This window comes from Aeromonas sp. s9 (genome assembly GCF_040907765.1).
Lineage (GTDB): Bacteria > Pseudomonadota > Gammaproteobacteria > Enterobacterales > Aeromonadaceae > Aeromonas > Aeromonas caviae.
Window position 1 is genome coordinate 1 of sequence record NZ_JBFOCK010000068.1, and the last position, 55,732, is coordinate 55,732.

Here is a 55,732-nt window from a genome sequence, read left to right on the forward strand (position 1 = left end):
TAACACGGTAGGGGTACCGTTTTGTTATCCGGTTTGAAGCCGTATGACCACTCCCTTTTGTGGGCAACTGTCAGGTGAATACCATCTCCATACAGACCCTCTTGAATACGTAACCGTGTGACACAGGGCTGCCTATTTTATCGCCTCAGGGGCTATACTGCCGAGGTCCCGTCCATGACTGGTTTGAGGTTCACTGATTTATGGATAACAAGCAAATTGAAGGCAGTATTCTGGTACCCGCCCACATTGACGATGTCTGGCGGGCCTGGACCACGGAGAGCGGGCTGCGCAGTTTTCTGGCGCCGGAGTGCCTCATGGTCCCGGAACCCAACGGACCGTTCGAGATCTATTTCAGACCCGATGCTCCCCTCGGCGAGCGTGGCAGCGAAGGGTGCCGGGTGATGGCGGTCATGCCCCATGATCTGCTCAGCTTCAGCTGGAATTTCCCTCCCCAGTTTCCCCACATTCGTCAGCAGAAGACCCAGGTCAGCCTGCGCTTCGTGCCGGAGGGCCAAGGCACCCGGCTCCACTTCCTGCAGACCGGCTGGGCGCAGGATCCAGACTGGGACCAGGGTTATGCCTACTTCCGGGAGGAGTGGCTGGAACTGAGTCTGCCAAGGCTTCAGTACCGTTTCACCCACGGCCCCATCGACTGGAACAACCCGCCGGGCAAGCAGCAGCTGAAATCCCTGGCCCAGTGACGTCCATTCAAGCGATGGGCATGGCACGAAAAAGGACCCGCTCAGGGTCCTTTTTCATGGATGGGCAGGCGGTCACTCCACCGGCTCTTCATCGAACAGGGGGTGATAGAGCACCTCGCCCCTTACCCCGTCGAGCCCGCCGGGTTGCAACTCCATCGCCATGAAACACTCCGTCGGCACCTCGTAGATGCAGTGCAGGCCGAAGTCGCTGGCAGGCCGAAAGCCGAAACGGGCGTAGTAGGCGGGATCCCCGAGTACCACCACCGCCTTCCAGTCCATCTCCAGTGCCGTGTCCAGCCCTTCCCGCACCAGATCCGAGCCAATGCCCTGTCCCTGCCAGTCGGGATGCACGGCCACGGGTGCCAGTCCCAACCAGGGCCCTTCCTGTCCCTCAATGGTGATCGGGCTCAGCATCAGGTGCCCCATGAACTCGTACTCTTCCTCCTCGACCATGGTGACCACGGCGGCCCCACATTCTCGCAGGCGGTTGACCAGTTCGGCCTCGTCGGGACGACCAAAGGCGGCACTCACCAGCTCATAGACTGGCAGCATGTCGCCGGGACGCTCGGTTCTCAACATACAGCGTTACTCCTCGTACAGCAGGGCGGCCATTATTCCACAGAAGTGGGGCGCCACTTCACTGCCTTTGTCTGAAAATGGGAGGACGGACTCAGGAAAACGCCTGACAAACCCCGCACCAGGCTTCGCGATGACCGCCCTTGCGCAAGCCATCAGCGTCCGTCGTCAGGCTGTCGCAATCGCCGCAGATAGGCGAGGCCCAGATCCCCGCACTCCTTGAGCAGGGCGCCACCACCATGGGCCTGCACCCCGGGCGCCTCTGGCGCCAGCATGGCCAGGGGATAGCGCCGCACCGTCAGCCCGCTGAGTGTCTGCTCGCCCTCTGTCGTCTCCCCCGCCATGAAGAGCGCCACCCCCTCACCGTGCAGTATGGCCACGACCACCTCCTCGTCATCCAGCCAGGGGGCCAGCGCCTCTTTGCGTGCATCCGTCAGGCGCGCCGGGCGATCCAGCCGCCAGTGATCGAGCTCGAGGGCGCCATCGGCCGGATCTGGCCGACGCCCGTCATGGTGCATGCCAGTCTTTTCCATCACCCGGCCTGAGGCGAGGTTGCCCGGCATGTGGCGGGCGGTGAGGGCAGGCAGGTGCCACTGCTCGAAGGCAAACGCCCTGACCAGGCTCGCGGCCCGGGTGGCCAGCCCCCTGTTCTGCCAGGGCACGCCGACCCACCATGCCAGCTCCCCGTGCCAGTGCAGGGAGAGAGAGCCGACCAGGGGAGCGGGCTCGTCTTCACGCCCCTGGGGCAGAGTCAGGGCCCAGGTGCATCCCAGCCCGAGAGCAGCCTTGCGCCCGCTCAGGGCAAGCCAGTCCCGCGCCGCCTCCGGCGAATAGGGGTGGGGGATGTTGAGGGTATAGCGGGCGAGGGCCGCATCCGAACAATAACGCAGGATGGCGCTCTCATCGCCGGGCAGCAGGGGGCGCAGCACCAGCGCGTCCTGCCCGCCAGGCTCGCGCAGCACCGGGGTCATCAGGCGGCGGGCAAGCAGGCGTTGCAGGGCAACCCCGAGGTCGTCATCGGCACCGAGGCGGTGATCCGCCCCCACGGGCCCCAGGGTGAGCAAGCCGCTCTCTCTGGCCAGGGTCAGCAGGGAGCCGGAGGCAGCGATCAGGATCTGCCGGTCCGGCTGTGTCGCCATCAGCGGGGAGGCGGCCTCACCCAGCCAGGCGGCAAGCAGGTCGCGGGCACGGAGAATGCCATCTGGCGGGCTGACCGACCAGGGTGCCATCTCCCTCGTCTCCCCTTTGCCAAGCAGCAGCCACCAGCGGTTTCCCCGGTGCTGCCAGGCCTGCAACGCCGCTTGCCAGGAGGGGCGCCAGAGCGCACCCTCGATCAACAGATCCATTCCTTCCCCCACATCCGCCCCCCGTATCAGGCACCGGGTGCCCGGGCGGCACCACACTCCTGTCTGAGGCAGCATAAGCAGCTACCAATGAGTTGTTAAACCATATGTTTACCATGGTTAAACGGCATACCCCATGAAAAAATGCCATATGGCTGACTTGATGGCGGTCACATTCCTTCCCCTCCTCGCTTCCTATCATGCCCCCATCATGGCGCGACCAAAGACGCCCATGAAGGACAACGGATAACAAGAGAACACACTATGCAGCCAACCAGCCCACTCAAAACGGTAGTAGTCAGTACCCTGGCGACCGCCCTGCTGATCTTCGTGGCCCAATCCCTCATCGGGAAGCAGGAGATCAGACTCGGCATCGCCATCATCCCCATCCTGCCCATGCTCTTTGCCGTCATCATCGGCATGATCGTCTCCGTCAAGCCCGTCAAGGATCGCATTCCCGGCTGGAAGAGACTCTTCACCGAGCGAGAAGAGGGCTTCTGCGGCAAGATGGTGGGTTTCAGCCTGCTGATCCTCGGGACCCAGTATGCGGGGATGATCATCCCCAACCTCAAGATGATCCTGAGCGTCGGCGTACCGCTCTTCCTGCAGGAGATAGGCAACCTCCTGCCCATCCTCATCGCCATTCCGCTGGCGGTGAAATTCGGCTTTGGCCGCCGCGCCATCGGGGCCTGCTCCTCCATCAGCCGTGAACCCTCGGTCGCGGTGATCCAGGGCAAGTTCGGCACCGGCTCCCAGGAGTACATCGGCGTGCTCGCCATCTACCTGTGCGGCTCCGTCATCGGCACCCTCTGGTTCAGCGTGCTCGGCAGCATTGCCCCCCTCACGGGGCTGCACCCCCTGGCCCTGGCCGCCGGTTCCGGCGTGGGATCCGGCTCCATGCTGAGCGCCGCCTCCGGTGCCCTCATCAACGGCCTCGATGAGGCGATGGCCCAGCAGGTGCTCAGCATCGCCGCCGCCTCGAACCTGCTCTCGTCGGCCCTGGGAGCGCTCTCCCTCACCTATCTGGGTCTGCCGCTCGCTGAAAAAATCTATGCCCTGACCGCCAAAGGAGAGAAAGCATGAAAAGCATCGTGATGGATATGCGCTTCGTCTTCCTGGCGATCCTGCTGGCCATGTTCACCCAGACCCTGACCTCGGGCCTGCCGCTGTGGCAGATGGGGGACAGCTTCGTCGCCATGTCCCTGGTGGTGTTCGCCTCCCTGGTGACCAAGCGCTATCTGCCCTCCTCCCTGCCGGCCTCTCCGTCGGCGGTCAGCTCGAAGAACTCAAGAAGATGTCGTGGAAAGTGATCCTCATCTTCATGATCGTCTCCACCTGCTGCTTCTTTGGCGCCTCCCTGGTTGCCCAGCTCGGTTTCTCCATTCAAGGGATCATCTGATGAACCACTACCATATCGAACCTGACCTGTTGGCCCTGCGCGACTTCAGCTACGAAGTGCGCCACCACCTGCACCGCATCCCGGAATACTCCGGGGCCGAGTTCAAGACCTCTGCCTACTGCCGTGGGTTGATGGAAGAGTTCGGCTACAGGATCACCCTGTATCCCGGCTTCACTGGTTTTCACGGGGATCTGGCGGTCGACCCCACCCTGCCCACCATTGCCTTTCGTGCCGACATGGATGGCCTGGAGATGCACGACATGAGCGAGGTGGCGTTCAAATCCACCCATGAGGGGATGGCCCACAACTGCGGCCACGACTCCCACATGGCGATCGCTCTGACCGCCGCCAGGTTTCTGGCCGCCAACCGCGATCGCCTGCGGTACAACGTCCGCTTCATCTTCCAGATGGCGGAAGAGGACATGCGCGCCCCCGGTGCCGAAAAGATGGTAGAGCTTGGCTGCATGAAGGGGGTGGACGAGGTCTATGCCCTGCACAACGACGGCGCTATGGAGACGGGCACCATCAAGTTCAACCAGGGGGTCATGTCCTCCTGGGGGTCGGCCTGGACGCTTGATGTGCACGGCATCTCCGCCCACGGCTCCACCCCCCACAAGGGGCTGGATGCCATCCGGGAGGCGGTGCGGATCATCGAGGACATGGACTACATCGTCGCCAAGCGCACCAGCCCGTTCAGCCCGGCGGTCTTTGGTTGCGGCATGATCAACGGCGGCACCATTCCCAACGCCATCGCCGATCATGTGCAGGCCCGTGGCACCATCCGCGCCATGGATGCCGAAACCGACCAGATCCTGAAAAACAGCTTCAGGGACATCATCGCCCAGAGCGAGCTGCGCGGCTTCAAGACCACCATGGTCCATGCCGGCTACCCGGCGGTGGAGAACCACCCCCAGGCCTGCGAGCGCCTGCAACAAGCCGCCTCGAATGTGTTGTCCAGCGACGGGATCAACGCAAAGGGCCAGCCCATGACCGGCAGCGAGGACTTCAGCTACATGATCAACGCCACGCCAAGCCGCATGGGGGCCATGTTCTTCCTCGGCAGCGGCAATCAGGCCAAGGGGATCTGCAACTACCTGCACGCGAACCCCTATTACCTGGACGACGACTGCCTGCTGGTGGGAGCCCAGATCTTCGTCAATCTGGCGACCCGAGCCGCCTGAGGGGTCAGTACAAGGGGATAGCAATGCAAAGAGAGGCCGACGGCCTCTCTTTTTTATGTCTCGGCGTCAGAGCCAGGGCAGAGTTGCAGACGGAGCGGGCGTTCCCTGGTTGAGCAGCGCCAGCTGCACCGTCTCCCGGCTCACATGGGGGGCATAGAGGTGGATGAAGTCGTACATGTAGTCCCGCAGGTGGGCGTGCCTGCGCAGGCACACATGGGCCACGCTCGAGGCGATCAGATGATCGATGTTGAGGCAGACCAGGCTCTCCCTGTCCCCTTCGTCGAACGCCGAGGTGGCGATCACCCCGACCCCCATCCCCAGGCGCACATAGTGCTTGATGATGTCGCTGTCGGTGGCCGTCAGCACGATGCGGGGGCTGAGGCCATGGCGACCGAACGCCTTGTCCATCTTGGAGCGGCCGGTGAAACCGAACACATAGGTGATGAGGGGATACCGGGCCAGATCCGCCATGGCCAGCGGCTGGCAGTCCAGCAGCGGATGGCCGTGGGGCACCACCACGCTGCGCCCCCAGCGATAGCAGGGCACGGTCGCCAGCTCGTCGAACAGGTGCATGGACTCGGTGGCGATGGCCATCTCCACATCCCCGTTTTGCGCCATCTGCGCCAGTTGGGCAGGGGCTCCCTGATGCAGCTGGATGCTCACCTCGGGGTAGCGGCGGGAGAATTCGGTAATGACCGCCGGCACAGCTTGTAGCGGGCCATGGTGTGGGTGGTGGCGATGCGCAGCACCCCGCTGGTGGCCAGCTGATCCCCGAGGGAAAGCTGACCAATCTGCTCCACCTGGGCCACCACTCCCCTGGCCAGCTCCATCACCTGCTCCCCCATGGGGGTCAGGCCCGCCAGGTTCTTGCCCTTGCGGGTAAACAGCGCCAGCCCCAGCTCCTCTTCCAGCATCTTCATCTGCTTGCTGAGGGTCGGCTGGGAGGTATAGAGCTTCTCCGCCGTCGCCGAGATGTTGAAGTTGTTCTTCACTATCTCGGTGAAGTTCTTGAGCCGGGCGATGTTCATCAGGGCGCCAGGCGCTCGATGTGCCAGCCGTCCCCCTCGCGGGTGTAATAGAAACGATCGTGCAGACGATGCTCCCCGCCCTGCCAGAACTCGACGGTGTCGATGCGCACCCGGAAACCACCCCAGAAGCTCGGCAGCGGCACCTCGCCATTGGCAAACTTCTGCTTGAGTTCGAGGAACTTGGCCTCCAGCACGCCACGGGCCGAGATGCGGGTCGACTGTTTGGAGACCCAGGCGGCGATCTGGCTATCCTTGGGACGGCTGTGGAAATACTTCATCACCTCGAAGGTGCTCATCTTCTCCACCCGACCGGTCACGTGTACCTGTCTGTCCAGGGTGTGCCAGGGGAAGAGCAGGCTGATACGGGGGTTGCCCTCCAGCTGATGCGCCTTGCGGCTGCCCATGTTGGTGTAGAACACCATGCCTTCGGCATCGTAGTGCTTGAGCAGCACGGTGCGCTGCCAGGGCTGGCCATCGGCATCCACGGTGCCCACCACCATGGCGGTGGGATCGGTCAGTTTGGCCTCGCACGCCTGGGCCAGCCACTTCTCGAACAGGGCGAGGGGTTCGGCCGGCAGATCGGCCCGGTGCAGTCCACCCCTGGTGTATTCGCGACGCAGATCAGCCACATCCATCATCTTGATTTTCCTTCTCTCTTTCTCTGCCGCCCGTGCGGCGATGGGTGCAGGCATTGTGCGACGAGCGCGCCATGGGTACAAGCCTCGGGGCGGCCAAATGGCGGAGCAAAAAGAGAGGGAGGCTCATGCCTCCCTCTTTATGCCGATGGCCGTCAGCCTACTGCTTGCCGTCAACCGGCGGGCAATGGGCCAGCATGCGCCGGTTGTAGTCCGCCGCATAGGCGCTCAGCCTGGCATGGGCCTCCTTCTGATCCGGCTTGATGACATCCCCGAATCCGTCGAGATAGCGCACGCCGCAGCGGGCCTTGGCCGCCGCCTGCTGATCCGCCGCGATCCCGGGCGCCACCTCGCCGCGCCCGGCCCGCACGATCAGCCGGTAATCCTGCCTGGCGAGGCTGGCGCTGACCGCCTGATCCAGGGTGTCTGCATCGGCCTGACAACCGCCGAGCAGGGTGAGCAGCAGCACCCCTGCCAGTCTCATGCCCGCCTCCGCTGCCAGCCCAGCAACGCCAGGGCCAGGGTCCAGAAGCCGAGGGCACCACCGCCACCGCTTCCCCCCTCTTCACCGCGCTGGGTGACCGAGAGCTTGAGGGGACTGATGGCGAAGAAGATGTTGTCGCTGCACGCCACCTTCAAGCGGGCAGTGCCGTCCTGGCCCGCCGGGATGGTGACGCTCGCCGAGCCCGAGTTGGGTTTGCCGCTGGCAAGGGGAGTCCAGTTTGCCCCCTCGTCCCGGGTCATGAAGAGATCCACCTTGCTGCAGTTGATGGGGGCTGCATTGGAGCCAGCCACTTCCCAACTGATGGTCTGCGTCTTGCCCGCCCCCAGGGGGGTCACCACCGGGCTGGTCAGGGCAAAGGCCTTGCCGGTGTTGACCACCTGGATCTTCATGTCATCGCTGGCGACACCGCCCTTGCCGTCCCGCGCCGTGAGGCGGAAGTTCAGGTCCCGGTTGGTGGCAGGCCAGGCCTCCCCTATTGCCAGGGTGTTGGTGAGCAGGGAGGTGAGACTCGGCAGGGTGCGCTCCGGCACGCTGGTCGGCGCCACGAAACGGAACAGCGGGCGGCTGCCGTCGTCCACCATGGTGGCCGGGCTGCTCGACTCCGTCCCCAGATCGATCTGCTCCCAGGTGTAATTCAGCGGATCGCCGTCAAGATCGGCCCCCGCCCCCTTGAGCACGAAGGGGGTGTTGGCGGGAATGACGTAGTCATTGCCTGCCGCCACCTGGGGCGCATTGTTGACCAGCGCCAACGGGGTGCCGCAATTTGGCTCCGTGGCCATGTGGGCCCGCATCTGCTCGATGGACTTGCTGTGGAAATAGGGCTCGCTGTGGGGCTGCAGATCTTCGTCTCCGCAGATCCCCGCATAGGCCATGATGGAGCTGCCGCTGCCCGGCTCCCAGGCCTGGCTTGCCTCCCGGTTGCCGCCACCACAGCTGCCTGTGGTGCCGTTGAAAGTGTGCTCTGCCCCGAACTGGTGACCAATCTCGTGGGCCACGTAGTCGATGAAGAAGGCATCCCCCACCGGCTTGGAGGAGCCCGTCATCCCCGCCGATTTTTCGTCGGTACAGAGTACGCCCAGTCCCGCCAGGCCACCGCCACCGGTATTGACCACATGGCCGATGTCGAAGGCCCCCAGACCCTTGGTCAGGGCATCGGCCTGCACCTGCATGTTGGCATCGATATCGCCGTCATCATTGTTGAAGGGATCGTTCGCCACGTCGGTGAAGATGATGGTGTCGTTGCCGCTGGCCAGCTGGAATTCGGCCGCCACGTCACGCTGGTAGACCTCGTTGACCCGGTTGAGCAGGGTGGTGATGGCGCCAAGACCCGCCTCCACGGTGCCACCGTGATACTGGGTGTACTCCCCCGCCGCCGAGATGGCGATGACATAGCGCTTGCGCTCGTTGCCATCCACCAGCACCTGGCGGGCCAGCTTTTTGGCCTCGCCCCCGATCACCTTGTCCGCCTCTTCTTCCAGCCGGCTGTGAGCATCCTGCTGGTAATAGACGGCATAGCCTTCCCCATTGCGAAGGGGATCGACGAACACCATTTTCCCTTCATGGCTGAACATGGCGTGGAATCCCTGGGGACCGAGATCGAAGCGCCCGGTCTCGCCCAGCGCCACTTCGTTATGCCCCTTGAAAGCCAGGATATCGGGATATTTGGCAGCCAGATCCGCTGGCAGCAGATCATAGGGTTGCAGGCTGAAGGTCACCTCCTTGCCATCCGGCAGGGGCAGGGTCAGGCGGCGCTCGCCCCCCTTCAGGGCAGCCAGGTAATCGGTGGAGACGGTGACGATGCGATACTGGCTGGCCCTCACCTCGTACCCGTCGGCGGCGGTGGCCCGCGCCGTGACCGTATGCCACTCGCCGGCCATCAGGTTGCCGGACGTCATCAGACCCGCCACCAGCACCGCCAGCGGAGAATATTTCATCAACTGCATCTTTTTAATTCCTTTTTAAACGGATTCACCTGAACTGCCACGGCATCATTTGCCCGCTGGTCCGATTAGTCCAGCAACATCCTCTGTACATTCCCCGAATGGGGAAGGTTGCACCAATGCAGACTAGCCCCTATCATGGCGCGGATTTGTCCGTTCCAGAACCCCTCTTCGACGGGGCCGGTTCACTCTTTCTTTGGCCAAGGTTAATCTCATGCTCAAGTCCCCACTGTTGCCCCGTTTCGGGGATCTGGTCGTTGCCATCGTTGACGATGTGCTGGGTCAGGGTCTTACCCTCGACCGCGCCTATGCACGTCACTTCTCCGGCATCGAACTCAAACCCCAAGAACAGGCAAGGATTGCCCTGGTCACCGGCGATCTGCTGCGCCGCCTTAGCCTCTACTGCTTCCTCACCGGCATCCAGGTCCGTCAGGCGGAGAAGAATGTCTGGCCGCTGCTGCACAGCTGGCACGCCTTCCACAAGATAGATCAGCCCAACCACCCGACCCTGGATCGCTTCAACGAGGAGGCGTTCCGCCGCCGCCTGACCGAGGCCAAGAAGAACCCCGTGCTGATGGACGGCTGCCCTGCCTGGCTGGAAAAACTCGGCAGCGAGCAACTGGGCGACGCCTGGCCGGCCGAGCGTGCCGCCCTGGCCTGGATGCCCAAGCGTTACCTGCGGGTCAACACCCTCAAGTGCACCCGGGACGAGCTGCAAGCCATGCTGGCCAAAGAGCATGTCACCACAGTGCCCGTCGACGGAGTGGAGACCGCCCTGCAAGTGACCTCGGACGCCGCCCTGTTCCGTACCCAGGCCTTTGCCGACGGCTGCTTCGAGCAGCAGGATGCCGGCTCCCAGCTGGTGGCCGCGGCCCTCGACGTCAAGCCCGGCATGCGGGTCATCGACGCCTGTGCCGGTGCCGGCGGCAAGACCCTGCACCTGGCCGCCATGATGCAGGGCAAGGGCCGTCTGCTGGCCATGGACGTGGAAGAGTGGAAACTGGAGAACCTCAAGCAGCGCGCCCGCCGCGCCGGTGCCCACAACGTGGAGACCCGGGTCATCACCAGCAGCAAGACCGTCAAGCGCCTTAAAGAAAGCGCCGATCGCGTGCTGCTGGACGTCCCCTGCTCCGGCCTTGGCGTGCTCAAGCGCAACCCGGATGCCAAGTGGCGCGACACCGCCGAGCGCCTGCCGGTGCTGGTCGCCCTGCAAGAGGAGATCCTGCAGCGCTACAGCCAGATGGTGAAGGTGGGCGGCCTGCTGGTCTACGCCACCTGCTCCATCCTGCCCGAGGAGAACCGCCAGCAGGTGGACAAGTTCCTCGCCGCCAACGAGCACTTCCGCCTGATCGGCGATCACAACGTCAGCCCGGCAGAGACCGGCTTCGACGGCTTCTACATGGCGCGCCTCGAACGCATCGCCTGATGTCTGTCGTGGGCACAAAGAAAAGGGGAGCCAGTGGCTCCCCTTTTTGCATTGCATGGTATGGATGCGGCCTTACTCGGCAGCAGCGTCATCCTGCTTGTGCTTGGCGGCAGTTTCCTTGATCAGGGTCTGCAGCTCGCCGGCTTGGAACATCTCGATCATGATGTCGCAACCACCGACCAGCTCGCCCTCGACCCACAGCTGCGGGAAGGTGGGCCAGTTGGCGAATTTCGGCAGCTCGGCGCGGATGTCCGGGTTCTGCAGGATGTCGACATAGGCGAAAGGCTCGCCGCAGGACATCAGGGCCTGGGAGGCCTGAGCAGAGAAACCGCAGCTGGGCAGCTTGGGGGATCCCTTCATGTAGAGGATGATGGGATTCTCAGCCAACTGCTGTTTGATCTTTTCAATAGTTTCCATAAATGCCTCACTGGAGCGATTTCGGCGGCCATTCTACTGCAATCCGGGCAGACCACAAACTGGCAAACCGTTGCGAATGAAAGAAGTCATGCATCAATACGCCGCAGCTTGATCCGGATCATGGCAAGAATCAAGGGTTGTTCGCCCATCTTTGATACTGCTACAATCGACGGGCTTTGGGCCGTCTGGCCCCCTCATTTCAAGAACAATTCTTTTCAAGATAGAAAAGAGTACGCAATGTCTTGCAACCGTCGCCTTCGCACGGACCAGCCAATGGAGAGTAGAAAATGGCTTTCGAACTTCCCGCTCTGCCCTATGCAATCAATGCTCTGGAACCGCACATCTCCCAGGAAACCCTGGAATACCACCATGGCAAGCACCACAACACCTACGTGGTCAACCTGAACAACCTGGTGCCGGGTACCGAGTTTGAAGGCAAGTCTCTGGAAGAGATCATCAAGACCTCCACTGGTGGCGTCTTCAACAACGCTGCCCAGATCTGGAACCACACCTTCTACTGGCACTGCCTCTCCCCGAACGGCGGTGGCGAGCCCACTGGCGCCCTGGCCGATGCCATCACCAAGGCCTTCGGCTCCTTCGCCGAGTTCAAGGATGCGTTCACCAAGTCTGCCATCGGCAACTTCGGCTCCAGCTGGACCTGGCTGGTGAAAAAGGCTGACGGCTCCCTGGCCATCGTCAACACCTCCAACGCCGGTTGCCCGCTGACCGAAGCCGGTACCACCCCGCTGCTGACCGTCGACCTGTGGGAACACGCCTACTACATCGATTTCCGCAACCTGCGTCCGAAGTACATGGAAACCTTCTGGGCCTTGGTCAACTGGGAATTCGTGGCCAAGAACCTGGCTGCCTGATAAGCCTTTCTTGCCAAAACGCCCCGCACTTGCGGGGCGTTTTTTTATGGTCGAATACCTGCCATCGACAACAAAGGCGCCCGCAGGCGCCTTGTGGAAGATGACCGTGCTTACTGGTCTATCTCGTCCATGTAATCGTCGAGGTTGCCATCATCCGCCGCCTCTGGCTTCTGCTCCTGGAGCTCGGGTTTGCGACCCGTCACCTTGCCATCGTTGTACTGCAAGTAGAAGTCCTTGGTCAGGGCGTAAGGATCCAGCGCGTTGTCGATGATGCGCTCCTGATCGATCAGCTTGGAGCGGGTACCGAGGCCATCCAGCGCCCAGTGCACTACCTTCAGCGGGAAGGTCAGCAGGGCATAGGGGAAGTAGATGGTATCGATGGTATCCCCAACCAGTTGCCGGGTGGTGGTGGGACCGTAGACCGGCACCATCAGATAGGCGCCATCCCCGATGTCGGCCTTGCCGAGCACGGTGTCCATCTCCAGTGTGTTGCGAGCCAGGCCCGCATGCTTGGCCACGTCGAACAGACCGAGCAGGCCCACTGTGGTGTTGAGGGTGAAGCGGCCCAGGTTGGTACCGGCCCCTTTCAGATCACCCACCAGCAGGTGGTTTACCATGCTGCTCGGCTCGTCGAAGTTGTCCACGAAATTCTCGATGCTGTCCCTCACTCCTTGCGGGACATAGCGGGCATAGCCGTGTACCACGGGGCGCGCCACATAGGGCTCCAGCACGTCATAGTTGACGGCCCACATGGCACGGTTGGGCCCCTGGAAGGGGTCGCGAGGATCGCTGGCCGTGCTGGATGCCCCGGGGCGGCTCGGGGTCTCGCCGAGATCCAGGCTCTCCGGGCCCGGCTTGGGAGGGCCGCCCGCACAGCCCGCGAGCAGCAATGCCACCGCCAATGCTCCTGAACGCAGATACATATGAAAGTCCTAAGATTTTTTGGGTATTGATATGAATTATACAGGGGGCCCACCCCAAGGGGTGGGCCAAAAGCGTATTAGAGGGCGTGATCGATGCGGATGTCAATCGGCGCTGTGGGGATGGTGCTGGTCGGCACGGTGACAGAAACCCCTTCAAAGGCGCCTTCCTTGTTCATGACGTTGCCACCCTGGGAGAGGCGCGCCTTGAACTGCAGCTCGGCATGGGCCGCCAGCTTGCTCCCCTCCATCATGGCATCCCCGTCCCCCAGGGAGAGGGTGAGCGGGAGATGCGGGCCAGCAATGCGCTTGACCGCGATGGGCATGGGCGGACCGTTGGGGATCACCGCAAAGACGAACAGATGGGCATCTTCCGGCATCTTGATGCCCGGCGCCAGGGTGATGTGCAGGGGGAACTCCCCCTCTTTCACCGCCAGCACCTCGGCTTGTGCCTGGCCTTCGGCAGACGGGGTAGTCACGGCGATGCCACGCTGGCCAAGCTGCTGCCTGGCGTACTCCATGGAGCGCTCCACCATGGTGTAGCGGGCCGAGCCCGGCTCCAGCAGCGGCAACATCCCCTGCCAGCGGTCGAGGGCGGTCTGGAAATCCTCTTTTTGCAGGGCCATGAAGGCGTGGACGGAGCGGGCCTCGATGTTGGCCGGGTCCTCGGCAATGACCGCCTGCAACAGCTGATCCGCACGGGCTTCCTCCCCCGTCATCATCAGGGCCTGGGCATAGGGCACCGCCACCATGGCCTTCTGGGGCGCGAGGGCGTAAGCACGCTCCAGCGCCTCGCGGGCCATCTCGGGATCATTGCCATCCAGGGTCAGGCGCCCCAGCAGCAGCCAGCCGCGATAGTCGTTCGGTTCTTCTTTCAGCCGGGTTCGCAGGGCCAGGGTGAAGTCCAGCAGATCCTGCTCGGTCACCCGGGTGTCGCGCTCCACCAGGATGCGATTGCTGAGCTCGCCCAACCGGCTGCTGGCATCCTGCCAGCGGCTCACCTCCTGCCAGGCGCCGAGCTTGGCGTAGAGGCCGATGCTCACCACCGCCAGCACCAGCACACCGGGGATCCAGATCAGGCTCTTGCCGCCACGGGCGGTCTGCTCCACGTCGGGAATGTCGTCCAGGAGGCTGCGCTGCAGCTCCACCAGGGATTCCGGCTCCTCTGCCAGTATCCCCTGCTCCCGCTCTTCCCCTATCTCCAGCAGGCGCTGGCGATAGAGCTGCTTGTTGAGGGCCGAGCGACTGATGCTCTGCCGGCCCTCACCGCGCCACAGCGGCACGATCAGCGCCAGGCTCGCCAGCACCAGCAGGGCCGCACCCAGTATCCAGAATGGGGTCATGGTTTCTCTTCCTCTTTGAGCAGGGCGGACAGCCTGGCCTGCTCTTCTGCACTCAGGGTACCTTCAGGCTGTTGCAAGGGAGCAGGGGCATGGCGGCGGCTTCGCACCACCACGGTGACGACGCCAATCACGATGACCAGCAAGGGGCCAAGCCAGAGGATCAGGGTCGAGGCCATCAGGGGGGGATCATAGAGAATGAAGTTGCCGTAGCGGGCCACCATGTAGTCCACCACTTCCTGCTTCTCCTTGCCCTCGCGCACCATCTGGTAGGTCTTGTCCCGCAGATCCTTGGCGAGCCCGGCGTTGGAATCCGCGATGTCCTGGTTCTGGCACTTGGGGCAGCGCAGTTCCTTAGTCAGCTCGCGAAAGGTCTGCTCCTGGGCGTCGCTCTCGAAGGTGTAGACATCGATGGCGGCGCGGGCCTGTCCGGCACAGACGAGACCGGCCAGCAGCAACAGGGATGCAATCAGTGTTTTCATCGGGGAGACCTCACTTCATGGCATCGAAGATGGGTTTGAGGGTACTGGCCCAGACGTCTGGGTTGATGTCCCCCACGTGGCGATAGCGGATGATGCCCTGGCTGTCGATGAAGAAGGTCTCGGGCGCGCCATAGACACCGAGATCCAGCCCCAGCATGCCGTCCGGATCGTAGAGGTTGACCTGGTAGGGATTGCCAAGCTCCGCCAGCCACTTGATGGCCTTGTCACGCTCGTCCTTGTAGTTCATGCCGACGATGTAGATCCCCTGCCCCGCCAGCTCCTTGAGGTAGGTGTGTTCCCCGTAACAGGTCGGGCACCAGGTGGCCCAGACGTTGAGCAGCATGGGGCGCCCCTTGAGGATACTCCTGTCGTGCTGCTTGCCCAGGTCATAGATGTCCTGCAGGGTAAACACGGGCACCTCCTTGTCCACCATCACGGATTCGAGCTTGGTGGGATCGGAGTAGAGCCCCTTGAACAGAAACACGGCCCCCATCAGGAAGATGATGAAGGGCAGCAGATAGAGCCAGGTCTTCTTGTTCATGCCTTGGCCTCCTCGTCACGACGTCCGAAGCGGTAGCGCTTGTCCAGCATGGCCAGCACGCCGCCGAGGGCCATGAAGACGCCGCCGAACCAGATCCAGCGCACGAAGGGCTTGTAGTAGATCCGTACCGCCCAGGCGCCGTTGTCGAGCTGCTCGCCGAGCGCCGCATAGAGATCCCGGGTAACACCCGCATCGATGGCCGCCTCGGTCATCGGCATGCGGCTCACGGTGTACATCCGCTTCTCGGGTTTGAGCAGGGCTACCTGCTTGCCATCCCGGTGCACTTCCAGCACGCCCTTGAAACCGTCGTAGTTGGGGCCGTTCTTCTCCTTGATGCCGGTGAAGACGAACTCGTAATCGGCGAACTGGACGCGATCGCCGGCCTGCATCCGCAGGTCCTTCTCGATGCTGTAGTTCTGGGTGCAGGCGATGCCGATGATGCTGACCGCGAGCCCCACGTGCCCCAGGATCATGGCCCAGTGGCTGTTGCCAAGCTTGCGCACGCCGGTGGCAAAACCGTGTTTGTGGGTGGCCCGCGCCCAGGTCTCCTGCACGCTGGTGACGATGATCCAGACGCCAAGGCCGATACCGAGCGCAGCCCAGGGTTTGAACGCCTCGGCAAAGAGTTTGGGCAACAGCAGAGCCGCGGCCAGGCTCAGCACCAGGGCGAGCATCACCTTGCCCTTGAGCTCACCGAGATCCTGGCGGCGCCAGCGGAACAGGGGGCCCACCCCCAGCAGCAGGGCGAAGGGGATGATGAGCCAGCTGTAGATGTGGTTGAAGAAGGGGGTGCCGATGGAGATGCTGCCAAGCCCCAGCTCCTTGTGCACCAGGGGCAACAGGGTGCCGAGCAGCACGGTGAGCAGGCCCGCCACCAGCAGGATGTTGTTGCCAAGGAGCAGGGTCTCGCGGCTCCACAGCTCATGCTTGCCGTGGCTCTTCACCTGGGAGCCCTTGAAGGCGAACAGCAGCAGGGAGCTGCCTATCACCGCCAGCAGGAAGCCCAGGATGAACAGACCCCGGGTCGGGTCCGAGGCAAACGCATGGACCGACACCAGCACGCCGGAACGCACCAGGAAGGTGCCGAGCAGGCTCAGGGAGAAGGCCGAGAGCGCCAGCAGCACGGTCCAGGCCTTGAAGGTGGCGCGCTTCTCGCTCACCGCGAGGGAGTGGAGCAGGGCCGTGCCCGCCAGCCAGGGCATGAAGGAGGCGTTTTCCACCGGGTCCCAGAACCACCAGCCGCCCCAGCCGAGTTCGTAATAGGCCCACCAGGAACCGAGCACGATGCCCAGCGTCAGGAAGACCCAAGCCGCCATGGTCCAGGGACGGGACCAGCGCGCCCAGGTGGCGTCCAGACGCCCCGTCATCAGGGAGGCGATGGCGAAGGCGAAGGCCACCGAGAAGCCCACGTAGCCCATGTAGAGCATGGGGGGGTGGAAGATGAGACCGGGATCCTGCAGCAGCGGATTGAGATCCCGCCCGTCCACCGGGAAATACGGCAGGGTGCGGGTGAAAGGATCCGAGGTGAACAGCACAAAAGCGGTGAAGCCCACCGAGATAAGGCCGAGCACCCCGAGTACCCGCGCCACCGCATCGAGCGGCAGGCGACGGCTGAAGAGGGCTACCGCCGCCGTCCAGCCCCCCAGGGTCAGCACCCAGAGCAGCAGCGAGCCTTCATGGGCTCCCCACACCGCCGAGATGCGGTATTGCAGGGGCAGCAGGCTGTTGGAGTTGGTGGCCACGTACTGCACGGTGAAGTCGTTGTCGATAAAGGCCCAGGTGAGGCAGATAAACGACAGCAGCAGCAGCAGGAACTGGCTGTAGGCGAGCGGGCGGGCCGCCGACATCATGCCAAGACGACCGAGATGGGCCCCGATCAGCGGGTAACTGCCCAGCAGCAGGGCGGTGGCGAAGGCCAGGATCAGTGAGAACTGCCCTAATTCCGGGATCATTGACTATTCCCTCTCGATTGCACGGAGAAACCTGCCGATTTGGCGGTATAAAGAAGTGAATTCTTGGCGCATACCGGCATCATTGCTTGGCTCCCTGCAACTGTGCCTCTGTGTATTCGGGCTTGAAGTGCATGCCGTTGGTGGCGTCGGCCACTTCCGGCGGCATGTAGTTCTCGTCGTGCTTGGCCAGCACCTCGAAGGCGGCGACCGTGGTGGCATCCTTGAGGGTGCCCTGGGCGACGATCCCCTGCCCTTCCCGGAAGAGATCCGGCAGGATGCCGTCAAACTCCACCGTCACCAGATGGCCGCCATTGTCCACCAGCTTGAAGGCTACCTTGAGGCTCTGGGGATCCCGCACCACAGACCCCGGCACCACCAGGCCACCGATGCGCAGGCGCTGCCCCTCCTCGGGCTTGATCTTCTCCGGCCCCTTCCCTTCCACCAGCTCGCTCGGGGTGTAGAAGAGGTCGATGTTCTGGCTCAGGGCATAGAGCACCAGGCCAGTCACGCTGACAAGGCCCAGGCTGATGGCCAGGATGATGGTGAGGCGTTTCTTGCGGCGCGGGTTCATAGGGTGTTCTCCATCTGCTGGGCCGCCTTGCGGCGTGCCTCCCGAGCCTGCTTGTTGCGCAGTTCGCCGAGCAGGCTGCGGGTCTTCAATCGGGTGGAAATGACGATGCCGACCAGGCAGAGCAGGGTCAGACCGAAGGAGAGCCAGACGTAGAAGGCATAGCCTCCCATGGCCATGAAATCACTGAACGAGGCAAAGTGCATGCTTACTTCTCCTGCCTGGCGATGTCGGCGACCCAGGGGCGGTGCCACTCCCGCATCAGCAGCTCATTGCGAAAACGCATCAGGGTCAGGGCACCGAGAAACGCGGCGAACGCCAGGATCATGATGAGCAGCGGCCACAGCATCTCGGGGGAGATGGAGGGTTTGTCAAACTTGGTGATGGTGGCCCCCTGGTGCAGGGTGTTCCACCACTCCACCGAGTAGTGGATGATGGGCAGGTTGATCACCCCGACCAGCGCCAGGATGCCGGCGGCGCGGCCCGCCACCACCTTGTCGCTGAAGGCGTTGTAGAGGGCGATGACACCCAGATAGAGGAACAGCAGGATGAGCTCGGAGGTGAGCCGGGCATCCCACACCCACCAGGTGCCCCACATGGGTTTGCCCCAGGCGGCGCCGGTAAAGAGGGCAATGAAGGTGAAGACGGCCCCCACCGGGGCGATGGCCGCCACCGTCATGTCTGCCATGCGCAGTTGCCACACCAGGCCAATGAAGGCGGCCACCGCCATGGTGGAGTAGGCGCCCATGGAGAGGATGGCGGAAGGCACATGGATATAGATGATCCTGAAAGAGTCGCCCTGCTGGTAATCGGCGGGTGCAAAAGCCAGCCCCCAGACGGTGCCGATGATGAAGGCAAGCAGGCTTGTCACGGCAAACCAGGGCAGCAGGGTGCCGGCCAGCCCATAGGCGCGCTCGGGTTTGGCATAAGGGTGCAACCATTTCCACATAGCTCACGAAACCTTTCAGTTATTAATTTTTAAGTGGCGAGGGCTACCATACCCATGGGGGAAAAACATCATATCCCCCGAAAGCAATAAGCAGCCATCCCCTTGATCTATCTCAACTATCTCGCCCCTAACAAGGCTTCAAACGAAAATCTTTTCACCGAATCAATCAGTTGACACTCACCCGCAGCGCCGCCGAGATAGCCAGGGGCGTCAGGGTCAATGCCCCCACCAGCATGGCCCCCAGGATGGCGAGCTGGCCGGCATAGGGCAGTCCCATGCTCGCCGCGTCGATGGCGGACGTGGCGAAGATAAGCACCGGAATATAGAGCGGCAGCAGCAACAGGCTGAGCAGCACGCCCCCCTTGCGCAGCCCTGCGGTCAGCGCTACTCCGACCGCCCCGAGCAGGCTCAGCACCGGCGTACCGAGCGCCAGGGTGGCCACCACGGCCAGATAGGTCTTCAGCTCCAGGGAGAGCAGGATGGCGAGCAAGGGGGAGACCAGCAACAGCGGCAGACCGGTCAGCAACCAGTGAGCGATCACTTTGGCCAGGGCCAGCAACCCCAGGGGATGGGGCATCAGCATCATCTGCTCCAGGGCGCCGTCACTGAAGTCGTCACGAAACAGCCGCTCCAGGGAGAGCATGGCCGCCAGCAGGGCCGCCACCCAGATGATGCCGGGAGCGATGCGGGCCAGCAACTGGGGCTCGGGCCCGATCCCCAATGGAAACAGGGTGATGACGATGAGGAAGAACCAGAGCGGGTTGAAGATGTCGGCGCGCTGGCGCAGGGCCATCAGCAACTCGCGGTGAATAAGGTGTATGACGGCGTGCAGCATGGGCTACTCCTGCAACAGCGAGGTCAGGGAGAGGGTCTTGAGCCGCCCCTGCATCAGGGTCAGATCCTGGTGGGTCGTAAGGACCACCATGCCCCCCCTGTCCGCGTGGGCGAGGAACAACTGCTCCAGCACCCTGACCCCCTGCTTGTCGATGGCGGTGAAGGGCTCGTCCAGGATCCAGAGCGCCGGTCGCTCGCTCAGCCACAGCCTGGCCAACGCCACCCGTCGCTGCTGCCCGGCGGAGAGCTGTCCCGCGGGATAGTCTTCGAAACCGGCGAGGCCGACCTGGGCCAGCACCCGCCAGAGATCCACGCCGTCCCCGGCAGGGCCATGAAGCTTCTGGTAGAAGGAGAGATTCTCAAGGGGGGTCAGGGTCGCCTTGACGCCGGGCTGATGGCCCAGGTAAAGCAGGCTGGCGTGGTATTCATCCCGGCAATGGCGGATATTCTCCCCATTCCAGCACACCTCGCCAGCAAAGGGCTGGGAGAGGCCGGTGAGCAGGCGCAACAGGCTGGTCTTGCCCACCCCGTTGGGACCCTCAATCTGCATCAAATCCCCGGCACGCACCGCGAAGGAGAGATGTTCAAACAGGGTGCGATCTTCACGCACGCAGCTCAGATTGTTCGCTTGAAGCAGCATGGGGATGTAATCGTTGAAAATGAGGCGGCCTGCATCTTAACACAGGATCCGGAGGCGTCTTTTCAAAGATGCCAATAATCAACAGGATTTGTGGGGAAGATCGCGCCCCCACCAAAGAGATTGATGCCAAAGGATTATCCACTGTCCCGGCATCGAGAAAGAGGTGGCCACGGGTCGAACAGAAAGCGGGGAGGCACCGGCCTCCCCGCGACACATCCGTCAGCTGCGTCCCTTTCGCAAGGAAATAAGCAGCTCCGCTTCCGCCTGGGGCAACTCGCACTCGCTCATCACCTCGTCCAGATCGGCACCAAGCTCCACCATCTTGGCGGCGCGGCTGTAGAGGCGGCGCTCCGGATCCTGCAACGTCAGCTCCTGCTGGCTGTCGTGGATCTTCTGCATGGCCCCTTCTGCGGCTTGCAGACGCTGACCCATGCCGATGGCGCCCGTGTGCAGCTCCATCATCTGCTTGCGCAGACTCTCGAGCTGCCCCTGCAGCGCTTCCACCCTGGCCTCGGACTCTCGCTGGCGACGACGGTGCCCCAGGATCCCGTAAAGGGCCAGCACCAGTGCGAGCAAGGACAACCCCAAGGCTGCAAATTCAATCATCAAACCATCACCTTACCGTCACAGGGAGGCGGACAGGTGCCATCGCCCCCGTCCGCACGTTCCCGTCCCTGTTACAGGGAACCAATGTCTTCCCACTCTTCGTCGGAGAGCAGCTTGTTGAGATCCACCAGGATCAGCAGTTGGCCGTCACGGTTGCTGACGCCCTGGATGAACTTGGCGCTCTCCTCGGTGCCCACCGCCGGGGCGGCATCGATCTCGGAGGAGCGCAGATAGACCACCTCGGCCACGCTGTCCACCATGATGCCGATCACCTGCTTCTCCGCCTCGATGATGACGATGCGGGAGTTCTCGCTCACGTCCCCGGCCGGCAGGCCGAAACGGGAGCGGGTATCGATGACGGTCACCACGTTGCCACGCAGGTTGATGATACCCAGCACGTAGTCAGGTGCACCCGGGACCGGAGCGATCTCGGTGTAGCGCAACACTTCCTGAACCTGCATCACGTTGATGCCATAGGTCTCGTTTTCCAACTGGAAGGTCACCCACTGCAGCACTTCGTCTTCGGCCAGATTCTGTGCAATATTGCGCTTCTCTGTCATCTTCTTGATCCTTGTATGAACCCGTCAACGGGTAAAATTAGCAATAAAACCATGGCGATGCCGATGTTGTCAGCGGCCTTCGATGTTCACGCCCCGGCCAAGCAGCAGCAAGAGCTCCCTGACGTGCAGCAGGGCACACATCTTCTCCTTGACCATGCCGGCCAACCAGGGGCGCTTGCCCTCCTGATGGCGCCACTTCACCTGGTCCCGGTGCAGCAGTTCTGTGCCCTTCAACTGGTGACAGGCCAATCCCCAGGGTGATTCTCCCAGCATAATCAGATATTTGTAATCGTCCATCTCCAGATGCTGGCCCGGCATGACCCACTGGGCCGTGTCCACCACGTTCATCTTCTGCTCGCGGGAGGTCATGATCCCCTTGTACCAGCCCGGCTGGCCGAAGAGAGAGGTCACCTCCCCCAGTTGATGGATGCCCCCCAACTCGGTCAGAGGCACCGCAAACGTCACCCCGGCCACGTCGAAGAAGAGCGCCTGAAACTCGTTGCCGGTATCCAGGTTCTCCCAGGTCGACGGTGCGGGCGCCGCCTCGAGGACGGGCGCGGGTTCTGCCACCACGAGGGCGACGGGCTCGACCTCCTCCACCACGGCTTCCACCACCGGCTCTGCCAGAGCGACCAGAGGCTCACTGTCAACCACCTCCGCCTCGAGCTGGAATGGCTCGACATGCACCTCTTCGTGGCTCAGGGCATCCATCTCGAACTGGACCTGTCCCACCTGGGCAAGCAGCTCGCTCAGCTGGGCCAGTCGGGTATCGGCTTCAAGATAGGGGGTGCCAGCCACCTCCGGCACGGCGACGGTCTGACGTTGCAACGCAGGGGTCGGTGCTTCGTCTTCGGGATCTTCCCGCAGCAGGGCATCGTCCAGCAGCAGGGAGTGGAAATAGTCGTCCATGGCCCGAACCTGGGTGGTCTCTCTCACGGCATCACCTCCTGGGTCCGTTGACGCTCCAGCGCGTCGAGATGGTTGAGCAGGGTCTCATAGGCATAGGTGCCCCGGCTGCCCGGTGCATAGATGGAGGGAGGAATGTGCACCAGACTGGCATCCCTGAATTTGGTGTCGATGGGAATGACCGCATTCCACACCGCCTCCCCATACTGCTCCTTGATGGACTGCAATGTCATCAGGGAGGCGCGGGTACGCTTGTCAAACATGGTCGGAATGATGGTGTAGCGGAACTTCTCCCGCTTGGAGCGCTGCATGATCTCGAAGGTCTTCATCATCCGCTCCAGCCCCTTGAGGGCCAGGAATTCGGTCTGTACCGGCACCAGGATGCGATCGCAGGCCGCCAGCGCGTTCACCATCATGACCCCCAGCACCGGCGGGCAGTCGATGAGCACGTAGTCGAACTGATCCTGCACCCGCAGCAGAGCGCGCTTGAGCACCAGCCCCATTCCTTCCCGGTTGCCCATCACCCGATCCAGCGTGGCCAGGGTAATCGAGGCGGGCAGCAGGCTGATGTTCTCGAATCGGGTCTTGAGGGTCATCCGGTTGACCAGCTCGGCGCTGGGTTTGGCCGCCTGGAACAACTCGTACAGGGTGCCTTCCAGCCTGTCCGAGTCGAAATCGAGATAGGAGGTCAGGGAGGCGTGGGGGTCGGTGTCGATCAGCAGTACCCGCTGGCCACGCTGGGCCAGAATGCCCGCCAGGGAGACGACCGTGGTGGTTTTACCGACTCCACCTTTCTGATTGGCAACCGTCCAAACAATCACTGTATCAATCCTGCCTTGTTGTTATGCGTATGCCCCCACCGGGCAGCGCGATCACCCTGATCTTTTCACTGTCGACACTCTGCGGTGCGTCCTGCACCGGTGCCCCCGTCAGCGGTTTGACGGGGGCTGGCGGCACCCAGGCGAACCTGGATATGGCGACCACCACCTTGCGATTCTGTAATCGTCCCTGCTCGGTGCTATTGTCGACGAAGGGGGAAAACTCTCCGTACGCCTCGTAGGCTAGCCGACCGGGAGCCACCCCTTTGCCCACCAGGGCATTGAGCACTGCCTCGGCGCGGGCCGCTGACAATGTCCAGTTGGAGCGGAAAATTTCGTTGTTTATCGGTTGGTTATCCGTGTAGCCCCGCACCCTGACATAGTTATCGACCGGTTTGAGAATACCTGAAAGCGTATCGAGCACAGGGGCGGCATTGTTACCCAGAAAAGCGCTGCCACTGTTGAACAGGAGACCTGAACTCAACTCCACCGTCAGCCAGTTGTCATCCTGCGCAAGCTTCACCACCCCCGCATCGACCAGGGCGCCCATGGACTCCTGGATCTGCATGTCGATCTGCGCAAGAGCCGTGCCATCTTGCGAGACGGGCGTACCCGTGATGGGGGCCCGCGAAGGGGACGCAGAGGCCTGGCTCTCCAGCAGGCTGGGGGCGGCCGACACCGGGTTGTCCAGCAAGGAATTGCCCCGTCCTTCCAGCAGGCCATCGCTGCGCGGCGCCTGGTTGAAGGCCTGGGTCATGCCCTCGATGACGGCGCGGTACTCCTCCTTGTTGACGATGGCAACGGAGTAGAGCACCACGAAAAGGGCGAAGATGAGCGTCATGTAATCGGCATAGGAGACCAGCCAGCGATCGAGATGCTCTCGCCCTTGCAGGTGCAAACGATAGCGCTTGCGCATGGCTACTCCCCTTTCAGATAAGCCCGTAACCGCCTTTCAACCTGCGGGCCGTTCTCCCCGTGGGCGATGGCCAGAAGCCCCTCCAGGGTCATCTCCTGATAGAGGCCGTAATGGTAGTGGAAGGCGCGCAACCGATTCGCAATCGGCAGATAGAGCAAGTTGGCAAAGCCCACCCCGTAGATGGTGGCGACGAAGGCCACGGCAATGCCCGCCCCCAGGGTGCCTGGCTCCTCCAGATGAAACATGGCCTGGATGAGGCCAATCACGGCCCCGATGATGCCGATGGTGGGACTGTACCCCCCCATGGACTCGAACACCCTGGCCGAGTGCTCGTTGCGCTCCTGCTCGATGTCGATGTCCGCCTCCAGCAAGCTGCGGATATCCTCGATGGAGACGCCATCCACAATCATGGAAAGCCCCTGGCGGGTGAAGGGATCGGGCTCGGCCTCGGCCTGGTTTTCCAGCGCCAGCAAGCCTTGCTGGCGGGCGAACTGGGCCCACGCCTTCAGGCGCTCGGCCTGCTCCGCAAGATCCAGCTGCGGCGGAAACAGCATCCAGGTTGCCTGCCTCAGGGCACTGAGCAGGTACCTGCGGGGAGTCTGCAAGATCACCGCCCCCCAGGTTCCCCCGACGACGATGACAAAGGCCGGGCCATCCAGCAGGGTCAGCAGGCTCCCGCCATGCCACCACTGGGCGATGGCGACGGCCCCCAGCGCCAGCACCAGGCCGAGCATGCCCATGGTCAGCGACCCAACTCGACCAGAATGCGCTGGGCCACCCGATCCAGCGGCAGGGATTCGCTTGCTATGCCCGCCTTGGCAACGGCCTGGGGCATGCCATAGACCACGCAGGAGGCTTCATCCTGCGCCCAGATGGTCGCCCCCTGCTCCTTGAGCAGACGGGCACCGTCGCGGCCATCCGCACCCATGCCGGTCAGTACGATGGCCAGCACCTTGTCGCCATAGGTCTTGGCGGCGGAGGCGAAGGTGATGTCCACGCAGGGTTTGTAGTTGACCTTGTCATTGCCATCGATGATGCGAAGACGGGCACCGGGCCCGCGCCCTTCCAGCAACATCTGCTTGCCACCCGGGGCAAGATAGGCCTGACCCGGCTTGAGCACGTCGCCATCCTGCGCCTCCTTGACCCCTATCTGGCACAGCCCGTTGAGGCGGGCGGCAAAGGCAGCGGTGAAGGTGGCCGGCATGTGCTGGATCAGCAGGATGGGATGAGGGAAATCCCCCGGCAGCTTGGTCAGCACGTTCTGCAGTGCCACCGGCCCGCCGGTGGAGGTACCGATGGCAACCAGCTGGTAACTCTTGCCACTGCGCTTGAACGCGGCGGGAGCCGCCGCTGCCCGCGCAGGCTCGGGCTGGCGTTCGGCCAAGGGACGATTCAGGGTCCCCGTGACGGCGGGCCGGACGGCAGGCTCGGGGGCTCGGGGCCGGGTGGCCATCAGGAAGCGTTTGCGGGCGATCTCCTTGACCCGCTGCTGCAGCAGGTTGACGGCTTCGTCCTTGTCCCGGGCGATGTCTTCAAACTTCTTGGGCAGAAAATCGAGGGCGCCCGCATCCAGCGCATCCAGGGTTGCCTTGGCTCCCTCGTGGGTCAGGGAGGAGAACATCAGGATGGGGGTCGGACACTTGGCCATGATCTCGCGCACGGCGCTGATGCCGTCGAGCACCGGCATTTCAATGTCCATGGTAATGACGTCGGGCCGCAACTGCTGCGCCTTGTCTACCGCCTCCCGCCCGTTCTGGGCCGTGTCGATCACCGTCATCAGGGGATCCTGATTGATGATTTCGCTGACCCGACGGCGGAAGAAACTCGAATCGTCGACCACTAATACCTTGACTGCCATTGTTATTCTTTTAACTCCTTGAGCCTGGCGCTCAGTGGCGACGGGCATAGGCCTTGAGCAGGCTGGGCACATCCAGAATGAGGGCGATGCCGCCGTCGCTGGTAATGGTGGCGCCGGCCATGCCGGGGGTACCTTGCAGCAGGTTGTCCAGGGGCTTTATCACCACCTCTTCCTGACCGATGAGGTTGTCTACCACGAAGCCAACCTGCTGGGTGCCGATCTGGACGATGACCACGTGGCCCTGGTCCTGGCGGGCTGTCTTGCCGGCACCGCGTACCAGCCACTTGTGCAGGTAGAACAGCGGAATCGCCTTGTCACGGACGATGATGGTGAGCTGGCCATCCACCACGTTGGCCTTTTTCAGATCCAGGTGGAAAATTTCATTCACGCAACCGAGGGGCAGGGCGAAGGTCTGTTGACCCACCTCCACCATCAGGGTCGGCAGAATGGCCAGGGTCAGGGGAACCTTGATCTCGAGACGGGTGCCCTTGCCCCAGGTGGAATCGATGTGCACCGAGCCATTGAGGCTGACGATGCTGGTCTTCACCACGTCCATGCCCACTCCACGGCCGGAGATGTCGGAGATCTCCGACTTGGTGGAGAAGCCGGGGGCGAAGATCAGGTTGTAGGCATCGTTGTCGCTCATGCGCGCCGCGCTGTCAGCATCGAGCACGCCACGGCTGATGGCGATGGACTTGAGCTTCTCCGGGTCCATCCCTGCGCCGTCATCCTCGATGCAGAGCAGAATGTGATCCCCTTGCTGGGAGGCGCTCAGGGTGATGGTGCCCTGACGGGGCTTGCCCGCCTTCTCGCGCACGTCCGGCATCTCGACGCCATGGTCGCAGGAGTTGCGCACCAGGTGAACCAGGGGGTCGGCCAGGGCCTCCACCAGGTTCTTGTCCAGATCCGTGTCCTCACCCACCATCACCAGCTCGATCTCCTTCTTGAGGGTACGAGCCAGATCGCGCACCACGCGCGGGAAGCGGCCGAATACTTTCTTGATAGGCTGCATGCGGGTCTTCATGACCGCGCCCTGCAGATCGGCGGTCACGACGTCGAGGTTCGCGACAGCCTTGGACATCTCTTCGTCATTGCTGGCGATGCCGAGGCTCACCAGGCGGTTTCTCACCAGCACCAGTTCGCCCACCATGTTCATGATGACGTCCAGGGTCTTGGTATCCACCCGCACCGTGGTATCGCTCTGTACCGCGCTGCTCTCGGCGGGAGCGGCCTGCTTGGCAGGGGCGGCCTTGGCTGGCGCTGGGGGCTCTGCCGGCGCGGGTTTGGCGGCCACTGGCGCCTTGGGCGGCGTCACCGGGGCTGCGGGGGCAGCGGGTGCCGGGGCCTTGGGTTCGGGAGCGGGCGCAGGAGCAGGTGCCAGACTGTGCTGGGGCCCCTGCCCACGGCCATGCAGTTCATCCAGCAGGCGCTCGAACTCATCGTCGTCGATGAGCTCGTCCACCTCTTTCTGGACCGACTGCAAAGGCGCCAGATCGGGGGCACCACCGTGCTGGCCCTGACCATGGAGCTGGTCGAGCAGGGCTTCGAATTCGTCGTCTGTGATGTCACCTGAACCGTTCAGCACGGGGGCGGCAGAGACCGTTGGCGCTTTGCCGACACCGTGCAGCTCATCGAGTAGACGTTCAAATTCGTCGGCGGAGATCTCGTCGATGGAGCCACCGCCATTGACGGCGACAGGCGCCACCTCGGCGATGACCTCGGGTTCTGGTGCGGGTTCGGGCTCAGGCTCGGGTGCTGGCTGGGCCGCCACGCTGGCGGTACGCAGCTGCTCCTGCCCTTCCGGCTTGCACAGCTCGTGCAGATCGTGCAGCAGATCGGGAGAAGCGGGGCTTATCTCTTCGCGGTTCTGGACCTGGGCAAACATGACGTTGATGGCATCCAGCGCCTGCAAGATGACATCCATCAGCTCGGCACTGAGGGTCCGCTTGCCGTTGCGCAGCATGTCGAACAGGTTCTCGGCACCGTGACAGACATCCACCAGTTCGGTGAGGGAGAGGAAGCCCGCTCCCCCCTTGACGGTGTGGAAGCCGCGGAAGATGGCGTTCAACAGGTTCTTGTCATCGGGCCGCTTTTCCAAGTCGACCAGTTGTTCAGACAACTGTTCCAATATTTCTGATGCTTCGACCAAAAAGTCTTGCAGTATGTCTTCATCAACTTCGAAGGCCATGCGTCACTCCATTAGAATCCCAGGCTAGACAGCAGATCGTCCACATCATCTTGACCATTGACCACATCTGAGCGGGTCTGCGGGTTCATGATGGGGCCTTCCGCCTCGATGCCGCTCACAGGCAGGCTACGTGCCGAATTGTCGCTAACGCCCTCACCGAACATGGTCAGCATCTCTATCAACTTCGTTTCAACTTCCTGCACCAGCTTGATCACCTTGCGGATCATCTGACCGGTCAGGTCCTGGAAATCCTGAGCCATCAGAATTTCCGTCAGCAGTTGTCGTAACTTATCGGCATCCGTCTCAGAAGCCTTAATAAAATCATTCAGTTGATGGCACAGCGCCTTGAATTGACCCAGCTCGAGATCCCGGCTCATCAGGGCATTCCAGTTGGGCATGACCAGCTGAATGTTGTCGTTGAGTCGATCGGCGATGGGAAGGCTTGCCTCGACCGCATCCATGGTGCGATTGGCCGCCTTGTCCGTCATGTCGATGACATAGCTCAGACGCTCCCGGGCATCCGGGATCTCATGGGTGGCCAGGTCGGGGATCCTGGGATCCAGGCGAAAATCCTGCAATGAGTTGTGCAATTGGCGGGTCAGCTGCCCCACCTTGTCAAACAGGGCCGCCGCATTGGGGGCGCACACATCGGCGAGGATGGTATCGGCCTGTTCAAACTCTTCCCGCTCCAGGTGGGCAACCAGCATCCTTGCCTGGTCAAGCGAGATCATGGCACTCGTTTTGGCCTTCATCCCTGCCGCTCCTTAGCCGATACGTTCAAAGATTTTGTCGAGCTTCTCTTTGAGGGTGGCAGCGGTGAACGGCTTGACGATATAGCCATTGACCCCGGCCTGGGCGGCTTCGATGATCTGCTCGCGTTTGGCTTCGGCAGTCACCATCAGAACCGGCAGGTGCTTGAGCTTGTCGTCGAGGCGAATCGCCTTGAGCAGGTCGATGCCCTGCATGCCGGGCATGTTCCAGTCGGTGACCACGAACTGGAAGTCGCCATTTTTCAGCATCGGCAACGCCGTGTTGCCATCGTCTGCTTCATGGGTATTGTTGTATCCCAGGTCACGCAGCAAGTTCTTGATAATCCGGCGCATCGTTGAAAAGTCATCGACGATGAGGATTTTCATGTTCTTGTCCAAAGTTCCTCCTAAATAGCCGCCAAGACGGCTCACTTACATGATGCAGATCGCAGGTTTTATGGTGCGGATTATGCCTTAGAGTTGTGCTCCAGTGTAGCCAGTACAACCACTTATAAATTCCAATCTCGCAAACGGGCGCGCAGCCTGTGCATGGCCTGACTATGAATCTGGCTCACCCGAGACTCACTTACACTCAATACTTCACCGATCTCGCGCAGATTCAGCTCTTCATCGTAATAAAGGGAGAGCACCAGCGCCTCCCGCTCCGGCAGGCGGGCGATGTGCTCCGCCAGGGCCCCCTGGAAGCGCTCGGCCGCCAGATCGTCGAATCCTCCCTGACCGTTGCCGTCATCGGGATGACCGATGACATCTTCGCTGACGCCCAGATCCTCGATGCCGATGATCTTGCCGCAGGAAACATCCTGCAGCATGGCATGGAACTCCCCGAGGGACACCCCCATATTGGCAGCCACCTCGGTGTCTCTGGCATCCCGGCCATGGGCCTGCTCCACGTTCTCGATCGCTTCTGCGATGGCACGGCTGTTGCGGTGCACCGAACGGGGCACCCAGTCCCCACGGCGGATCTCGTCGAGCATGGCACCACGGATGCGGATGCCGGCATAGGTTTCAAAGCTGGCGCCCTTGCTGCCGTCAAAGTTGCGGGAAGCTTCGAGCAGCCCAATCATACCTGCCTGGATCAGGTCATCCAGCAAGACACTGCTTGGCAGGCGAGCCAATAAATGCTGGGCAATCCGCTTGACCAGCGGAGCGTGTCGCTCAACCAGCACGTAGGAATCCTGATGACGCAAGTATGCTTGGGCTTTATTCACGGGAGTCTTCCTGTGTTATGACCGGCTTTTGCAACAAGTTTTCTAGGAAAAATTCGAGGTGGCCGCCCGGCTGATTCGGGATGGGCCAGCTCGCCGCCTTGTTCGCCAGGGCACGAAATGCCAGGGCGGCAGGGGATTTTGGAAACGCTTCAACTATCAGTTTCTGCTTGCGCACCGCGGCCCGCAGGTTGGTGTCGTAAGGCACGCAGGCCACCAGTTCCAGGGAGGTATCCAGGAAGCGGTCGGTGACCCGGGTCAGCTTGGCGAACAGCTCCTGCCCCTCGCGCAGGGAGCGGACCATGTTGGCCACCACCTTGAAGCGGAACACACCGTGATCCTTGGAGAGGATCTTGATGAGCGCGTAGGCATCCGTGATGGAGGTGGGTTCATCGCACACCACCACCATGATGTCCTGGGCGGCGCGGGTGAAGCTCAGCACCATGTCGGAAATCCCCGCCGCCGTGTCCACCAGCAACACGTCCACCTGGGTCTTCATCTCGCTGAAGGCGCGGATGAGCTCGGCATGTTGTACCGGGGAGAGCTCGACCATGGACTGGGTACCCGAGGTGGCTGGCACTATCATCATGCCGTAGGGCCCCTCGACGATGATGTCATCCAGGGTGCATTCCCCCGCCAGCACATGGGAGAGGTTGCGATGCACCCTCAGCCCCAGCATGACGTCGACGTTGGCCAGGCCAAGGTCGGCGTCCAGCACCAACACCCGCTTGCCCTGGGCGGCCATGGCTCCCGCCACGTTCAGGGTCACGTTGGTCTTGCCGACGCCCCCCTTGCCTCCGGACACGGCGATCACTTTCACTCGATTGTTTTGACGCATTTTGCGCAGACCACTCGCCTGATCCATATACATGTTACTCATAAAACTCCGAATCTTCGGATTCGCCAAAACCCGATCCCCAGAAATAGGGATCTTCTGCTTCCCGTTCCAGCGACCCCATGGCGGCACCGACCAGCAGCGCCGCGTTGGCAACTTGAATATCTTCCGGCACCCGTTGCCCGTCGGTGATGTAACTGATGGGCAGGGCGTTTTGAATGCACACGTTGATCACTTCACCCAGATTCAGGCTCTCGTCTAGCTTGGTCAGAATGCAGCCGGAGAGCGGAATGCGCCGGAAGTGATCCACCGCCTCCTGCATCACCCGTCGCTGGGAGGTGGCCGACATGACCAGATAACTGCGTATACGCACCTTGGCATTCTTCACCAGGGTGTCGAGCTGTTCGGTCAGGCGGATATCCCGCTGACCCACCCCGGCGGTGTCGATGAGCACCAGCCGGCGATGGCGGAACTGATAGAGGGCACTGGCCAGCTCTTCGGCGTCCCGCACCTGACGCACCGGGCAACCCATGATGCGACCATAGGTCTGCAGCTGTTCGTGGGCCCCGATCCGGTAGTTGTCCGTGGTAATGAGCGCCACCTGCTCGGCGCCATACTTCATGGCAAAGCGGGCCGCCAGCTTGGCGATGGTGGTGGTCTTGCCCACCCCGGTCGGTCCGAGCAGGGCCACCGCCCCTCCCTGACGCAGGATCTCGTCCTCGCTGATCTTGAGCTGGGCCGTCAGCACCTCGGCCAGCTGGGCCATGGCCTGATGGATCGGCATGTCTTCGGGGATGAGGCCCGCCAGCTGATCGGCGAAGGCGTCGTCAAACCCCATCTTCTTGAGCTCCTTGATGAGCAGGGCGCGCATGGGTTCGCGGCGTTCCACCTCCTGCCACATCAGGCCGGAGATCTGGTGCTCCAGCAGCTTGCGGATGCTGGCCATCTCCTTGCGCATCCCCTCCATCTCCTGATCTCGCTGGGCGGACTGGGCCTGGCGCGGGGCGGCGGCAGGACGGGCCTTGGGCTTGGCGGGCTCGGGAGCGGCGCCCCACTGGCCCTGTTCGGCCAGGGTTCTGGGAGCACTGGCCGCGCCCGCCAGTCCGGCGGACTGGGTGCCGGCAGCGCCATTGGCGGGCCAGGAGGCCGAGGCCGGCTGACCGTTGCCTCCGTTGCCAGACCATGATCCCGGTGCGGCATTGCCACCCGCCGGGTTGGCCGGATTGAGCTTCTGCTGGCGTGCCAGCAGGGCCGCCAGGGTATCGGCGTAGTATTCGTTCTGTTCCTTGGGTGGCGCCGACCTCGTCATCTGCTTGCCCGCAGACGAGATATTGACGCTCTCTTCATTCAACTGACGGCGAACCGGCGCGTCTTTGGGCCCCGGTACCTGGGATTGATAATCGACGGCCGCGACTATCTCCACCCCACCGGTGACCTTTTTGTTGGACATGATGACGGCATCGGGTCCGAGAGTCTCCTTGACCTCGGCCAGCGCCGTGCGCATGTCTTTGGCAAAAAACCGCTTAATCTTCACCCGTCATCTCCGCTAACTAGCCCTGTCCCACCGCACTGACGATGCGGATCTGCTTGTCGTCAGGCACTTCCTGATAGGACAGCACGCGTAATCCAGGAATGGCATTCTTGACAAATTTCGCCAGGGTATTGCGCAATATCCCCGATGTCAGAAGCACGGCCGGCTGGCCTTCCAGTTCTTGTCGTTGAGTGGCTTCCACCAGGGAGCGTTGCATCCGCTCCGCCAGTCCCGGTTCGATACCGGCGCCATCTCCCCCACCTGCTTGCAGGGATTGATGCAATATACGTTCCAGTTCTGGTGACAAGGTGATCACCGGCAGCTCGGGCTCGGGGCCGGCAATCTCCTGCACAATCAATCTACGCAGGGCGATCCGGCAGGCTGCGGTCAGCACTTCCGGGTCCGGGCTGCGGGGCGCATATTCCACGAGGGTCTGCAGGATAGTGCGCATATCGCGAATTGGCACGCCTTCATTGAGCAAATTCTGCAATACCTTCACCAGGTTGCCCATGCTGATCACCTCGGGAACCAGTCCTTCCACCAGCTTGCTCTGATGCTTCCCTATCATGTCGAGCAGTTGTTGCACCTCGTCATGACCCAGCAGCAGCGCCGCATGGTTGGAGAGGATCTGGCTCAGGTGGGTAGCCACCACGGTGGCCGCATCGACCACGGTGTAGCCAAGGGTCTGGGCCTGGGAGACCTGCTCCTTGGCGACCCAGACCGCCTCCAGCCCGAACGCCGGGTCCTGGGTGGCGATACCGTGGATCTGGCCGAACACCTGCCCCGGGTTGATGGCCATCTCCTTGTCGTGATAGACGGTGGCTTCCCCCGTACTCACGCCCATCAGGGTGATGCGGTACTGGTTGGGGGCAAGATCCAGGTTGTCGCGAATGTGGACGGCAGGCACCAGAAAGCCCAGCTCCTGGGAGAGCTTCTTGCGCACCCCCTTGATCCGGTTGAGCAGCTCGCCCCCCTGATTCTTGTCCACCAGCGGGATCAGCTGATAACCCACCTCCAGGCCGATGATGTCCACCGGCATGACGTCGTCCCAGCTGAGATCCTTCTGCTCCACCGGGGCATCCCCCTGGGCCGGCATGAGTTCGCCGCTCGCCGCCTTCGCCTTGTTCTGCTTCTCGCGGCGCAGCAGCCACCAGGCGCCCGCCGCCGCCACCGCCCCCAGGCTCAGGAAAGCCAGGTGCGGCATGCCGGGCACGCTGCCCATCATCAGCAGGATGCCTGCGGAGATCACCAGCGCCTTGGGATTTTCGAACAGTTGGCCGAGTACCGCTGTTCCCATGTCTTGGTCGGTATTCTGACGGGTGACGATGATGGCCGCGGCAATGGAGAGCAGGAGCGAGGGGATCTGGGCGACCAGACCGTCACCGATGGCGAGCAGGGTATAGACCTGGGCCGCTTCGCCGAAGGTGAGCTGGTGCTGCATCATGCCGATGATGAAGCCGCCGATGATGTTGATGAAGAGGATCATGATGCCCGCGATGGCATCCCCCTTCACGAATTTGGAGGCACCGTCCATGGAGCCGTAGAAGTCCGCTTCCTGAGTCACGTCCTGACGGCGCTTCTTGGCCTCTTCCTGGTTGATGAGACCGGCGTTCAGATCCGCATCGATGGCCATCTGCTTGCCGGGCATGGCGTCAAGGGTGAAGCGGGCGCTCACCTCTGAGATCCGGCCCGCCCCCTTGGTGACCACCACGAAGTTGATGATCACCAGGATCATGAAGACGATGATGCCCACGGCATAGTTGCCGCCGATCACCACGTTGCCGAACGCCTCGATCACATGGCCTGCCGCCGCGCTGCCGTTGTGGCCTTCCAGCAACACCACCCGGGTGGAGGCAACGTTGAGGGCGAGCCGCAGCAGGGTGGCAATCAGCAAGACGGTGGGAAAGGCGGCAAATTCCAGGGGGCGGCGGGTATAGACCGCCACCAGCAGCACCACGATGGAGAGGGCAATGTTGAAGGAGAAGAGGATATCCAGCATCAGGGGCGGAATGGGGAGTACCACCATCCCCAGAGAGGCCAATACCAGCAGCGGCGTCCCTACCCCTCTGCTGAGCAGCCACTTGTACTCTTTGAAACGGCCCAGTCCCGCTTTGAATCCCATCGTGCTTCTCAATGATAAACTGCCAATAACGGATTAAAGCAAATATCAAGCCAAGGATTCAATGCATTGATCTATATGGTTTTTATTTTAACGCTGTCAGAAGTCCGTCGTTGGCGTCACGGGGAATGGTGACAGGGGGGAAGCTGCCTTCACCAAGCGGCCAAAGGCCATGGGGCGAGGCGACGCGCCTCGACAGGGAGATGCGGCCTTGTTTGCGACACAAGGGAGAGATCGGATGGTGGGGCCATCCCACCGCTTTATTTGCGAAACGCGGGGGGCACAAGGGAGAGCACACGGGATCAGGCTGCCACCACTGCGTTATTTGCGAAACTCGGGTGGAATGGGCAGATCCGTGGCGATGGGGGTCGGGCGCCGGCCGCGGCCACGGCGAAACTTCTTGAGCTGATAGACATAGGCCAGCACCTGGGCGACGGCGGCAAAGAGCCCCTCCGGGATCTCCTGGCCAATCTCGGTGGCGTGGTAGAGGGCCCGGGTGAGCGGCGGGGAGGACATGACGGGGATGTCGTATTCGCGCCCGATCTCCCGGATCTTCATCGCCACCTCGTCGACCCCCTTGGCCAGTACCTTGGGCGCCGCCCCCGGCTTGCCCGCATCGTATTTGAGCGCCACCGAGTAGTGGGTCGGGTTGGTGATGATCACATCGGCCTTGGGGACATCCCCCATCATGCGGCGCATGGCCATCTGCATCTGCAACTGGCGTATCCGCCCCTTGACCTCGGGCTTGCCTTCGCTGTCCTTGAACTCGTCCTTGATCTCCTGCTTGGTCATCTTGAGTTGGCGATTGTGGTTCCAACTCTGGAACGGCACGTCGATGGCGACAATGGGGATCAGGGCGCAGCAGAGGATGATCAGCATCCAGAGCAGCAGGTCCAGGGCATCGACGATGCCGCCGGGAAAGCCCTCGAGAGAGAGATTCAGCAGATGGTTGAACTGGCTAGATAGCATCCACCAGGCGAACAGACTGATAAACACCACTTTTGCGATGGATTTGACAAGTTCCACCAGGGATTGCACCCCGAACATCCTTTTGATGCCGCTCAGGGGGCTCAACTTGCTCCACTTGGGCAGCATGGCCTCGGAGGAGAAGTTCATCCCGCCGAGCAGGGTGTTGCCGACGAAGGCGGCGATGATCACCAGCATGAACAGCAGCCCCAGAGGCTGGATCAGCTCCCCCAGCAGGGCGGGAACCATGGCCCCCATGGCATTGGGGTCGAACGCCTGATCCCGGTCCAGGGTAAAGCCCATGGTGAGCACCTTGATCATGGCCCCTGCCAGACTCTCCTTGATCATCAGGAGGCCGAACACGGTCGCCAGCAGGACGCTGGCGGTACCCAGCTCCTTGGAACGTGCAATCTGCCCTTTTTCCCGGGCTTGTTGCAGTCGTTTGCCCGTGGGTTGTTCTGTGCGTTCCTGATCGGTATCAGCCATGCTGGCCTCCTGCCGGCATCAGCCTACTGGCGGCCCGCCAGAGTGGCAGCAAAAGGGCCGCAACCGGGAGGGCCTCAGTCATGCTGGCCCCCGAAGCACTGGACGTTGATGAGCTCGCAGCTGGTCTCCTGCACCCGCTCCCAGAGCGCGTCGAAGTGCCCCATGAAGCCACCGATGGTGAGCCAGAGGATGAACAGGCCCGACATCATGCTCACCGCAAAGCCGATGCTGAAGATGTTGAGCTGGGGGGCCGCACGGGTCATCACCCCGAACGCGAAGTTGATCAGCAGCAGGGCGATGATGGCCGAGAGCGCCATCACCAGAGAAGCCTGATACATGACCCCGAGAAAGCTCACCAGGCTGCGGATGGCAGGCAGGGTGAGCCCGCTGTCAGATACCGGCAGGGTTTCGAAACTCAGCACCACCATGCGCAGCATCAGCAGGTGGCCGTCCACCGCGAGAAACACCAGGGTCGCCAGCATCAGGTAGAACTGACCCACCACGGGAGCCGACTGGCCGTTCATGGGATCCACCAGAGTGGCAAAGCCCAGGCTGGTCTGCATGGCGATGACCTGACCCGCCATCACGAAGGTCTCCAGCAGGAACTGGGTCATGAGGCCGAGCGCAATGCCGATGAGCAGTTGCTGCCCCAGCACCAGGAAGCTGCCGAGAGAGAAGAGCTCGATCTTCGGCATCGGGGGCAGCAGGGGGGCGATGATGAGGGTGATCGCCAGCGCCAGGCCGATGCGGATATGGGCGGGGGCGAGCCGGCTGCCGAAGACCGCCATCACCATCAGGAGACTGCTCACCCGGGCCAGGGGCCAGAGGATGGAGGAGAGCCACTCCATGATGAGCGCCGTGGTGTAGGTCATGACAGCGGCACTCCCGGCAGGGGCAAGCCAACGGGAGGACGCAGGCCCCGGTCTGCCTCGGCCAGAGCGAAAGGGTGGCCCTTGGCTGGCATCAGCCCACCACCTCGGGGATCTGGCTCACCATCAGCTGGAAGAAGTCCATCAGACTCTGCAATCCCCAGTGAGCACCCGCTCCCAGGGCCAGCAGGGTGACCACCAGACGGGGCAGGAAGCTCAAGGTCTGTTCGTTGATGGAGGTGGCGGCCTGGAAGATGGCGACCACCAACCCCACCATCAGGCTCGGCAGGATCACGGCGCACACCATGATGGTCACCAGCCAAAGCGCCTCGCGAAAGACGTCGACGAAGGTTTCAGGACTCATTGCTCGCTCCTTTTGATGGGTTTGCCCAGGGCCGCATCCTCCTGGCCTCCTCCTTCGAGAGAAAGAGAGGCCTCGCGCCCTCCCCGAGTGAAGGGGAGAGCCGGGGGGAGGATCTGCCCTCCCCTAACCACCCGAGCCCAGCCCGAAGCTGGTGGCCAGGGAGCCCAGAATGAGGTTCCAGCCATCCACCATGACGAACAGCATCAGCTTGAACGGCAGGGAGACCAGCATGGGAGAGAGCATCATCATCCCCATGGCCATCAGGATACTGGCGACCACCAGATCGATGACCAGGAAGGGCAGAAACAGCATGAAGCCTATCTGGAAGGCGGTCTTGAGCTCGCTGGTGACAAAGGCCGGGATCAGCACCCGTAGCGGCACGTCCGCAGGCTCTGCCACCTGCACGTTCGCTATCTCCATGAAAGTATTGAGATCCTTGACCCGGGTCTGGGCCAGCATGAACTGGTGAATGGGCAGCTCCGCCTTCTCCAGGGCCTCCTTGGCCCCGATGGTCTCGGCCAGATAGGGCTGCAACGCCTCGTTGTTGATGCGATCCAGCACCGGCGACATGATGAAAAACGACATGAAGAGGGCGATGCCGATCAGCACCTGGTTGGAGGGGCTCTGCTGCAGACCGATGGCCTGGCGCAGGATGCCGAGCACCACGATGATCCGGGTGAAGGAGGTCATCATGATCACCATGGCCGGCAGGAAGGAGAGCGCGGTCATCAGCGCCAGCACCTGCAGGGTCAGGCTGTACTCCTGACTGCCATCCGCCATGGTCTTGACGGTGAGTGCCGACATGCCGTCCTGGGCCATCGCCAGGGGCGAGAGCACCAGAGAGAGCAGTGCCAGCCACCCGATCCAGTTAACGTTTTTCATGCTTGCCCATCAGTTTGCCCAGTTGCTCGGAGAACGCCTGAGGCTGGCTCTCGTCCAGCGGCTCCTCCAGGCGATAGAGGAAGTTGACCTGCTGCGGCGTCACCCCGACCAGCAGCTGCTGGCCGCCCACCTTGACCACCATCAGCTTCTCCTTGTAGCCAAGGGGCAGGGTGGCGATGACCTTCATCTGGCCCCCTCCCATCACCAGGGAAAGCTTGCTCTTCTTGAGCAGGAAGCCGAGCACCAGGATGAGGCCGATCACCATCAGGCTGGAGAGCAGCCAGGAGGTGAGGCTGGGGGGATTCGCCCCTACCCCCGGGTTGGCCAGGGCGGGCAGGGAAAACAGCCACAACGGAAGCACACGGATCATTTGAGCTTCTTGATCCTTTCAATCTGGCTGATGACGTCGGTAAGGCGGATACCGAACTTGTCGTTCACCACTACCACCTCGCCGTGGGCGATCAGGGTGCCGTTGACCAGCACGTCCAGGGGCTCACCCGCCACCCGATCCAGCTCCACCACCGAGCCCTGGTTCAGTTGCAGCAGGTTGCGAATGCTGATCTGGCTGCGGCCCACTTCCATGGCGATGGTCACCGGGATGTCCAGAATGGTGTCCAGCTTGCGCCGCTCTTCGGCGCTGATGGGGGCTTCGTCCTTCAACTCCTCAAGGGGGGCAGGCTTGGCTTCGGCCGTGACCTGCTCCTCCAGTGCGGCCGCCCAGGCGTCAGCCATCAAATCCTGCTCGTCATCGGTTCCGCTCATCTTCAATTCCTCAGTGTTGCAACACCTCCCCTGGGGGAGGATCAATCAGGGTGTTTGTCAGAGATGCTTCGCTCGAGCTCTTCCAGCTCGGCTTCGCCATCAATGCGCACGCCCCCGCGGGTCACCAGATGCATCTCTGTCTTGACCCCGTCAGGGCGCTTGATTTTGTCGGTGATCTTGAGCGCCACGTTCTCCTTGGTGCGCCCCATCTTGGCGTGGAAAGTGGGCAAGTCCTCCACGAACACCAGCAGGTTCTCCGGCATCTCCACCGGGATGATGTCCCCGGGTCTGAGCTCCATCAGCTCACGCAAGGAGAGCTCGGTCTCCAGCAGCTTGGCCTTGAGCTCCACCTTGACGTCCATGATCTCGTCGCGCAGGGCCTTGCTCCAGCGCACGTCGGTATCCCCTTTGTCGCTCTGCACCCCCGCATCCAGCAGTTCGCGGATAGGTTCCAGCATGGAGTAGGGCATGGCCACATGGAAGTCACCGCCGCCGCCGTCCAGCTCGATGTGGAAGGAGCTCACCACGATCACCTCGGTGGGGCTGACGATGTTCGCCATGGCCGGGTTCACTTCGGAGTCGAGGTATTCAAAGCCCACGTCCATCACCGGCGCCCAGGCATCCTTGTAGTCCTCGAACACCAGCTTGAGCAGCATCTGGATGATGCGCCGCTCGGTGGGGGTGAATTCCCGCCCCTCGATCTTGGCGTGGTAGCGGCCATCACCGCCAAAGAAGTTCTCCACCAGGATGAAGACGAGCCGCGCCTCCATGGTGATGAGCGCCGTCCCCTTGAGAGGGCGGAAACGCACCATGTTCAGGCTGGTGGGCACGAACAGGGTGTGGACATATTCGCCGAACTTGAGCATCTGCACGCCGTTGATGGAGACCTCGGCAGTGCGCCGCATCATGTTGAACAGGCTGATGCGCATGTGGCGAGCAAACCGTTCGTTCACCAGCTCCAGGGTCGGCATGCGGCCGCGGACGATGCGGTCCTGGGAGGAGAAGTCGAACTGGGCGATACCGGGATCCCCGGCAGCTCCCAGCTCCTCCTCCTCGACATCGTCGACGCCGTGCAGCAGGGCATCAATCTCGTCCTGACTTAACAGATCGCTCACGCTTCACCTTTCATTGCATGACAAAGCCGGTAAACAGCACTTGTTCGATTACGGGAGAAGAGACCAGGTCGTTCAGCACCCGGCGGCACTCTTCCAGCGAATCCTGACGCAGCTTCTCCTTGCCCTCGAAGGTCATCAGCTGTTCGGCGGTCGCCGAGCTGAAGACCCGCAGCAAGGTGCCTTCGATCAGGGGAATGTTCTGTTTGGCCAGGGTTTCGTCGGCGGTGCCGCGCACCATCAGCTGGATCTTGATCTGCACCAGCCGATCCCGCTGGCCTCCCGCCACGTTGAACACGAAGGGACGGGGCATGCCCACATAGAGCGAGGGCTGGGGCGTGTTCGCCTCCGGCTTGGCCTCGCTCTTTTCGGCAGCGGGCTCATCCCCACCGGCGAGCATGAACCAGGCGCCGGCGCCGCCCCCGCCAAGGAGCACGACGGCCAGGGCGACTATCATGATCAGCTTCTTTTTCTTGCCTGCCGCCGGATCCTTCAGCGTCAGTTCGTTATCGTCTGCCATCCCTTGTCCACCCTAGTCTCAAACTTGTTCGGTATCATAAACTTACTTAAGAATGCATCAAGCATAGAAATCGATTCCGGCATCGTTTGCCGATTCCACCAGCAGCGTGAGGTTGCGAGCGCTCCCCTCGGCCTCTCTGCCATCGCTGCCGCCACCATTTCCCCCCTGTCGCCCCTGGTCACCGAAACCGGACTGACCCTGGGAGGATGACTGCCCTTGCTGCTGGAAGGCTTGCTGCTGCGCCTGTTGTTGCACCACGGTCTGGCCGAGCTGGATCCCCTGCCCTGCCAGCATGTCGCGCAGGCGCGGCATGGCCTGCTCCAGCATCTCACGGGTCTGGCCATGCTGCACCACGAAGTGCACGCTGGCCTGGCTGGAGGCATCCATCTGGATTTGGATCTTCATCTTGCCAAGCCCCAGGGGGTCTAGCTGGATCTCCGCCTGTTGCAGCTTGTCCGCCAGCATCAGGTTCACCTTGTGGTGCAACTGCTCGGGGGCCTCAGGGGTCGCCAGCTTGAGGTGGGGCAGACTCTGGGGCTCTCGTCTGACGGTCGCCTCGGCCAGCGGTCTGTTCTCGCCGACCTGGCTCTGGGCCTGATGCAAAGGCTGGCTCCCCTCGGCGGGTTCACTGCCCTTGACCTCCATCCCCGACTGTTTGCCCAGCTCATCGAGCCGGGACTTGTCCACGGCGGGCTTCACCGACACGGCAGCGCCGGCGGCCACCACGGGGACGCTCTCCATCTGGTCCAGGCCCGCCGAGAGGGCCGTCAGGGGGGCCTGTGCCCCCTGGGATTCATGACGAGCCAGGATCTGCGGCGCCACCTGCACGGGGGCCGGGTCCTCCGTCGTCACGGGCTGGCTGCTCCCTGCATTCACCGCAGGCTCGGCCCCTGCACGGGCTCCCTGCCCGCTCGCGGCCTCAGCCTGTCTGGCCTCACCGGCGACAGGGGCCTCCTTCTCTGCCCCTGCCGCCGTCGCGGGCGGAGCGGACTCCGGTGTGGCTGCAGGGGCCGGCCCCTGCGCCACCGTCCGGATCACGCCATCGCCATAGGCGCTGGTGGCACGGGAAGCGGTTGCCCCCTGTCCGGCCGACGCCAGGGGATTGGTCACCCGTGCCTCTTGCGATGAGTCAGCCCGGGTGACAGTGGGAGCCTGGGCGTTTTCTCCAGCCACCACTTTGGCGAGCAGGGCGGCATGCTCCTGACCCGAGAGAGGGGGCTCCCCCCCCTTGGCATCCGGCTCCGCTCCCTTGCCTGCCATGGGCTGGCGGGTCGCTTCGCCCTGGTTGGCCACGGCAGTGTCATCGGCCAAGGGGGGATCTTCGGCCCCCAGCGGCAGAGCCCCCTGACCGCTTGGCACGGCGCTGGCGCCTTGGGCCGCACCGGGGATGGCTTTCGTTTTGTTCCCTTCATGCTGACGCTCTGGCGTCATCTGCGGCAGGGAGGCGCTCCCCTCTGCCGCCTCCACGCCCTCTGCCAACCCCACGTCCTCTGCCATTCCCACCCCCTCTGCCATCCCAGGCGCAGCGGCGCCAGGCGGCAAGGGGTTGCCGTCCACAGGCGCCGCTGCCTCACCGGCCATGGCGGGCGATGTAGGGGGCACCACCAGGCTCACATCCTGGCGCAGGGAGGCTTGCAACTGTTGCAGGAAGTCGTCGGGAGGCAGCTCGCCCTCGTCGTCCGCCCCCTTCGAGGAAGACACGGACTCGGTGGCGGGCTCGTCAGACGCCAAAGATTTGGCAGCCGGGGCAAGCCCCTCCCGGGCGCCCTCGGCGGGCCCCTGGAGCGCTGGATTTCCCTGGCTGGCTGGCGCCTTGCCCATCAGCTGGGCCATGGCCATGGCTTGCGAGAAGGCGGCCTTGCCCTCGCCTGACGGCTGCACGCCCCCTTCGCCCCCGACGGTGGGAGCCAGCAGGGTGGCGCTGCCATCGGCAGAAGGCGCCTGGGGGAGAGTGCTAATCAAGGGGGTCTGTATCATGCTGGGATCCCTGACGACGATTCGGTGACGGCCGCACGTGCGGTCATGGCTTGGCCCATCGGCCTCGCATGACTGGAAGAAAGCAAATTACAGGCCAGATTGGTGATAACGACGCAGGATGGCGTAGTCATCCAGCATCTTCTGCTCCTGGCGCTGGGCCTTCTGGCGCACCTTGTCCGCCTTCTTCTCCAGCAGCAGCTCGACCGCCTTGCGCCGCTGCTGGGCTTCGAGCCACTGGGTGCGGCACTCGGCCAGCGCCTCGCGCACTTGCAACACCCCTTGGTACTGCTGGGTCGCCGCGTTTTCGAGCTTGTTGATGAAGGCGTGATACTGGCTGTTCTGCTGGGGGCTGATCCCCTGCAGACCGCGCTCCGTCCACTGCTGGTGGTAGATCTGGCGGTACTGGTTGAGGGCGTTCTGCTGATCCATGAACAGCTTGAGATCCTGCTGGGCCTTGGCCAGCGCCATGGCGGCCTGCTGTTCGGCCTCCTCCAGCCGACTCGCCAGCAACGTCAATCCTTTACTCATAAGGGCTCTCCACCGGTCAACGCATCAGGGGCATGGCCACCAGTTGCAGGGATTGCAGGCCTTCATCGTAGTGAATGACCTCGCGCATTTTCTGCTGCAAGAACTGGTCCAGATAGGGTTTCTGGATGATGGCCCGGTCGATGCGCGGATCCGATCCCTGGCTGTAGGCGCCGATGGTGATGAGATCCCGGTTCTGCTGGTAGAGGGAGTAGAACTGCTTGAAGGTGCGCGCCAGCTCCATGTGCTCCGGTGAGGTCACCATGGGCATGACCCGGCTGATGGATTTTTCGATGTCGATGGCCGGATAGTGGCCCGCATCCGCCAGCTCCCGCGCCAGCACGATGTGGCCATCGAGGATCGCCCGGGCCGCGTCGGCGATGGGATCCTGCAGATCGTCCCCCTCCGTCAGCACAGTGAAAAAGGCGGTGATGGAGCCCTGGCCGTCGCTGCCGTTGCCGGCCCGCTCCACCAGCGCCGGCAATTTGGCAAACACCGAGGGGGGATAGCCCTTGGTGGCCGGCGGCTCCCCCACCGCCAGTGCAATTTCCCGCTGTGCCTGGGCGTAGCGGGTGAGGGAGTCCATCAGCAGCAGCACGTTGAGCCCCTGCTCGCGGAAATACTCGGCGATGGCGAGCGCCGTCTCGCACCCCTTGAGGCGCATCAGCGGCGAGGCATCGGCAGGGGCGGCCACCACCACGGCGCGCTCGCGCCCCTCGGCGCCGAGGATCTCCTCGATGAACTCCTTCACCTCCCGGCCCCGCTCGCCGATGAGGCCCACCACGACAACATCCGCCACCGAGCCCCGGGTCATCATGCCAAGCAGCACGGATTTGCCGACACCGGATCCGGCGAACAGCCCCATGCGCTGACCCCGGCCCACGGTGAGCACGGCATTGATGGCCCGTACCCCCACGTCCATGGGTTGATGGATGGGGCGACGGGCCAGGGGATTGATGCGGTGCTGGGCGAACTGCACCGTCTGGGACGAGAGGATGGGGCCGAGCCCGTCAAGGGGCTGGCCGATGCCGTCGATGACCCGGCCAAGCAGACTCATGCCCACCGGAATGCCGTGATCTTCGGTGACGGGCACCACCCGGGCGCCGGGAATAACCCCCTTGAGCTGCTCGCTCGGCATCAAGAACAGGCGATCCCCGGCAAACCCCACCACCTCGGCCTCCAGGGCCCCATCCTGGGTATCGATGCGGCACAGGGAACCGATGGCGGCGCGGCAGCCGATGGCTTCCAGGGTCAACCCCACCACCCGGGTGAGCTTGCCCGCCACCGGCGGTATGGGGGCCTGCTCGCGAACCCGGTAGCCTTTAAGCCGATCAAGAAGGGGTGCCGTCATGTCGCCTCCGACGATGAGTGCCTGATGATGCCGTCAGCAGGGCGCTGCACGACGGGTTCGAACCGGGCCATGGCTCAGCTCGCGTTGTCACGCAGGAAATTGCGCAGCAGCTGATCGATGCGCCCACAGAGGGTGAGATCGATGCTGGAAAGCTCGGTGGCCAGTTGCAGATCGCCGGGGGAGAAGGTGGGCTCGCTTTGCAGCCGCCAGTGGCGCCTGGCGCACTCCTCGGCGCCAAAGGCGGCCTCTACCCGGGTCACATCCTCCGGGTGCAGCATCAGGGTGACCCCCTGCTCGGCGGCAGGGAGCAGGGCCAGCCCCTGCTTGAGGGCCTCCAGCAGCAGCGTGGGGGAAGTTTGCGCCTCATGGCGGATGAGGGCGCGGGCGAGCTGTTGCACCAGGGCGATGAGCTGCTGCTCCACCGCCTCGTCCATCTCGCCAAGGGGAGTGGCCAGGCGTGAGACCAGGGCTTGCCAGCGGGCTATCTCCAGCTCCACCTGCTCCCGCCCCATGGCGAGTCCCTCTTCCCTGCCCTGCTCCAGCCCGGCCTGGTGGCCCTGCTGCAAGCCTTCGAGCTTGCCCTCTTCCAGCCCCTTGGCAAAACCGGCCTCGCGCCCATCGCGCATCCCCTCTTCCCAGGCGGCCTGACGAATCGCCTCCACCTCTTCGGCGGTGATGCTGGGGGCGGGTTCTTCGGGTTGTTCTTCCGGCAGGGCCGCATCGGCCTGCTCCTGACGATACCAGTCAGGAGCCAGCCCCAGAGCATTGGTCTCGACCTCGGCTTCGGTCTCCATCTCTGGCCAGCCCCAGGTCTCAATCTGCGCCGTGTCGGACTCGGGCCTCAGATAGCCGCGCAGTTTGCTGTTCTTGTCATTCATGTGCCGAAGAGACTCCTATCGAGGGCCGGGTACAGGGGCCGACATCATCGCACATTCCATGGCCCATGGCTTAGAGGAACTCTTCGCCACCACCCGCCCCCAGCATGATCTCGCCCGCATCCGCCAGGCGGCGCGCCGTGGAGAGGATCTCCTTCTGGGCGGCCTCCACCTCGGAGACCCGGATCGGCCCCATGGCCTCGAGGTCGTCCGCCAGCATCTCGGCGGCCCGCTTGGACATGTTCTTGAATACTTTTTCCCGCATCTGGTCGTCCGACCCCTTGAGGGCCCGTTGCAGCAGATCCCCGGGCACTTCCCGCAACAGGGTCTGGATGCCCCGATCGTCCACGTCGATGAGGTTTTCGAACACGAACATCAGATCCTGGATCTGCTGGCTCATCTCCTCGTCCGACTCGCGGATGGAGTCCATCAGCTGCCCTTCGATGTTGGTGTCCAGGTAGTTCATGATGTTGGCCGCCGCCTTCAGGCCGCCCATCTTGGCCGCCTGGGCACCGGCCGCACCGGCGAACTGTTTCTCCATGATGTCGTTGAGCTCCTGCAGCGCCGCCGGTTGCACCTCTTCGAGGTTGGCGATGCGCATCACCAGATCCAGGCGCACCTGCTCCGGGAACTGGCTCAGGATCTCGGCGGACTGCTCCGGCTCCAGATAGGAGAGGACGATGGTCTGGATCTGCGGGTGCTCGTTCTGGATGATGCTGGCCACCTGGCGGGCATCCATCCACTTGAGGGAGTCGAGGCCACGGGCGCCTGATCCCAGGATGATTTGATCCACCAGGTTGCTGGCCTTGTCCTCCCCGAGCGCCGCCACCAGGGCCTTGCGCACGAAGTCTTCACTGCCGATGCCGATGTTGGTGTACTTCTGGATGTCGTCGATAAATTGACGATGCACCGCCGCCACCCGATCGTGGCTGAAATCCGACATGGAGGCCATGGACATGCCGAGCCGCTGCACCTGCTTGGGCTCGAGGTGGCGGAAGATCTGGGCCGCGTCCTCCTCGTTGAGGCTCAGCATCAGTACCGCCGCCATCTCCATGCCCCCCATCTGATCCAGGATCAGACGCTGGCTTTCGGTGATGTCGTTGCCGGTGACCTGGCTTTTATTCTCTTCAGGCATCTTTGGTTACCCATTCTTTGATGACCTGGGCGGCCAGGTCAGGTTCGTTCGCTACCAGGGCGCGCACGGCCTTGAGCAGATCCTCGTCACGGTGCAGGTCAGGCAGCTTGAGCTGACCATCCCGCAGACCGAACACCGGTTCGGCCTCGGCCTGGGCGGCCAGCAGGCTCAGTTCGTCATCGCCACCCAGCACGGTGTGGTTGTCGAAGTCCAGCTCCCCTTCCGGCTTGGCGTCCGGGTAGAGCAGGCGCTTGAGCATGGGCCGCACCACGGTGACGATGAGCACTATGATGACCAGCACGGAGGCGGCGATGCGCACTGCGCGCCAGAACCAGGGCTGCTCGTAGAGGGGAATGTCGGCCACGGTCTCGAGTTCCGGGCGGTTGAACGGAATGGCGACCACCTCCAGGGTATCCCCCCGGGTCACGTCAAAGCCCAGACCGCCGCTCAGCAGACGGCGCAGGGTATCGAGTTCGGCCTGGCTGCGGGCTTCCCGGGTCACGGCACCGTCGGCACCGGGGATGGCCTTGTAATCCACCGCCACCGACACTGTCATGCGGCGAATGCCGCCCTGCTGGCGCCGGATGTGGCTGACGGTGGTGTCCAGTTCGAAGTTGCGGGTCGCTTCCTTGCGGGAACGGCCGGAAGAGGCGGTTCCTTCCCCGCCGGCTGCCTGCTCGGGAATGTTGGACGCAGCGGGCGGCTGGTTGGAGAGGGCGCCGGGTACCCCGCCGTTGCTGCCGCTGGCGCTGTTCTCTTCCATGGTCATTTCGGAGCGCACCGCCGGCAGGTCCGGGTTGTAGGTCTTGCGGGTCTGTTCCTGCTGGGAGAAGTCGAGGGAGAGATCCACCTCTGCCGTATAGTTGTCGGCCCCCAGCACCGGGATCAGGATGGCGTCAATTTTTTGTTTGTATTCGAGCTCCTGCTTCTGCTGCATCGCAAACTCCTTGCGGGTCTGGGCAGAGAGGGGATCCTGGGAGCCGGAGTTGAGCAGGCGACCGTTCTGGTCGGTCACGGTGACGCGGGTCGGCTCCAGACCGTGAACGGCGGAGGCGACCATGTCGACGATGGAGTCCACCTCACCCTGGCCCAGGGCGTTGCCCTTGAGGCTCAGGACCACGGTGGCGCTGGGCTTGCGTTCGTTGCGGGCGAACACGTTGTCTTTCGGGATAGCCAGCAGCACCTGGGCCTTGGCGACGTTCTGGAACTGCTCGATGGCGCTCGCCAACTGGCGCTCGCGGCTCAGTTTCAGGCGCTCGCTCTCCATGCGCTGGCTGACGCCGAAGCTGGAGTCCTTGAGCAGGATGGCTTCGCCGTCGTTGCTGGCGTCGCTGTTGTTGGCCAGACCGGCGCGGGTCAGGCGCAACCGGATGTCCGCATAGTTTTCAGCACTGACCAGCACGCTCTTGCCATCCACCTGATAGGGGATCTTCTGCTGATCCAGGTAATCCAGGGTGGAGACCAGCTCCTGGGTGGTGAAGGTGCCGAGGGGACGCATCTCCGGCTCCTTGCCCCACAAGAGGATGAAGACGGCGATGGCCAGACAGATGGTCAGCCCCAGGATCAGGGTGATCTGGCGCAACACATCGGTGTTGGACAGGAAGCCCAGCGCCGAGCTCTTCTGCTCGTGCTCGTCGAGGGCGGCCGCCCCCTCGTTGTTGATCAGCAAATCGCCGTTTTGATCAGTTGCCACGGTTTATGTCCTTGTTGCTGACATCTTCATGATGCTCGGTCGCCATGGGCCCGAGTTACACCGGCATGTTCATGATGGTCTTGTAGGCATCGACCATCTTGTTGCGCACCTGCACCGTCGCCTCGAAGGCGATGGAGGATTTCTGGCCGGCGATCATCACCTGGGAGAGATCCACCGACTTGTCGCCGAGATCGAAGCGGGTACGCAGATCGTTGGCGGTGCCCTGCAACTCGTTGACGTTGTCCAGGGCCTGTTGCAGCATCTGGCCGAAATCCGAGCTGACCGGACGACCGGGCTGGGTCAACGGCGTGGCACCGGCTTCCACCTTGAGGGCCTGCATCTCTTGCATCAGGCTGCTTGCGCTAATTTCCATCTTCCCTTCCCAGACAAATCATTGACACTGACTGGCTTGAAGCAATAAAGGTGCCAACCAGAGCGAGATCTCGAGATCAGGGATAAAAGCGGGGCGCGATCAGGCCGGCGGGCACCGGCCATCCGGGGATCAGGTCGCAGATCCGGGGGGATCGCCCAGCAGCAGCCGCAGGTAACTCAGGTGCAGATCGTAGTGCTCGCCTGCAGGCAGCTTGGCCAGCACCTCGTCGCGCAGGTAGCGGGCCTTCTCCCCCGCCTGCTCGGGGGCCACCAGCCCCACGCTCACCAGCCTGGCGATGATGGCATGGGAAAGCGCCAGGCAGGCCTCGTCGGCCTCCCCCCAACCGAAGGATGCCCCCTGATCACTCTGTGTCAGGCAGGGTTCGAGCGGTGCCACCAGATCCCCCCAGACCCAGAACGCGGCCGGGATCCCCTCCTGCAGGCGCAGATAGATGCTCTGCTTGTCCCACTCCCGGCGGTGGGCAGCCATCCGCTCCTGTTCGGCCTCATGGGTCATCTTGCTCTCCTTGTCGCTGGACTCTGTGCGGCGCCCATGAAAAAGAGGGCCCAAGGCCCTCTTTTTACTGCAAGTCCCGACAATTAAACAGAGTGCACCTCGATCTCCTCCAAGAAAAAACGAGTCAGATCGGCAGGGATCACTTGTTCAGGTCATCATCCAGCCAGTACTTGGAGCCCGAGATGTTGGCGTCAAGCAACAGCCCCTTCTCGCCAATCTGGTAGATGGCCATGCCGCCATTGTATTTGGCGGTGAGCTCGGCGCTCTCCTTGCCCGCCACGGCGCCCACCTCGGAGGTGGCTTCCCACCCCTTGCTGACGAAGGCATCGAACCTCGCCTTGTCCTCGAACAGGATCACCTGCTGGTAGAACTTGCCGCCGATCCCGGCCGCAAGACCGGCACCGAACATCTTCATGTAGGTGTGCTTGCCACTGGTGCGATTGACGGCGACCCCGGCCCCCTGATTGGTATGGATCATCAGGGAGAACTTGCGCGAGTCGAACACCGCATAGCCATAAGCCTTGTCAAACAGCAACTTGGCCGAGGGCTGCTCGTTGAACAGCCGCACCAGGGCGGTATCGGCCATGGTATCGAGGGCGGTTCTCGCCTCCTCCGGGGTCTTGGGCTCGAGCATGGTGTCGAGCTTCTTGTCGGCGGCGGTCAGCCACTCCTTGCCGGTGGCCGCGCTCTCTGCCGTCCAGGCCCCCGCCTTGTTGTAGGCTTCGGCCCCCCAGCTGGACACCGACTCCCAGGTCTCCTTGGAAAAATCGGTGATCCCCTTCCACGCCTCCTTGCTGGTATCGCTCACCGCGGTACCGAGTTCGGAGGCGGCCTCCTTCAGCTTTGCCCAGTCGGCCAGACCGGGGGTCGAGGCCAGCGCCAGTGCCGTGGCTATCACCAGGAATCGAATCTTCATTGTTTCCACCCTCTGTGATGAGTCGAAGGTCACAGTAGCAGATCTGGCGCCTGCCCGTTAAGGGCATCCCCCCGGCGCGGGTCAGACGCTGACGCGCAGGGGCTCAACGAAGCCGTTTGCCCTGGCCGTCCACCACCTGCTCGCCATCCTCCTTGGCAAAGGCCCCTTGCTGCGGGTCGGGCAGGATATCGAGCACCACCTCCGACGGGCGGCACAGCCGGGTGCCGAGGGGGGTGACCACGATGGGCCGGTTGATGAGGATGGGGTGGGCCAGCATGGCATCGATCAGTTCGTCATCGCTGAAGCGATCTTCTGCCAGTCCCAGCGCCTCGTAGGGGGGCACGTTCTTGCGCAGCAGATCGCGCACCGGCATGCCCATGGCGGCGATCAGGGCCACCAGCTCGTCGCGGGAGGGGGGCGTCTCCAGATAGTGAATGATGGTGGGCTCCACACCGCTGTTGCGAATAAGCTCCAGGGTGTTGCGGGAGGTACCGCACTCCGGGTTGTGATAGAGGGTGATTGCACTCATTTGCCTGTCTCTCATGACTCAAGTGAATAGAAATGGGTTAGCCGCCATCCGTTAGCGCCTTAGCCCCGCTTCGTACCAGGGTTTGCTGGCGTTGACGATGCGCACCACCAGCAGCATGACCGGCACCTCGATGAGCACCCCGACCACGGTGGCGAGCGCCGCGCCGGAGTGAAAGCCGAACAGACTGATGGCGGCGGCCACCGCCAGCTCGAAGAAGTTGGAGGCCCCGATCAGGGCGGAAGGGCAGGCCACCGAGTGCTTCTCCCCCACCTTGCGGTTGAGCCAGTAGGCGAGCCCGGAGTTGAACAGCACCTGGATCAGGATGGGCACCGCCAGGAGGGCGATGACCAGCGGCTGCTCCATGATGGCGTTGCCCTGGAAGGCGAACAGCAGCACCAGGGTGAGCAGCAGGGCCGCCACCGACCAGGGCTGGATGCGGGTCATGACGCCGTCAAAATGAGCCTGCCCCTTTCTCAGCAAGGCCTTGCGCAGCAGCTGGGCGAGGATGACAGGGATGACGATGTAGAGCACCACCGAGGTGAGCAGGGTATCCCAGGGCACGACTATGCTGGAGACCCCGAGCAGCAGCGCCACCAGCGGGGCAAAGGCAAACACCATGATGAGGTCGTTCACCGCCACCTGCGACAGGGTGAAGTAGGGATCGCCGTTGGTGAGGCGACTCCAGACAAACACCATGGCGGTGCAGGGGGCCGCCGCCAGCAGGATGAGACCCGCCACGTAGCTGTCCAGCTGATCCGCCGGCAGCCAGTCGGCAAACAGCACGCGGATGAAGAGCCAGCCGAGGAAGGCCATGGAGAAGGGCTTGACCAACCAGTTGATGAAGAGGGTGACCCCGATTCCCTTGAGGTGCCCCTTCACCTGGTGCAGGGCGCCAAAATCTATCTTGAGCAGCATGGGGATGATCATCACCCAGATAAGCAGCCCCACCGGCAGGTTGACCCTGGCCACCTCCATGGCGCCGATGGCCTTGAAGAGGCTCGGCAACCCCTGCCCCAGACCAATGCCCACCAGGATGCAGAGGGCGACCCAGGCGGTCAGATAACGTTCAAAAAAGCCGATGGCAGGGGCTGCCTTGGCCTCACAGCTTGCAGACATGATGACTCCCGGTGCGATCCACGCTCGCACCCCAGGTTGAATAGATGAATGACACGGCACATGGGCATAGACAGCCCTGGCCCGTTACGACTCGCCGCAGCAGGGCGACGACCCCTCGGCGCGGGAAGCGCTGCCGGGCCCGGCGGGCAGCAGGCCGCACGCCTCGGGATGACCGGCGCAGCACTCCTCGGTGAGGTAGGCGATCACCCCCAGCATCAGGGGGATGTTGGCGCGATAGCGCAGAAAGCGCCCCTCCTGCTCCACCGACAGCAACCCGGCGTTGAGCATCCCCTTGAGGTGAAACGAGAGGGTATTGGGGGCGATGTCGAGCTCGCCGGCCAGCTCCCCCGCGACCCGCCCCTCCAGCCCGGCCTTGACCAGCAGCCGCCACACCTCGAGCCGGATCCCGGAAGCCAGCGATTCAAAGACCTTGGTGGCCGTCTCTTTGTTCATGGGTCTCCCCCCTTGGATGCTTTATTTCAACTATACAAGAATTATTGAAATGATCAAAGTGTCACCACCGAGCCCACATCGCGACGGGACGGGCCGCCAGAGGCGCCGCCCCGGCCATGTCGTGCCCGCCAGCGGCCTCATGTCAGTCATACGGCTAATATCTGGCCTCTCTTTATAAGGCACTCTTATGACCTTACCCCGGACAATCCTCCCGTTGGCCGCCCCGCTCACTGCGGCGCCCTGCCCCGCCGCAATGCCGCAGAACAACCCCCGGCGCCGGATGCACCAAAAGGCGATGAAACGAGAGGGCCCCAGGGCCCCGCCATCAGATGACGGGGCCTGGGGAATCCGGGAGAAACCGGGGAGGAGAGAGGGGCGCAATCAGGTGATCACGGGATCCCGATATTGCCGATGGATGGCACAAAACGCCTCCCGGCTTTGCAGCGCCGCCGCGACGCAGACAGGGTCGAACTGGCTGCCGGCATGGGTCTTGAGGTATTCAAAGGCCGTTTCGAGGGGCCAGGCCTGCTTGTAGGGACGCTCGCTGGTAAGGGCGTCAAACACATCCGCCACCGCAACGATGCGGGCTTCCAGGGGGATCGCCTCCCCCGCCAGTCCTTCCGGGTAACCCTGACCGTCGAAACGCTCGTGGTGGTAGGCGATGATGTTCTTCAGCATGTCGGTGTGATGGATGCCGTCCAGGCCGAACTCGCGGATCATCAGGGCGATCATCTCCCGCCCCTTGAAGGGGTGGGTCTTCATCACCCCGTACTCCTCGGCCGTGAGCTTGCCCGGCTTGAGCAGGATGGCGTCGGGCACCGCAATCTTGCCGATATCATGCAGCTCGGAGAAGAGGTGAATGAACTCCACCTCCTCGTCACTCAAGGGGTAATGGGCCGCCACCTCCCGGGCGATGAGCCGCGAATAGGCCGACATGCGGTGCAGGTGATTGGCGGTCTCCTCGTCCCGGTAGCGGCTGAACTCCCGCACCGTGGTCAGGGCCCCGTTCAGGGTCTGGATGGAGAAGAACTCCACCGCGATGATGGCCGCCAGGATCTGGGCATAGGCCGCCAGCTCACCGCAAATAGCGCCATCGAAGTAACCGGGCTCTTTGGCATCGCAAAACAGAAAGCCGAACAAGCGACTGTTGAGCAGCAGCGGCTCGGTATAGCTCGACGCGTAACCGGCCGCCAGCACTTTTCGGCTGTGCTCGGAGGGGGAGCCCAGCAGGGAATCCAGGGTGTCGAGCACCCTGGGCCGCTGGTGCTCGGCCAGGTAGCGCAGGGAAGGCACCTCGCTCAGCCTGACCTCGTACTGCAACAGCGGCGAGCCCCCGTCCGTGCTGTGGGCAAAGGTCTTGAGCTGGTCCGTCTGCGGGTCGTAGATGGCGATCGCTACCCGGCTCAACTTGTCAAAGCGCTGCCTGAGGGGGGCGTGCACGTTCTGCACTTTCTCACCAAATGAACTCTCCATCCCGCACATCCTTCTGATAGGCCTGTTGGGAGTATAGTGACACCCGTTTTGCCCCTCCTGCCAAATGGTGACGGCGCACAGGGATCGTGATCCCGCCCGCACTGGCGACGGCCCCCTCCCTGCCCGTGGTCATGTCACGCCGCCCCACCCCGCTTCCCCGGGCAAAGAGATTGTTCGCTTCCGACGTGTCGGCTGTATAGTTTTTGGTTAGCCATTCCGGTAAAATCCGCGCCCTTGAATAAGAGCCACCTAAGAGTGATTGAGCGATGTCCAACACAAAACAGGCCCCCAAAGTAGGATTCGTCTCCTTGGGTTGCCCCAAAAACCTGGTCGATTCCGAACGCATCCTGACCCAGCTGCGTACCGAAGGGTACGACGTGGTGCCCAGCTATGACGATGCGGAGCTGGTGGTGGTCAACACCTGCGGCTTCATCGACAGCGCGGTACAGGAGTCCCTGGAAGCCATCGGCGAGGCCCTGGCCGAAAACGGCAAGGTGATCGTCACCGGTTGCCTCGGCGCCAAAGAGAACCAGATCCGCGAGATCCACCCCAAGGTGCTCGAAATAACCGGTCCCCACGCCTATGAAGAGGTGCTGGGCCACGTCCACAAATACGTGGAAAAACCCACCCACAACCCCTTCACCAGCCTGGTGCCGGCCCAGGGCGTCAAGCTGACCCCGCGCCACTACGCCTATCTCAAGATTTCCGAAGGCTGCAACCACCGCTGCACCTTCTGCATCATTCCCTCCATGCGCGGGGATCTGGTGAGCCGCCCCATCGGCGAGGTACTGGCCGAGGCCAAGCGCCTGAAAGAGGCTGGCGTGAAGGAGATCCTGGTGATCTCCCAGGACACCTCCGCCTACGGCGTGGACGTCAAGCACCGCACCGGTTTCTACGACGGCATGCCGGTCAAGACCAGCATGGTGGCCCTGTGCGAAGAGCTGGCCAAGCTCGGCATGTGGGTGCGCCTGCACTACGTCTACCCGTACCCCCACGTGGATGACGTCATCCCCCTGATGCGCGACGGCAAAATCCTCCCCTACCTCGACATCCCGCTGCAGCACGCCAGCCCGCGCATCCTCAAATTGATGAAGCGCCCCGGCTCCGTCGAGCGCACCCTGGAGCGGATCCAGAAGTGGCGCGAGATCTGCCCCGAGATCACCCTGCGCTCCACCTTCATCGTCGGCTTCCCCGGCGAGACCGAGGAAGAGTTCCAGATGCTGCTGGACTTCATCGACAAGGCGGAACTGGACAGGGTTGGCTGCTTCAAATACAGCCCGGTCGAGGGTGCCAAGGCCAACGAGCTGCCGGATCCGGTGCCGGCCGAGGTGCAGGAAGAACGCTTCCAGCGCTTCATGGAACTGCAACAGCAGGTCTCCATCCGCAAGCTGGCCCGTAAAGTGGGCAAAGAGATGCTGGTGCTGATCGACGAGGTGGACGAAGAGGGTGCCACCGGCCGCTCCGCCGCCGATGCCCCCGAGATCGACGGCCTGGTCTACCTGAACGGCGAGACCGGCCTCAAGCCCGGCGACATGGTCAAGGTCCGCATCGACGAGGCGGACGAATACGACCTCTGGGCCAGTCTGGTGGAATAATCACGCCACTCCCCCTCAAAGCCAGTCGGTCTCACCGACTGGCTTTTTTAATGTCCGCCGCCCGTCAGGCTCTTGCATGTCCCCCTGTCATCCCCTGTCCCACCCCTCATCACCGGTCTCCCTCCCCTTGCTCTTTTCGCACGCGCCCGTGAACCAGCGCACACTTCTCTCCTGCCACATGAGCCGCTTGTTTCCTGCGCAAAAATAAGCCGTGTCAACGGGGAAAAAACGAGCACGATCCAGCTCACATTATCGTTGTAACAGGGAGTGGCAATGAGACTTTTTACTTTGTGAGAATTAACGCAACTTTATAATTTAAAAGGATTTAAAATGCATTTTGACGATAATGACGTGCGCCGTGCAATTTTTACGATATCGACGAAATGAAGAGTTGTTGTTTTCCTGTTAATTCTGCTTTTCTAAGGGCGTTGGACGACACAACTACAAGGGTGCAAAACCTGACCAACAGCGAGGGCCGGTATCCAAGCATGCGATGTCGGTGCTCCATTCCAAAACCATGGAAGACCAATAAGAAAGGAAAAAATATGCTTGCCAAAGTATCCAAAATCGCAACCTCAGTCATGCTGGGAACTTTGCTCGCCGGTGCCACCGGCACAGCCATGGCCGCCGACAACAAGACGGTGCTGACCCTGGTTGCCCAGCAGGAAACCGCATGGGTCAAG

General features: G+C 62.7%; 61 protein-coding genes (1 of these 61 cut by a window edge). 8 read left to right on the forward strand and 53 right to left on the reverse strand.

Going from position 1 to position 55,732, the window contains the following annotated elements:
• The first annotated feature begins 200 nt into the window (after positions 1–200).
• Positions 201–701: an SRPBCC domain-containing protein gene (locus AB5Y54_RS13370; protein ID WP_010673967.1), complete on the forward strand. Its 501-nt coding sequence runs from the start codon at positions 201–203 to the stop codon at positions 699–701.
• A 72-nt stretch (positions 702–773) separates the two neighbouring features.
• On the opposite strand, the gene AB5Y54_RS13375 is transcribed toward AB5Y54_RS13370, so the two are convergent.
• Both AB5Y54_RS13375 and AB5Y54_RS13380 read right to left on the reverse strand, forming a co-directional pair.
• On the reverse strand, positions 774–1,280 hold the full coding sequence (locus AB5Y54_RS13375) for a GNAT family N-acetyltransferase (protein ID WP_010673966.1): 507 nt from the start codon (positions 1,278–1,280) through the stop codon (positions 774–776).
• 152 nt (positions 1,281–1,432) lie between these two features.
• The gene (locus tag AB5Y54_RS13380) at positions 1,433–2,623 is read right to left on the reverse strand and encodes a GNAT family N-acetyltransferase (protein WP_319904725.1); all 1,191 of its coding nucleotides are present in this window, start codon (positions 2,621–2,623) and stop codon (positions 1,433–1,435) included.
• Positions 2,624–2,884: 261 nt separating this feature from the next.
• Here AB5Y54_RS13380 and AB5Y54_RS13385 point away from each other — a divergent pair, with 261 nt between their 5' ends.
• From AB5Y54_RS13385 to AB5Y54_RS13395, 3 genes are all read left to right on the forward strand, one after another.
• Positions 2,885–3,703, forward strand: coding sequence for a DUF3100 domain-containing protein (locus AB5Y54_RS13385; RefSeq protein WP_368153902.1), 819 nt, complete (start codon positions 2,885–2,887; stop codon positions 3,701–3,703).
• Positions 3,700–3,930, forward strand: coding sequence for a hypothetical protein (locus AB5Y54_RS13390; protein ID WP_368153903.1), 231 nt, complete (start codon positions 3,700–3,702; stop codon positions 3,928–3,930). Before AB5Y54_RS13385 ends, AB5Y54_RS13390 begins: the two co-directional genes overlap by 4 nt.
• 88 nt (positions 3,931–4,018) lie before the next feature.
• Positions 4,019–5,200, forward strand: coding sequence for a M20 family metallopeptidase (locus AB5Y54_RS13395; protein WP_368153904.1), 1,182 nt, complete (start codon positions 4,019–4,021; stop codon positions 5,198–5,200).
• Positions 5,201–5,266: 66 nt separating this feature from the next.
• Here AB5Y54_RS13395 and AB5Y54_RS13400 read toward each other — a convergent pair whose 3' ends face one another.
• The 5 genes from AB5Y54_RS13400 to AB5Y54_RS13420 form a co-directional block, all read right to left on the reverse strand.
• Complete coding sequence (locus AB5Y54_RS13400) at positions 5,267–5,905, reverse strand: LysR substrate-binding domain-containing protein (protein WP_254052365.1); 639 nt, start codon at positions 5,903–5,905, stop codon at positions 5,267–5,269.
• A complete protein-coding gene (locus tag AB5Y54_RS13405; protein WP_254052366.1) occupies positions 5,860–6,228 on the reverse strand; it encodes a LysR family transcriptional regulator in 369 nt (122 codons plus the stop codon). The genes AB5Y54_RS13400 and AB5Y54_RS13405 overlap by 46 nt, the downstream gene beginning before the upstream one ends.
• On the reverse strand, positions 6,228–6,866 hold the full coding sequence (gene pdxH, locus AB5Y54_RS13410; RefSeq protein WP_010673959.1) for a pyridoxamine 5'-phosphate oxidase: 639 nt from the start codon (positions 6,864–6,866) through the stop codon (positions 6,228–6,230). Before pdxH ends, AB5Y54_RS13405 begins: the two co-directional genes overlap by 1 nt.
• A 157-nt stretch (positions 6,867–7,023) precedes the next feature.
• Positions 7,024–7,347, reverse strand: coding sequence for a hypothetical protein (locus AB5Y54_RS13415; RefSeq protein ID WP_039039894.1), 324 nt, complete (start codon positions 7,345–7,347; stop codon positions 7,024–7,026).
• Positions 7,344–9,311, reverse strand: a complete 1,968-nt coding sequence (locus tag AB5Y54_RS13420) for a reprolysin-like metallopeptidase (RefSeq protein WP_368153905.1) — start codon at positions 9,309–9,311, stop codon at positions 7,344–7,346. Before AB5Y54_RS13420 ends, AB5Y54_RS13415 begins: the two co-directional genes overlap by 4 nt.
• A 211-nt stretch (positions 9,312–9,522) precedes the next feature.
• Here AB5Y54_RS13420 and AB5Y54_RS13425 point away from each other — a divergent pair, with 211 nt between their 5' ends.
• A complete protein-coding gene (locus AB5Y54_RS13425) occupies positions 9,523–10,734 on the forward strand; it encodes an RsmB/NOP family class I SAM-dependent RNA methyltransferase (RefSeq protein WP_010673956.1) in 1,212 nt (403 codons plus the stop codon).
• A gap of 72 nt (positions 10,735–10,806) precedes the next feature.
• Here the strand turns inward: AB5Y54_RS13425 and AB5Y54_RS13430 are convergent, their stop codons facing one another.
• Positions 10,807–11,151 carry a Grx4 family monothiol glutaredoxin gene (locus AB5Y54_RS13430; protein WP_010673955.1) on the reverse strand — a complete coding sequence of 115 codons (345 nt, stop codon included), beginning with the start codon at positions 11,149–11,151 and terminating at the stop codon, positions 10,807–10,809.
• Positions 11,152–11,438: 287 nt separating this feature from the next.
• Here AB5Y54_RS13430 and sodB point away from each other — a divergent pair, with 287 nt between their 5' ends.
• Positions 11,439–12,023, forward strand: a complete 585-nt coding sequence (sodB, locus tag AB5Y54_RS13435; protein WP_010673954.1) for a superoxide dismutase [Fe] — start codon at positions 11,439–11,441, stop codon at positions 12,021–12,023.
• 110 nt (positions 12,024–12,133) lie between these two features.
• On the opposite strand, the gene AB5Y54_RS13440 is transcribed toward sodB, so the two are convergent.
• The 45 genes from AB5Y54_RS13440 to AB5Y54_RS13660 form a co-directional block, all read right to left on the reverse strand.
• Entirely contained in the window at positions 12,134–12,946 is an 813-nt protein-coding gene (locus tag AB5Y54_RS13440) for a VacJ family lipoprotein (RefSeq protein WP_029314176.1), read from the reverse strand.
• A gap of 77 nt (positions 12,947–13,023) precedes the next feature.
• On the reverse strand, positions 13,024–14,286 hold the full coding sequence (ccmI, locus tag AB5Y54_RS13445) for a c-type cytochrome biogenesis protein CcmI (RefSeq protein WP_161469822.1): 1,263 nt from the start codon (positions 14,284–14,286) through the stop codon (positions 13,024–13,026).
• Entirely contained in the window at positions 14,283–14,765 is a 483-nt protein-coding gene (locus tag AB5Y54_RS13450; RefSeq protein WP_039039897.1) for a cytochrome c-type biogenesis protein, read from the reverse strand. The genes ccmI and AB5Y54_RS13450 overlap by 4 nt, the downstream gene beginning before the upstream one ends.
• A 10-nt stretch (positions 14,766–14,775) precedes the next feature.
• Complete coding sequence (locus AB5Y54_RS13455; protein ID WP_103243522.1) at positions 14,776–15,306, reverse strand: DsbE family thiol:disulfide interchange protein; 531 nt, start codon at positions 15,304–15,306, stop codon at positions 14,776–14,778.
• The gene (locus AB5Y54_RS13460) at positions 15,303–17,258 is read right to left on the reverse strand and encodes a heme lyase CcmF/NrfE family subunit (protein ID WP_109112098.1); all 1,956 of its coding nucleotides are present in this window, start codon (positions 17,256–17,258) and stop codon (positions 15,303–15,305) included. The genes AB5Y54_RS13455 and AB5Y54_RS13460 overlap by 4 nt, the downstream gene beginning before the upstream one ends.
• 79 nt (positions 17,259–17,337) lie before the next feature.
• Positions 17,338–17,829: a cytochrome c maturation protein CcmE gene (ccmE, locus tag AB5Y54_RS13465; RefSeq protein WP_052815847.1), complete on the reverse strand. Its 492-nt coding sequence runs from the start codon at positions 17,827–17,829 to the stop codon at positions 17,338–17,340.
• Entirely contained in the window at positions 17,826–18,032 is a 207-nt protein-coding gene (gene ccmD, locus AB5Y54_RS13470; protein ID WP_039039901.1) for a heme exporter protein CcmD, read from the reverse strand. Before ccmD ends, ccmE begins: the two co-directional genes overlap by 4 nt.
• Positions 18,033–18,034: 2 nt before the next feature.
• On the reverse strand, positions 18,035–18,775 hold the full coding sequence (locus AB5Y54_RS13475) for a heme ABC transporter permease (RefSeq protein ID WP_010673946.1): 741 nt from the start codon (positions 18,773–18,775) through the stop codon (positions 18,035–18,037).
• 166 nt (positions 18,776–18,941) lie between these two features.
• Positions 18,942–19,610 carry a heme exporter protein CcmB gene (gene ccmB / locus AB5Y54_RS13480; RefSeq protein WP_203762686.1) on the reverse strand — a complete coding sequence of 223 codons (669 nt, stop codon included), beginning with the start codon at positions 19,608–19,610 and terminating at the stop codon, positions 18,942–18,944.
• Between the two features lie 3 nt (positions 19,611–19,613).
• Positions 19,614–20,249, reverse strand: a complete 636-nt coding sequence (ccmA, locus tag AB5Y54_RS13485) for a cytochrome c biogenesis heme-transporting ATPase CcmA (protein ID WP_039039903.1) — start codon at positions 20,247–20,249, stop codon at positions 19,614–19,616.
• 219 nt (positions 20,250–20,468) lie between these two features.
• Complete coding sequence (locus tag AB5Y54_RS13490; RefSeq protein WP_010673943.1) at positions 20,469–20,855, reverse strand: DUF2802 domain-containing protein; 387 nt, start codon at positions 20,853–20,855, stop codon at positions 20,469–20,471.
• Between the two features lie 71 nt (positions 20,856–20,926).
• Positions 20,927–21,415, reverse strand: coding sequence for a chemotaxis protein CheW (locus AB5Y54_RS13495; protein ID WP_010673942.1), 489 nt, complete (start codon positions 21,413–21,415; stop codon positions 20,927–20,929).
• 69 nt (positions 21,416–21,484) lie between these two features.
• Entirely contained in the window at positions 21,485–22,351 is an 867-nt protein-coding gene (locus AB5Y54_RS13500) for a chemotaxis protein CheW (protein WP_113979056.1), read from the reverse strand.
• A complete protein-coding gene (locus AB5Y54_RS13505; RefSeq protein WP_010673940.1) occupies positions 22,348–23,142 on the reverse strand; it encodes a ParA family protein in 795 nt (264 codons plus the stop codon). The genes AB5Y54_RS13500 and AB5Y54_RS13505 overlap by 4 nt, the downstream gene beginning before the upstream one ends.
• A gap of 4 nt (positions 23,143–23,146) precedes the next feature.
• A complete protein-coding gene (locus tag AB5Y54_RS13510) occupies positions 23,147–24,055 on the reverse strand; it encodes an OmpA family protein (RefSeq protein ID WP_128313482.1) in 909 nt (302 codons plus the stop codon).
• Between the two features lie 2 nt (positions 24,056–24,057).
• Entirely contained in the window at positions 24,058–24,795 is a 738-nt protein-coding gene (locus AB5Y54_RS13515; RefSeq protein WP_042016381.1) for a flagellar motor protein, read from the reverse strand.
• A 2-nt stretch (positions 24,796–24,797) separates the two neighbouring features.
• A complete protein-coding gene (locus AB5Y54_RS13520; protein ID WP_041215583.1) occupies positions 24,798–25,913 on the reverse strand; it encodes a chemotaxis response regulator protein-glutamate methylesterase in 1,116 nt (371 codons plus the stop codon).
• A gap of 31 nt (positions 25,914–25,944) precedes the next feature.
• Positions 25,945–28,101, reverse strand: a complete 2,157-nt coding sequence (locus AB5Y54_RS13525) for a chemotaxis protein CheA (protein ID WP_104455535.1) — start codon at positions 28,099–28,101, stop codon at positions 25,945–25,947.
• 11 nt (positions 28,102–28,112) lie between these two features.
• Complete coding sequence (locus AB5Y54_RS13530) at positions 28,113–28,853, reverse strand: protein phosphatase CheZ (RefSeq protein ID WP_041212633.1); 741 nt, start codon at positions 28,851–28,853, stop codon at positions 28,113–28,115.
• Positions 28,854–28,865: 12 nt separating this feature from the next.
• A complete protein-coding gene (gene cheY / locus AB5Y54_RS13535) occupies positions 28,866–29,249 on the reverse strand; it encodes a chemotaxis response regulator CheY (protein WP_010673934.1) in 384 nt (127 codons plus the stop codon).
• Positions 29,250–29,359: 110 nt separating this feature from the next.
• Positions 29,360–30,079, reverse strand: a complete 720-nt coding sequence (locus AB5Y54_RS13540; protein WP_275874574.1) for an RNA polymerase sigma factor FliA — start codon at positions 30,077–30,079, stop codon at positions 29,360–29,362.
• Entirely contained in the window at positions 30,072–30,947 is an 876-nt protein-coding gene (locus AB5Y54_RS13545) for a MinD/ParA family protein (protein WP_010673932.1), read from the reverse strand. Before AB5Y54_RS13545 ends, AB5Y54_RS13540 begins: the two co-directional genes overlap by 8 nt.
• 1 nt (position 30,948) lies before the next feature.
• Positions 30,949–32,445, reverse strand: coding sequence for a flagellar biosynthesis protein FlhF (flhF, locus tag AB5Y54_RS13550; RefSeq protein WP_041212630.1), 1,497 nt, complete (start codon positions 32,443–32,445; stop codon positions 30,949–30,951).
• 16 nt (positions 32,446–32,461) lie between these two features.
• Complete coding sequence (flhA, locus tag AB5Y54_RS13555; RefSeq protein WP_010673930.1) at positions 32,462–34,564, reverse strand: flagellar biosynthesis protein FlhA; 2,103 nt, start codon at positions 34,562–34,564, stop codon at positions 32,462–32,464.
• A gap of 318 nt (positions 34,565–34,882) precedes the next feature.
• Positions 34,883–36,013, reverse strand: a complete 1,131-nt coding sequence (gene flhB / locus AB5Y54_RS13560; protein ID WP_010673929.1) for a flagellar biosynthesis protein FlhB — start codon at positions 36,011–36,013, stop codon at positions 34,883–34,885.
• Between the two features lie 74 nt (positions 36,014–36,087).
• Positions 36,088–36,885: a flagellar biosynthetic protein FliR gene (gene fliR, locus AB5Y54_RS13565; protein WP_010673928.1), complete on the reverse strand. Its 798-nt coding sequence runs from the start codon at positions 36,883–36,885 to the stop codon at positions 36,088–36,090.
• Positions 36,886–36,976: 91 nt separating this feature from the next.
• A complete protein-coding gene (gene fliQ / locus AB5Y54_RS13570) occupies positions 36,977–37,246 on the reverse strand; it encodes a flagellar biosynthesis protein FliQ (RefSeq protein ID WP_010673927.1) in 270 nt (89 codons plus the stop codon).
• 123 nt (positions 37,247–37,369) lie between these two features.
• Positions 37,370–38,128: a flagellar type III secretion system pore protein FliP gene (gene fliP, locus AB5Y54_RS13575; protein ID WP_041212628.1), complete on the reverse strand. Its 759-nt coding sequence runs from the start codon at positions 38,126–38,128 to the stop codon at positions 37,370–37,372.
• Positions 38,115–38,498, reverse strand: a complete 384-nt coding sequence (gene fliO / locus AB5Y54_RS13580) for a flagellar biosynthetic protein FliO (protein WP_368153908.1) — start codon at positions 38,496–38,498, stop codon at positions 38,115–38,117. Before fliO ends, fliP begins: the two co-directional genes overlap by 14 nt.
• Positions 38,495–38,890, reverse strand: coding sequence for a flagellar motor switch protein FliN (gene fliN / locus AB5Y54_RS13585; protein WP_010673924.1), 396 nt, complete (start codon positions 38,888–38,890; stop codon positions 38,495–38,497). The genes fliO and fliN overlap by 4 nt, the downstream gene beginning before the upstream one ends.
• A 41-nt stretch (positions 38,891–38,931) precedes the next feature.
• A complete protein-coding gene (gene fliM / locus AB5Y54_RS13590) occupies positions 38,932–40,005 on the reverse strand; it encodes a flagellar motor switch protein FliM (protein WP_010673923.1) in 1,074 nt (357 codons plus the stop codon).
• A 10-nt stretch (positions 40,006–40,015) separates the two neighbouring features.
• Positions 40,016–40,522, reverse strand: a complete 507-nt coding sequence (gene fliL, locus AB5Y54_RS13595; protein WP_010673922.1) for a flagellar basal body-associated protein FliL — start codon at positions 40,520–40,522, stop codon at positions 40,016–40,018.
• A 57-nt stretch (positions 40,523–40,579) separates the two neighbouring features.
• Entirely contained in the window at positions 40,580–42,499 is a 1,920-nt protein-coding gene (locus tag AB5Y54_RS13600; protein WP_368153909.1) for a flagellar hook-length control protein FliK, read from the reverse strand.
• An 87-nt stretch (positions 42,500–42,586) separates the two neighbouring features.
• The gene (gene fliJ, locus AB5Y54_RS13605; RefSeq protein ID WP_039039911.1) at positions 42,587–43,027 is read right to left on the reverse strand and encodes a flagellar export protein FliJ; all 441 of its coding nucleotides are present in this window, start codon (positions 43,025–43,027) and stop codon (positions 42,587–42,589) included.
• 16 nt (positions 43,028–43,043) lie between these two features.
• Positions 43,044–44,375 (reverse strand): flagellar protein export ATPase FliI, encoded by a 1,332-nt coding sequence (fliI, locus tag AB5Y54_RS13610; RefSeq protein WP_029314163.1) that lies wholly within the window; start codon positions 44,373–44,375, stop codon positions 43,044–43,046.
• Between the two features lie 74 nt (positions 44,376–44,449).
• Entirely contained in the window at positions 44,450–45,253 is an 804-nt protein-coding gene (fliH, locus tag AB5Y54_RS13615; RefSeq protein ID WP_010673918.1) for a flagellar assembly protein FliH, read from the reverse strand.
• Positions 45,254–45,323: 70 nt separating this feature from the next.
• Positions 45,324–46,385 carry a flagellar motor switch protein FliG gene (fliG, locus tag AB5Y54_RS13620; RefSeq protein ID WP_010673917.1) on the reverse strand — a complete coding sequence of 354 codons (1,062 nt, stop codon included), beginning with the start codon at positions 46,383–46,385 and terminating at the stop codon, positions 45,324–45,326.
• The gene (fliF, locus tag AB5Y54_RS13625) at positions 46,378–48,078 is read right to left on the reverse strand and encodes a flagellar basal-body MS-ring/collar protein FliF (RefSeq protein WP_041212623.1); all 1,701 of its coding nucleotides are present in this window, start codon (positions 48,076–48,078) and stop codon (positions 46,378–46,380) included. The genes fliG and fliF overlap by 8 nt, the downstream gene beginning before the upstream one ends.
• 55 nt (positions 48,079–48,133) lie before the next feature.
• The gene (gene fliE / locus AB5Y54_RS13630; RefSeq protein WP_029314161.1) at positions 48,134–48,451 is read right to left on the reverse strand and encodes a flagellar hook-basal body complex protein FliE; all 318 of its coding nucleotides are present in this window, start codon (positions 48,449–48,451) and stop codon (positions 48,134–48,136) included.
• A gap of 129 nt (positions 48,452–48,580) precedes the next feature.
• Positions 48,581–48,967, reverse strand: coding sequence for a hypothetical protein (locus AB5Y54_RS13635; RefSeq protein ID WP_134996656.1), 387 nt, complete (start codon positions 48,965–48,967; stop codon positions 48,581–48,583).
• 139 nt (positions 48,968–49,106) lie between these two features.
• Complete coding sequence (locus AB5Y54_RS13640; RefSeq protein ID WP_041212621.1) at positions 49,107–49,883, reverse strand: lipoprotein; 777 nt, start codon at positions 49,881–49,883, stop codon at positions 49,107–49,109.
• Positions 49,884–49,986: 103 nt separating this feature from the next.
• The gene (gene arsC / locus AB5Y54_RS13645) at positions 49,987–50,412 is read right to left on the reverse strand and encodes a glutaredoxin-dependent arsenate reductase (RefSeq protein WP_134996655.1); all 426 of its coding nucleotides are present in this window, start codon (positions 50,410–50,412) and stop codon (positions 49,987–49,989) included.
• A 51-nt stretch (positions 50,413–50,463) separates the two neighbouring features.
• Positions 50,464–51,528, reverse strand: a complete 1,065-nt coding sequence (arsB, locus tag AB5Y54_RS13650) for an ACR3 family arsenite efflux transporter (protein WP_042017753.1) — start codon at positions 51,526–51,528, stop codon at positions 50,464–50,466.
• A gap of 84 nt (positions 51,529–51,612) precedes the next feature.
• Positions 51,613–51,981 (reverse strand): helix-turn-helix transcriptional regulator, encoded by a 369-nt coding sequence (locus AB5Y54_RS13655; RefSeq protein WP_039039917.1) that lies wholly within the window; start codon positions 51,979–51,981, stop codon positions 51,613–51,615.
• Between the two features lie 381 nt (positions 51,982–52,362).
• Positions 52,363–53,454 (reverse strand): HD domain-containing phosphohydrolase, encoded by a 1,092-nt coding sequence (locus AB5Y54_RS13660; RefSeq protein ID WP_010673909.1) that lies wholly within the window; start codon positions 53,452–53,454, stop codon positions 52,363–52,365.
• Positions 53,455–53,720: 266 nt separating this feature from the next.
• Between AB5Y54_RS13660 and rimO the strand changes: the two genes are divergently transcribed.
• Positions 53,721–55,049: a 30S ribosomal protein S12 methylthiotransferase RimO gene (rimO, locus tag AB5Y54_RS13665; protein WP_010673908.1), complete on the forward strand. Its 1,329-nt coding sequence runs from the start codon at positions 53,721–53,723 to the stop codon at positions 55,047–55,049.
• A gap of 545 nt (positions 55,050–55,594) precedes the next feature.
• Positions 55,595–55,732 carry the 5' portion of an ABC transporter substrate-binding protein gene (locus AB5Y54_RS13670; protein WP_010673906.1) on the forward strand. Its footprint extends 1,545 nt past the window's final position, so only the first 138 of its 1,683 coding nucleotides appear in the window; the start codon lies at positions 55,595–55,597; its stop codon lies beyond the right edge, outside the window.

Coding starts and splice junctions, on each gene's coding strand:
- AB5Y54_RS13370 (WP_010673967.1), top strand. CDS start 201: ATGGATAACAAGCAAATTGAAGGCAGTATTCTGGTACCCGCCCACATT.
- AB5Y54_RS13375 (WP_010673966.1), bottom strand. CDS start 1,280: ATGTTGAGAACCGAGCGTCCCGGCGACATGCTGCCAGTCTATGAGCTG.
- AB5Y54_RS13380 (WP_319904725.1), bottom strand. CDS start 2,623: ATGGATCTGTTGATCGAGGGTGCGCTCTGGCGCCCCTCCTGGCAAGCG.
- AB5Y54_RS13385 (WP_368153902.1), top strand. CDS start 2,885: ATGCAGCCAACCAGCCCACTCAAAACGGTAGTAGTCAGTACCCTGGCG.
- AB5Y54_RS13390 (WP_368153903.1), top strand. CDS start 3,700: ATGAAAAGCATCGTGATGGATATGCGCTTCGTCTTCCTGGCGATCCTG.
- AB5Y54_RS13395 (WP_368153904.1), top strand. CDS start 4,019: ATGAACCACTACCATATCGAACCTGACCTGTTGGCCCTGCGCGACTTC.
- AB5Y54_RS13405 (WP_254052366.1), bottom strand. CDS start 6,228: ATGAACATCGCCCGGCTCAAGAACTTCACCGAGATAGTGAAGAACAAC.
- pdxH (WP_010673959.1), bottom strand. CDS start 6,866: ATGATGGATGTGGCTGATCTGCGTCGCGAATACACCAGGGGTGGACTG.
- AB5Y54_RS13415 (WP_039039894.1), bottom strand. CDS start 7,347: ATGAGACTGGCAGGGGTGCTGCTGCTCACCCTGCTCGGCGGTTGTCAG.
- AB5Y54_RS13420 (WP_368153905.1), bottom strand. CDS start 9,311: ATGCAGTTGATGAAATATTCTCCGCTGGCGGTGCTGGTGGCGGGTCTG.
- AB5Y54_RS13425 (WP_010673956.1), top strand. CDS start 9,523: ATGCTCAAGTCCCCACTGTTGCCCCGTTTCGGGGATCTGGTCGTTGCC.
- AB5Y54_RS13430 (WP_010673955.1), bottom strand. CDS start 11,151: ATGGAAACTATTGAAAAGATCAAACAGCAGTTGGCTGAGAATCCCATC.
- sodB (WP_010673954.1), top strand. CDS start 11,439: ATGGCTTTCGAACTTCCCGCTCTGCCCTATGCAATCAATGCTCTGGAA.
- AB5Y54_RS13440 (WP_029314176.1), bottom strand. CDS start 12,946: ATGTATCTGCGTTCAGGAGCATTGGCGGTGGCATTGCTGCTCGCGGGC.
- ccmI (WP_161469822.1), bottom strand. CDS start 14,286: ATGACCCCATTCTGGATACTGGGTGCGGCCCTGCTGGTGCTGGCGAGC.
- AB5Y54_RS13450 (WP_039039897.1), bottom strand. CDS start 14,765: ATGAAAACACTGATTGCATCCCTGTTGCTGCTGGCCGGTCTCGTCTGT.
- AB5Y54_RS13455 (WP_103243522.1), bottom strand. CDS start 15,306: ATGAACAAGAAGACCTGGCTCTATCTGCTGCCCTTCATCATCTTCCTG.
- AB5Y54_RS13460 (WP_109112098.1), bottom strand. CDS start 17,258: ATGATCCCGGAATTAGGGCAGTTCTCACTGATCCTGGCCTTCGCCACC.
- ccmE (WP_052815847.1), bottom strand. CDS start 17,829: ATGAACCCGCGCCGCAAGAAACGCCTCACCATCATCCTGGCCATCAGC.
- ccmD (WP_039039901.1), bottom strand. CDS start 18,032: ATGCACTTTGCCTCGTTCAGTGATTTCATGGCCATGGGAGGCTATGCC.
- AB5Y54_RS13475 (WP_010673946.1), bottom strand. CDS start 18,775: ATGTGGAAATGGTTGCACCCTTATGCCAAACCCGAGCGCGCCTATGGG.
- ccmB (WP_203762686.1), bottom strand. CDS start 19,610: ATGCTGCACGCCGTCATACACCTTATTCACCGCGAGTTGCTGATGGCC.
- ccmA (WP_039039903.1), bottom strand. CDS start 20,249: ATGCTGCTTCAAGCGAACAATCTGAGCTGCGTGCGTGAAGATCGCACC.
- AB5Y54_RS13490 (WP_010673943.1), bottom strand. CDS start 20,855: ATGATTGAATTTGCAGCCTTGGGGTTGTCCTTGCTCGCACTGGTGCTG.
- AB5Y54_RS13495 (WP_010673942.1), bottom strand. CDS start 21,415: ATGACAGAGAAGCGCAATATTGCACAGAATCTGGCCGAAGACGAAGTG.
- AB5Y54_RS13510 (WP_128313482.1), bottom strand. CDS start 24,055: ATGCGCAAGCGCTATCGTTTGCACCTGCAAGGGCGAGAGCATCTCGAT.
- AB5Y54_RS13515 (WP_042016381.1), bottom strand. CDS start 24,795: ATGGGCATGCTCGGCCTGGTGCTGGCGCTGGGGGCCGTCGCCATCGCC.
- AB5Y54_RS13520 (WP_041215583.1), bottom strand. CDS start 25,913: ATGGCAGTCAAGGTATTAGTGGTCGACGATTCGAGTTTCTTCCGCCGT.
- AB5Y54_RS13525 (WP_104455535.1), bottom strand. CDS start 28,101: ATGGCCTTCGAAGTTGATGAAGACATACTGCAAGACTTTTTGGTCGAA.
- AB5Y54_RS13530 (WP_041212633.1), bottom strand. CDS start 28,853: ATGAAGGCCAAAACGAGTGCCATGATCTCGCTTGACCAGGCAAGGATG.
- AB5Y54_RS13545 (WP_010673932.1), bottom strand. CDS start 30,947: ATGTATATGGATCAGGCGAGTGGTCTGCGCAAAATGCGTCAAAACAAT.
- flhA (WP_010673930.1), bottom strand. CDS start 34,564: ATGGGATTCAAAGCGGGACTGGGCCGTTTCAAAGAGTACAAGTGGCTG.
- flhB (WP_010673929.1), bottom strand. CDS start 36,013: ATGGCTGATACCGATCAGGAACGCACAGAACAACCCACGGGCAAACGA.
- fliR (WP_010673928.1), bottom strand. CDS start 36,885: ATGACCTACACCACGGCGCTCATCATGGAGTGGCTCTCCTCCATCCTC.
- fliQ (WP_010673927.1), bottom strand. CDS start 37,246: ATGAGTCCTGAAACCTTCGTCGACGTCTTTCGCGAGGCGCTTTGGCTG.
- fliP (WP_041212628.1), bottom strand. CDS start 38,128: ATGAAAAACGTTAACTGGATCGGGTGGCTGGCACTGCTCTCTCTGGTG.
- fliO (WP_368153908.1), bottom strand. CDS start 38,498: ATGATCCGTGTGCTTCCGTTGTGGCTGTTTTCCCTGCCCGCCCTGGCC.
- fliN (WP_010673924.1), bottom strand. CDS start 38,890: ATGAGCGGAACCGATGACGAGCAGGATTTGATGGCTGACGCCTGGGCG.
- fliL (WP_010673922.1), bottom strand. CDS start 40,522: ATGGCAGACGATAACGAACTGACGCTGAAGGATCCGGCGGCAGGCAAG.
- AB5Y54_RS13600 (WP_368153909.1), bottom strand. CDS start 42,499: ATGATACAGACCCCCTTGATTAGCACTCTCCCCCAGGCGCCTTCTGCC.
- fliJ (WP_039039911.1), bottom strand. CDS start 43,027: ATGAGTAAAGGATTGACGTTGCTGGCGAGTCGGCTGGAGGAGGCCGAA.
- fliI (WP_029314163.1), bottom strand. CDS start 44,375: ATGACGGCACCCCTTCTTGATCGGCTTAAAGGCTACCGGGTTCGCGAG.
- fliH (WP_010673918.1), bottom strand. CDS start 45,253: ATGAATGACAAGAACAGCAAACTGCGCGGCTATCTGAGGCCCGAGTCC.
- fliG (WP_010673917.1), bottom strand. CDS start 46,385: ATGCCTGAAGAGAATAAAAGCCAGGTCACCGGCAACGACATCACCGAA.
- fliE (WP_029314161.1), bottom strand. CDS start 48,451: ATGGAAATTAGCGCAAGCAGCCTGATGCAAGAGATGCAGGCCCTCAAG.
- AB5Y54_RS13635 (WP_134996656.1), bottom strand. CDS start 48,967: ATGACCCATGAGGCCGAACAGGAGCGGATGGCTGCCCACCGCCGGGAG.
- AB5Y54_RS13640 (WP_041212621.1), bottom strand. CDS start 49,883: ATGAAGATTCGATTCCTGGTGATAGCCACGGCACTGGCGCTGGCCTCG.
- arsC (WP_134996655.1), bottom strand. CDS start 50,412: ATGAGTGCAATCACCCTCTATCACAACCCGGAGTGCGGTACCTCCCGC.
- arsB (WP_042017753.1), bottom strand. CDS start 51,528: ATGTCTGCAAGCTGTGAGGCCAAGGCAGCCCCTGCCATCGGCTTTTTT.
- AB5Y54_RS13655 (WP_039039917.1), bottom strand. CDS start 51,981: ATGAACAAAGAGACGGCCACCAAGGTCTTTGAATCGCTGGCTTCCGGG.
- AB5Y54_RS13660 (WP_010673909.1), bottom strand. CDS start 53,454: ATGGAGAGTTCATTTGGTGAGAAAGTGCAGAACGTGCACGCCCCCCTC.
- rimO (WP_010673908.1), top strand. CDS start 53,721: ATGTCCAACACAAAACAGGCCCCCAAAGTAGGATTCGTCTCCTTGGGT.